General features: G+C 55.7%; 40 protein-coding genes. 9 read left to right on the forward strand and 31 right to left on the reverse strand.

Annotation, left to right across the window (positions count from 1 at the left end):
• Positions 1-107 precede the first annotated feature (107 nt).
• The 4 genes from ACNQ0W_RS20430 to soxR all read right to left on the reverse strand — a co-directional run bounded on the left by ACNQ0W_RS20430 (position 108) and on the right by soxR (position 5,043).
• Positions 108-1,754, reverse strand: a complete 1,647-nt coding sequence (locus ACNQ0W_RS20430; RefSeq protein WP_003860270.1) for a Na+/H+ antiporter — start codon at positions 1,752-1,754, stop codon at positions 108-110.
• A gap of 152 nt (positions 1,755-1,906) precedes the next feature.
• A complete protein-coding gene (gene ghxP, locus ACNQ0W_RS20435; protein WP_006810466.1) occupies positions 1,907-3,256 on the reverse strand; it encodes a guanine/hypoxanthine transporter GhxP in 1,350 nt (449 codons plus the stop codon).
• A 297-nt stretch (positions 3,257-3,553) separates the two neighbouring features.
• Entirely contained in the window at positions 3,554-4,225 is a 672-nt protein-coding gene (locus ACNQ0W_RS20440; protein ID WP_017694715.1) for a glutathione S-transferase family protein, read from the reverse strand.
• A gap of 359 nt (positions 4,226-4,584) precedes the next feature.
• Positions 4,585-5,043, reverse strand: coding sequence for a redox-sensitive transcriptional activator SoxR (gene soxR / locus ACNQ0W_RS20445; protein WP_062933756.1), 459 nt, complete (start codon positions 5,041-5,043; stop codon positions 4,585-4,587).
• A 98-nt stretch (positions 5,044-5,141) separates the two neighbouring features.
• Between soxR and soxS the strand changes: the two genes are divergently transcribed.
• Complete coding sequence (gene soxS / locus ACNQ0W_RS20450; protein ID WP_047052085.1) at positions 5,142-5,468, forward strand: superoxide response transcriptional regulator SoxS; 327 nt, start codon at positions 5,142-5,144, stop codon at positions 5,466-5,468.
• Positions 5,469-5,474: 6 nt separating this feature from the next.
• Here soxS and ACNQ0W_RS20455 read toward each other — a convergent pair whose 3' ends face one another.
• Positions 5,475-7,040 (reverse strand): EAL domain-containing protein, encoded by a 1,566-nt coding sequence (locus tag ACNQ0W_RS20455; protein WP_062933757.1) that lies wholly within the window; start codon positions 7,038-7,040, stop codon positions 5,475-5,477.
• A gap of 265 nt (positions 7,041-7,305) precedes the next feature.
• Positions 7,306-8,706, reverse strand: a complete 1,401-nt coding sequence (locus ACNQ0W_RS20460; RefSeq protein WP_062933758.1) for a sensor domain-containing diguanylate cyclase — start codon at positions 8,704-8,706, stop codon at positions 7,306-7,308.
• A 443-nt stretch (positions 8,707-9,149) separates the two neighbouring features.
• Here ACNQ0W_RS20460 and ACNQ0W_RS20465 point away from each other — a divergent pair, with 443 nt between their 5' ends.
• Positions 9,150-9,431: a YjcB family protein gene (locus ACNQ0W_RS20465; RefSeq protein WP_003860282.1), complete on the forward strand. Its 282-nt coding sequence runs from the start codon at positions 9,150-9,152 to the stop codon at positions 9,429-9,431.
• A gap of 60 nt (positions 9,432-9,491) precedes the next feature.
• Here ACNQ0W_RS20465 and ssb1 read toward each other — a convergent pair whose 3' ends face one another.
• Positions 9,492-10,016, reverse strand: a complete 525-nt coding sequence (gene ssb1 / locus ACNQ0W_RS20470) for a single-stranded DNA-binding protein SSB1 (RefSeq protein WP_003860284.1) — start codon at positions 10,014-10,016, stop codon at positions 9,492-9,494.
• A 251-nt stretch (positions 10,017-10,267) separates the two neighbouring features.
• Between ssb1 and uvrA the strand changes: the two genes are divergently transcribed.
• Positions 10,268-13,090: an excinuclease ABC subunit UvrA gene (gene uvrA, locus ACNQ0W_RS20475; RefSeq protein WP_003860287.1), complete on the forward strand. Its 2,823-nt coding sequence runs from the start codon at positions 10,268-10,270 to the stop codon at positions 13,088-13,090.
• Between the two features lie 3 nt (positions 13,091-13,093).
• On the opposite strand, the gene ACNQ0W_RS20480 is transcribed toward uvrA, so the two are convergent.
• From ACNQ0W_RS20480 to dnaB, 6 genes are all read right to left on the reverse strand, one after another.
• A complete protein-coding gene (locus ACNQ0W_RS20480) occupies positions 13,094-13,447 on the reverse strand; it encodes an MmcQ/YjbR family DNA-binding protein (RefSeq protein WP_045141430.1) in 354 nt (117 codons plus the stop codon).
• 2 nt (positions 13,448-13,449) lie between these two features.
• The gene (locus ACNQ0W_RS20485; protein ID WP_062933759.1) at positions 13,450-13,866 is read right to left on the reverse strand and encodes a secondary thiamine-phosphate synthase enzyme YjbQ; all 417 of its coding nucleotides are present in this window, start codon (positions 13,864-13,866) and stop codon (positions 13,450-13,452) included.
• 112 nt (positions 13,867-13,978) lie between these two features.
• Positions 13,979-14,692 carry an acid phosphatase AphA gene (gene aphA / locus ACNQ0W_RS20490; protein WP_062933760.1) on the reverse strand — a complete coding sequence of 238 codons (714 nt, stop codon included), beginning with the start codon at positions 14,690-14,692 and terminating at the stop codon, positions 13,979-13,981.
• Between the two features lie 263 nt (positions 14,693-14,955).
• Positions 14,956-16,149: an aromatic amino acid transaminase gene (gene tyrB, locus ACNQ0W_RS20495; RefSeq protein ID WP_062933761.1), complete on the reverse strand. Its 1,194-nt coding sequence runs from the start codon at positions 16,147-16,149 to the stop codon at positions 14,956-14,958.
• A gap of 109 nt (positions 16,150-16,258) precedes the next feature.
• Positions 16,259-17,338, reverse strand: a complete 1,080-nt coding sequence (alr, locus tag ACNQ0W_RS20500) for an alanine racemase (protein WP_062933762.1) — start codon at positions 17,336-17,338, stop codon at positions 16,259-16,261.
• Between the two features lie 16 nt (positions 17,339-17,354).
• Complete coding sequence (dnaB, locus tag ACNQ0W_RS20505) at positions 17,355-18,767, reverse strand: replicative DNA helicase (protein WP_003860298.1); 1,413 nt, start codon at positions 18,765-18,767, stop codon at positions 17,355-17,357.
• A 60-nt stretch (positions 18,768-18,827) separates the two neighbouring features.
• Here dnaB and ACNQ0W_RS20510 point away from each other — a divergent pair, with 60 nt between their 5' ends.
• Positions 18,828-19,811, forward strand: coding sequence for a quinone oxidoreductase (locus ACNQ0W_RS20510; protein WP_062933763.1), 984 nt, complete (start codon positions 18,828-18,830; stop codon positions 19,809-19,811).
• A gap of 184 nt (positions 19,812-19,995) precedes the next feature.
• Here the strand turns inward: ACNQ0W_RS20510 and pspG are convergent, their stop codons facing one another.
• The 4 genes from pspG to ACNQ0W_RS20530 all read right to left on the reverse strand — a co-directional run bounded on the left by pspG (position 19,996) and on the right by ACNQ0W_RS20530 (position 23,420).
• Entirely contained in the window at positions 19,996-20,238 is a 243-nt protein-coding gene (gene pspG / locus ACNQ0W_RS20515) for an envelope stress response protein PspG (RefSeq protein WP_017382623.1), read from the reverse strand.
• A 136-nt stretch (positions 20,239-20,374) separates the two neighbouring features.
• On the reverse strand, positions 20,375-21,370 hold the full coding sequence (gene dusA, locus ACNQ0W_RS20520) for a tRNA dihydrouridine(20/20a) synthase DusA (protein ID WP_062933764.1): 996 nt from the start codon (positions 21,368-21,370) through the stop codon (positions 20,375-20,377).
• 82 nt (positions 21,371-21,452) lie between these two features.
• Positions 21,453-22,739, reverse strand: coding sequence for a conjugal transfer protein TraF (traF, locus tag ACNQ0W_RS20525; protein ID WP_228465305.1), 1,287 nt, complete (start codon positions 22,737-22,739; stop codon positions 21,453-21,455).
• A 192-nt stretch (positions 22,740-22,931) separates the two neighbouring features.
• Positions 22,932-23,420 (reverse strand): cupin domain-containing protein, encoded by a 489-nt coding sequence (locus tag ACNQ0W_RS20530; protein ID WP_062933779.1) that lies wholly within the window; start codon positions 23,418-23,420, stop codon positions 22,932-22,934.
• A gap of 115 nt (positions 23,421-23,535) precedes the next feature.
• On the opposite strand from ACNQ0W_RS20530, the gene zur reads away from it, so the two are divergent.
• Complete coding sequence (gene zur, locus ACNQ0W_RS20535) at positions 23,536-24,048, forward strand: zinc uptake transcriptional repressor Zur (protein ID WP_062933766.1); 513 nt, start codon at positions 23,536-23,538, stop codon at positions 24,046-24,048.
• A gap of 47 nt (positions 24,049-24,095) precedes the next feature.
• Here the strand turns inward: zur and ACNQ0W_RS20540 are convergent, their stop codons facing one another.
• From ACNQ0W_RS20540 to ACNQ0W_RS20555, 4 genes are all read right to left on the reverse strand, one after another.
• Complete coding sequence (locus ACNQ0W_RS20540) at positions 24,096-24,305, reverse strand: CsbD family protein (protein WP_003860314.1); 210 nt, start codon at positions 24,303-24,305, stop codon at positions 24,096-24,098.
• Between the two features lie 119 nt (positions 24,306-24,424).
• Positions 24,425-25,762 (reverse strand): MATE family efflux transporter DinF, encoded by a 1,338-nt coding sequence (gene dinF / locus ACNQ0W_RS20545; RefSeq protein ID WP_062933767.1) that lies wholly within the window; start codon positions 25,760-25,762, stop codon positions 24,425-24,427.
• Positions 25,763-25,825: 63 nt separating this feature from the next.
• A complete protein-coding gene (gene lexA, locus ACNQ0W_RS20550) occupies positions 25,826-26,434 on the reverse strand; it encodes a transcriptional repressor LexA (RefSeq protein WP_062933768.1) in 609 nt (202 codons plus the stop codon).
• Positions 26,435-26,542: 108 nt separating this feature from the next.
• Entirely contained in the window at positions 26,543-26,911 is a 369-nt protein-coding gene (locus ACNQ0W_RS20555) for a diacylglycerol kinase (RefSeq protein ID WP_062933769.1), read from the reverse strand.
• A 154-nt stretch (positions 26,912-27,065) separates the two neighbouring features.
• On the opposite strand from ACNQ0W_RS20555, the gene plsB reads away from it, so the two are divergent.
• The gene (gene plsB / locus ACNQ0W_RS20560; protein WP_003860322.1) at positions 27,066-29,486 is read left to right on the forward strand and encodes a glycerol-3-phosphate 1-O-acyltransferase PlsB; all 2,421 of its coding nucleotides are present in this window, start codon (positions 27,066-27,068) and stop codon (positions 29,484-29,486) included.
• 92 nt (positions 29,487-29,578) lie between these two features.
• Here the strand turns inward: plsB and ubiA are convergent, their stop codons facing one another.
• From ubiA to malK, 5 genes are all read right to left on the reverse strand, one after another.
• Positions 29,579-30,445, reverse strand: coding sequence for a 4-hydroxybenzoate octaprenyltransferase (gene ubiA / locus ACNQ0W_RS20565; RefSeq protein WP_015570176.1), 867 nt, complete (start codon positions 30,443-30,445; stop codon positions 29,579-29,581).
• 12 nt (positions 30,446-30,457) lie between these two features.
• Positions 30,458-30,955, reverse strand: a complete 498-nt coding sequence (ubiC, locus tag ACNQ0W_RS20570; RefSeq protein WP_015570175.1) for a chorismate lyase — start codon at positions 30,953-30,955, stop codon at positions 30,458-30,460.
• A 172-nt stretch (positions 30,956-31,127) separates the two neighbouring features.
• Positions 31,128-32,066, reverse strand: coding sequence for a maltose operon protein MalM (gene malM, locus ACNQ0W_RS20575; RefSeq protein WP_032646870.1), 939 nt, complete (start codon positions 32,064-32,066; stop codon positions 31,128-31,130).
• 114 nt (positions 32,067-32,180) lie between these two features.
• Positions 32,181-33,488: a maltoporin gene (locus ACNQ0W_RS20580; protein WP_026094413.1), complete on the reverse strand. Its 1,308-nt coding sequence runs from the start codon at positions 33,486-33,488 to the stop codon at positions 32,181-32,183.
• A 42-nt stretch (positions 33,489-33,530) separates the two neighbouring features.
• Positions 33,531-34,640 carry a maltose/maltodextrin ABC transporter ATP-binding protein MalK gene (malK, locus tag ACNQ0W_RS20585; RefSeq protein WP_003860329.1) on the reverse strand — a complete coding sequence of 370 codons (1,110 nt, stop codon included), beginning with the start codon at positions 34,638-34,640 and terminating at the stop codon, positions 33,531-33,533.
• 371 nt (positions 34,641-35,011) lie between these two features.
• On the opposite strand from malK, the gene malE reads away from it, so the two are divergent.
• The 3 genes from malE to malG all read left to right on the forward strand — a co-directional run bounded on the left by malE (position 35,012) and on the right by malG (position 38,772).
• Entirely contained in the window at positions 35,012-36,202 is a 1,191-nt protein-coding gene (malE, locus tag ACNQ0W_RS20590; protein ID WP_003860330.1) for a maltose/maltodextrin ABC transporter substrate-binding protein MalE, read from the forward strand.
• A 120-nt stretch (positions 36,203-36,322) separates the two neighbouring features.
• A complete protein-coding gene (gene malF / locus ACNQ0W_RS20595; RefSeq protein WP_045349134.1) occupies positions 36,323-37,867 on the forward strand; it encodes a maltose ABC transporter permease MalF in 1,545 nt (514 codons plus the stop codon).
• A gap of 14 nt (positions 37,868-37,881) precedes the next feature.
• A complete protein-coding gene (gene malG / locus ACNQ0W_RS20600; RefSeq protein WP_003860332.1) occupies positions 37,882-38,772 on the forward strand; it encodes a maltose ABC transporter permease MalG in 891 nt (296 codons plus the stop codon).
• A gap of 96 nt (positions 38,773-38,868) precedes the next feature.
• Here the strand turns inward: malG and psiE are convergent, their stop codons facing one another.
• The 5 genes from psiE to yjbE form a co-directional block, all read right to left on the reverse strand.
• Positions 38,869-39,279 carry a phosphate-starvation-inducible protein PsiE gene (gene psiE, locus ACNQ0W_RS20605; RefSeq protein ID WP_000202963.1) on the reverse strand — a complete coding sequence of 137 codons (411 nt, stop codon included), beginning with the start codon at positions 39,277-39,279 and terminating at the stop codon, positions 38,869-38,871.
• A gap of 178 nt (positions 39,280-39,457) precedes the next feature.
• A complete protein-coding gene (locus ACNQ0W_RS20610; RefSeq protein ID WP_062933770.1) occupies positions 39,458-41,554 on the reverse strand; it encodes a YjbH domain-containing protein in 2,097 nt (698 codons plus the stop codon).
• The gene (locus ACNQ0W_RS20615; RefSeq protein ID WP_062933771.1) at positions 41,554-42,291 is read right to left on the reverse strand and encodes a capsule biosynthesis GfcC D2 domain-containing protein; all 738 of its coding nucleotides are present in this window, start codon (positions 42,289-42,291) and stop codon (positions 41,554-41,556) included. The genes ACNQ0W_RS20610 and ACNQ0W_RS20615 overlap by 1 nt, the downstream gene beginning before the upstream one ends.
• The gene (locus ACNQ0W_RS20620; RefSeq protein WP_062933772.1) at positions 42,288-42,926 is read right to left on the reverse strand and encodes a YjbF family lipoprotein; all 639 of its coding nucleotides are present in this window, start codon (positions 42,924-42,926) and stop codon (positions 42,288-42,290) included. Before ACNQ0W_RS20620 ends, ACNQ0W_RS20615 begins: the two co-directional genes overlap by 4 nt.
• A gap of 63 nt (positions 42,927-42,989) precedes the next feature.
• Positions 42,990-43,232, reverse strand: a complete 243-nt coding sequence (yjbE, locus tag ACNQ0W_RS20625) for an exopolysaccharide production protein YjbE (protein WP_003860341.1) — start codon at positions 43,230-43,232, stop codon at positions 42,990-42,992.
• Positions 43,233-43,444: the final 212 nt, after the last annotated feature.

A 43,444-nucleotide genomic window follows, 5' to 3' on the forward strand; every position in this document is an offset into this window, starting at 1 on the left:
AACCCAGAGTGTGCTCCGGATAGACTGAAAAGTGTTACCTATGTTCCCGGTCTGATCTGTCACCTATGTATCCGGTCATACAGCAGCGCCACCGGGCAATTACAGCGCTACTGATTCTCTATCAACAACGCTTCCAGCAGGTCCAGATCGTGCAGCAGCTTTTGCAGCGTCTCGTTGCTGATCTGCCGCGTCGCACGCAGGTGATACAGCTCGGCACGCTCGGAGCGCAGCGCCGCCAGGCGGAAACGGCGTTCGAGGTTCTCTTCCTGCAACGAACTTTCCACGTCGTTACGTCCGTCAGCACGGCGACGCAAATTACCGATCACGCGTGAACTGACTTCCTTCAGCAGCTGGTTATCAATGTTCTCTTCGGCATCGGCGGCCAGACGCTCCTCCATCTTCTCGATGGCGACAATCGCCACTTCCGCCGTCGCCGCACGGGCAATCCGCTCTTCTTTGTGCTGCTGCGAGGAGTCACCCGCGTCAATATGTTGCAGCAGAATCGGCAGCATAATCACGCCGACAAACAGGGAGAAGAGGATCACGCCCGCCGCCAGGAACACCAGTTCGTAGCGCGCCGGGAAGACGTCACCCGTCGGCAGCAGCAGAGGAATGGAGAGCACACCAGCAAGGGTGATCGCCCCGCGCACGCCCGCGAAAGAGGCAATCAGCAGCTCGCGCGTGGTCCAGGAGCCAAACTCCATCGGCTTTTTGGTCAGGAAGCGCACGCTGAATTTCTTCATCGTCCACAGCCAGCCGAAACGCACCAGCATCAGCGCAAGGTAGATGAGCACGATATCGGTAAACAGCATCCAGACTTCAACGTTTGGATCCGCTTCGGCCGCAATCAGCGAGGATTCCATAATGCCCGGCAGTTGCAGACCCAACAGCAGGAACACCATGCCGTTAAACACAAACTCGAGCATCGCCCAGGTACTGTTTGCACGCAGGCGCATTGCCAGCGGCGCGCGGCGCATAACGCCGGAGCGGGTGATGGTCATCCCCGCGGCTACCGCCGCCAGAATACCCGACACGCCGATGTGTTCGGCAATCAGGTAAGAGGCAAACGGCAGCAGGAACAGCAGGACGATCTGCGTCGCCGGTTCATCACCACCCCAGCGGCTAAGGAAGCGCAGCGAGCGTCCGTACAGCCAGCTCACTACGAAGCCCGCGAGGATACCGCCAATCGCCACCTTGAAGAATTCCAGGGTCGCGCCGCCGACGGTAAAGACCATGGTGCCCATGGCAACCGCCACGGCAAACTTCAGGGCGACCAGGCCGGAGGCGTCGTTCATCAGCGCCTCGCCCTGCAAAATGCCCATGATTTTCTTTGGAATGCGCCCTTCGCCCACAATGCCGGACAGCGCCACGGCGTCGGTAGGCGACAGCACGGCAGCCAGCGCAAAGGCGGGTATGAGCGGGATCCCCGGTACGGCCCAGTAGATCAGGAAACCAATCCCGACCACGGTGACCACCACCAGCGCCAGCGCCAGGCCGAAGATCTCTCGCCCGTGCTCCAGAAATTCGCGCGTCGGCGTTTTCCAGCCATCGGCAAACAGCAGCGGCGGGATAAACAGCACGAGGAACAGTTCCGGATCGAACTCCACGTGCAGACCGAACGTCGGCCACGCCAGCAGCGCACCGATAGCTATTTGCATTAAAGGCAGGGGGACCTGGAAGGGCAGTACGCGTGTAACCACCCCGGATAATGAGACCACAAGGGTCATGATGAGTATTGTGAAGAAAATTTCCATGCGTTCCCTGTTTGCTGTGTTTCTTATATGCCAAACCTGAGGCGTCGTGCCTCTTATTCTATCCTCTCCAGAGTAACGTAAAAGGCAACAGGATGAGTCCTGAAAATAAAAACGGGCGGCCTGAGCCACCCGTTTTCGCATAAAAAGTCAATTCAGATGGCCCAGCCGCCCGCGTAGAACGCGACCAGCGCAACGGCGATGACCACGGTCCCGATGTTCAGCTTACGCCACTCACCGGAAACCAGACGCCCAATCACCAGCGAGGCGAAACCGATCATAATGCCGGTCACGATGTTACAGGTCAGCACGATGAATACCGCAGTGATCAGGCCGGACATGGCATCAACAAAATCCGCGAAATCGATTTTCGCCACGTTGCTCAGCATCAGCAGGCCGACGTACATCAGCGCAGGTGCGGTCGCGTAAGCCGGCACCAGATAAGAGAGCGGAGAGAGGAACAGGATCAGCAGGAACAGCACGCCAACGGTGATGGCCGTCAGGCCGGTTTTACCGCCTGCCGCCGTACCCGCTGCGGACTCAATGTACACCGCCGCAGGCGCCGCGCCCACCAGACCAGAGAAGACGCTGCTCAGGGAGTCGGTGGTCAGCGCTTTGCCGCCGTCAATAATCTGTCCGTCTTTATCCAGCAGGTTCGCCTGACCGGCCACCGCGCGGATGGTGCCGGTGGCGTCAAACACCGCGGTCATTACCAGCGCCAGCACGCTTGGCAGGATCACCGGGTTCAGCGCGCCCACAATATCCAGGCTGCCAATCAGGGAGTTGCCTTTGTCATCGCTCAGCGACGGCATGGCGAAAATCCCGGAGAAATGAACGGTCGGGTCGAAGATCAGGCCGACGATGGACACGCCGATAATGGTCAGCAGAATGCCGCCCGGCACTTTCAGTTTTTCCAGGCCAATGATCACCGCCAGACCCACCAGCGACATGATCACCGGGAAGCTCGCGAAGTTACCCAGCGCAACCGGCAGGCCGTCCAGCGGGTTCTTGATGACCAGACCCACGCCGTTGGCAGCGATCAGCAGCAGGAACAGGCCAATACCGATGCCGGTGCCGTGCGCCACGCCCTGCGGCAGGTTGCGCAAAATCCAGCTACGAATGCCGGTTGCTGAAATTACGGTGAACAGCACGCCCATCAGGAACACGGCGCCGAGCGCTACCGGGACGCTGATATGCTGGCCCAGCACCAGGCTGAAGGCGGTAAACGCGGTCAGGGAGATGGCGCACCCGATCGCCAGCGGCAGGTTCGCCCACAGGCCCATCACAATCGAACCCACACCCGCAACCAGGCAGGTGGCAACGAAGACCGCCGCTGGCGGGAAGCCCGCTTTGCCGAGCATGCCCGGCACCACGATGACGGAGTACACCATCGCCAGAAACGTGGTCAGACCGGCAACAACTTCCTGGCGCACGGTGCTGCCGCGAGCAGAAATTTTAAACATGGCGTCAAGTGAACCGCCGGTACGCGCAGATGGCGTAGACATAGAAAACATCCCCTGAAAATTTTTATTGAAAGTCCGTAAGCGTGGTGGAGACTCCACTGCCAGCGAAACGTCAAATCCTTGTGCTGCGTTTGCGACGAAAGGGGCGTCACAAAAAAAGCAAACGTTTAGCTCCGCGCTTACAAAACGGGTGGTCAAATGTAGGCAAACGATTATCTAGCCTAATACCCGCCCTTTTCAACTGAACTTTCTCGTTTTTCGCTAAAATTGCCTCATGACGATGAAGAATTAAGCAGAGGATGCGCAAACGTTATCGTCCATGCGCAATTTCGTTACATTTCAGCCTTCACCGGGGATCGTCAGTGGACCGCCTTTCGCAAGCGTTGTCTGCCAGCCCGGACGTGCCTCCACTCTCTGTTTCCACGCTGCTATGTGGTCGAGATTGTCGATGCCGCCTCTCGCCAGCAGGGCGAAGAGGGGAAAACTCATCTGGATATCAGCCATGGTCAGCGTGTCACCGGCAAACCAGCTGTTTTCGGCAAGATGATCGTTAATAAAGCGCGCATGCGTTTCCAGCTGACGGTTGAGATACGCTTTTTGCACCCCCTGCCCCAGCGCCTTACCCAGCGTGCGCAGGCCAAACGGGACGGGTGGTTTACCGAGGCTGTTGAATACCAGCTTCATTAACAGCAGCGGCATCAAAGACCCTTCGGCGTAATGCAGCCAGAAGCGATACTGCACTTTATGGGCGGGATCTAACGGTTTGAATCGTGACGCCGAATCGTACGTTTCCTGAAGATATTCCAGAATCGCGCCTGATTCGGCCAGCACCAGTCCGTTATCTTCCAGGACCGGGGATTTCCCCAGCGGATGCACTTTTTTGAGCGAATCCGGTGCAAGCATGGATTTTTCGCGCTGGTAGCGCACAATCTCATACGTCAGACCCAGCTCTTCCAACGCCCAGAGGACGCGATGTGAACGAGACTGATTAAGGTGGTGGACCGTTAGCATGATGTTCTCCGGTGACTCATACTTTTTAACTATAGAAAACTGAACAACTTCACGAAAAAAATTCGGCTAAAATCTCACCGTCTCCGGTGGCAAAAACGGCGGCCGGGCATAGAATTAAAGTGTCAGTACAAACCGGAACCTCCTCCACAAGCTCGACACGAGGGGTACTGATGTCGGGGGAAACCCTCCCGTGAGCCAGCGGGATAGAGAGAAAGACAAAGACCGGAAAAAACTAAAGCGCCCTTAGTGGCGCTTTAGTTCTTTATGCTTGTTGCCGGGTGGCGGCTGCGCCTTACCCGGCCTACAAAACCGAGAGCGTAGGCCGCCGGGTAAGCGAAGCGCCACCCGGCAAACACCTCTCATTCCTCCTCCAGCAACCGCGCCCCTGTTCCCTGCTCGCCCAGCCTGTCACCCGGGTTACGCAGCGGACAATCGCTGCGTGATAAACACCCGCAACCAATGCAGCCGTCCAGCTCATCGCGCAGGGCCACCAGCGTGTGAATACGACGATCCAGTTCTTCACGCCACTGGGACGACAGCTGCTTCCACTCCTTCGCGCTCAGCGAGTGCCCTTCCGGCAATACGCCGAACGCGTCGCCGATGGTGGCCAGAGGAATGCCGATACGTTGCGCAATTTTAATGATCGCCACGTAGCGGAGCACATCGCGGGTGTAGCGCCGCTGGTTTCCGGCGTTACGGATACTTTTTATTAACCCTTTGCTTTCATAGAAGTGGAGCGCCGACACCGCCACGCCGCTTCGCTTAGCCACTTCACCGGGGGTTAACAGCGCTTTGATGCGCGGTAATCTCTTTTCCATAAAACCTCTTTACCTCAAGTTAACTTGAGGAATTATACTCCCCCGCAGAGAAAACGACGAATCAACCAGGACAGATGTCTCCACAGAGGGGTAACCTTATGTCGCATCAGCAAATTATTCAGACGCTTATTGAATGGATTGATGAACATATCGACCAGCCGTTGAACATTGATGTGGTCGCCAGGAAGTCGGGCTATTCGAAATGGTATTTACAGAGAATGTTCCGCACCGTAATGCATCAAACGCTGGGTGATTATATTCGCCAGCGCAGGCTCCTGCTGGCGGCGCAGGCGTTACGCTCCACGCAGCGGCCCATTTTTGATATCGCCATGGATCTGGGCTATGTGTCGCAGCAGACCTTTTCCCGCGTCTTCCGCCGCGAGTTTGACCGTACGCCGAGCGACTACCGTCATCAGCTCAATTAATGCGTGTTAACGCAAGGGTTGCTGCTGCCAGGCCATAAATGCCTGGGGCGGCATCGCTTTCGCGAAGTGCCATCCCTGACAATACTGCACGCCACGCTTCAGCAACCAGCTCACCTGCTCCCCCGTCTCGACCCCTTCCGCAATGGTTTTCAGCCGCAGGCTTTGCGCCATCTCAATGATGTGCTCGGCAATCAGGTGGCTGGTGCTGTTGGTAGTTAAGGTATCGATAAAGGATTTGTCGATTTTCAGGATATCGACGTTCAGCGAATAGAGGTTATGCAGGTTAGAGTAGCCGGTTCCGAAATCATCAATCGCCACTTCATACCCCGCCTGGCGAAACGCCTGAATGACCGGCGTGGTTTTTGGCACGTCAATAAACCCCCGCTCCGTCACCTCAATTTTGATTTGCTGCGCGCGAACCGAGTAAAAGCGGGCTTTGTCGGAGATCAGGGCGATAAGACGCGAAGAGTGAAAATCCGACGCCGACAGGTTAATCGAGACATACAGATCGGGATGAGCGGCAAGAAAATGGCCCAGATCGCTGAACACCTCCTCCACGACGTAATCCGTAATGCGCTCAATCATCCCCTCTTTTTCTGCCAGGGGAATAAATTCCGCCGGGCTCATAACCTGACCGTTGAATCCAGGCCAGCGCAACAACGCCTCTGCCCCCACGCACTGGTTATTTTTAATATCAATAATGGGCTGGTAATGGACGCACAGCTGGCGTTTATTCAGAGCCCGGTGCAGAAGTCGGCCAGGCGAATTGAATTCACGGTGTGTACGCGACCACACCAGCAGAATAATAATGCTGCAAATCATCCCCAGCGGTAGCGTCAGGGTAGCCTGATGATAAAGCGTTTTATAAAAACGGGCGCTGGAGGTTGAAACGATGGCCGCAATGGGCCGCTGCCCGGATTTCACGATCGTATAAAAACGGTCATCTTTCTGAAAAGTCGTTTCCTGATGTCGAAGCATCGAATGCAATAAAGAAATACTGGCTTTCTGGCTTACAGAAAAAAATGCATTGCTGACGGTGTCATACACTCCCCACGACAGGGAACGATCGTCTGACATCACCTCACTGTACGAAAGCGGGTTGACCACTGCGACATAATTTCCGCGCTGCATATATATCATTTTATAACCATCAAAAAATGGTGTATCGCGAAAATAATAGATAGCAACGTCAGGTTTACGTGTGTAATTGGCAGCGGGGATGGTGTAAGGATGATCCGGCGTAAAAAGGGTCGAGCAGAGAAACTCCTGGCCTTCAGCATAAATTAAATCGGCAACAAAAAGACGACCGCGGGAAACGTTCAACATATATTGACGATGCTCCGGCGTACACACTTTACCCTGATATTTTTCCGCGTCTTCCCGGGCCAGATCAACCTGTTGAATAACCCGTTCAGTTTTGTTTAAAGCAAGCTCTGCAAACGTGCGCAGCTGGGCGCTGATTTCCGACACGGCTCTAAGCTGGGCAAACCATAGCGCAAGCATCACCGGCAGCATAACTACCATGATAATCCCGACCACTTTGAGCATGTTGCGCCGCGCGCTACGATTCATTTCCCGCTCTGTATCCCTGCATGTTGTACGCCTGTAGCAATGAAGACCGGCTGCTTTGGTAAACAGGTGATTACGTTGCATGAATCATGGGAAGTTAGCAACTGACTTTTAGTATTAAAAATCCTAAAATTCGTGATGCCGATAATATTTTCCCGTAAGCCAAACTAAAAGTATTCATTTCGTTTCTGATAAGGAAAATAATTACCCGCGACAGGTGTGGAAAATTCGCTGGCTGAAATAGCCTGCTCTTTGTTCTTATGCTGATTTATAAATAATCAGACGCCAGGACCGTTTTTCCTCTTCCCGTACGCTTGGCGTCATATAATGCCTTATCGGCACGCATCAGTATGGCAGAAGTATCCCGTTGCCCCTGACAGACTTCAACCACCCCGGCGCTGAAAGAGAGTACCAGCGTTTTATCGCCCACACGCAGCGGTTTTGAGATCAGCGCGGCACGCAGCCGGGAAGAGAGCAACGTTGCGGCCATACCATCCGCGCGCGCCAGCAGAAGAACAAACTCTTCGCCCCCCACCCGTCCCAGCGCTGACCCGGCCGGGCTCACCTCGCGAATACGGTCGCAAAAGTGGATCAATGCCGCATCGCCAACCTGATGTCCCCACCGATCGTTGATCTGCTTGAAGTAATCGAGATCGAACATCAGGAGACAGAAGTGGCTACTGACATCCTGCGGCGAACTGGCTGCCAGCGCCATTTTGAGCCGCTGTAAGATTGTCGAGCGATTCAGACAGCCCGTCAGATCGTCCGTGGTGGCTTTGACGGTCAGCTGCTGTTCTGCTTTTTTACGTTCGGTGATATCCAGGCCAATATTGAGAATGGAGTTATCCGGCAAAAGGATGTTTGACCAGAGAATGGTTAACTGCGTCCCGTCTTTACGCACCGGATGCCATTCGTACATATCCTTAAGCGGTGCGAAACGAACCGACTCCTGCACGCGCTGTCGCTCCTCAGGATCCGGGTAAAACAGGGCCAGCGGATCGGGGTGCTCGCCGATTTCAGTCATACTCCAGCCAAAGACTTTTTCGCATTCGGCATTCCACAATACACACCGGTTATGCCTGTCAAAGGCGTTCATTAATACCGGAGCACGCTCAAATAAGGTTTTATATTGCGTGACGACGCGCTGCATTTCCTGCGCCGTTTTTTCCCGCACGATGATGTCATCAAAATAATCTTTTAGCTTCTCAACCAATACCACCATGATATTTTTCAGTATCGGCAACGAGGTCAGTTTTTCATTAAAAGCCAAAAAGAAATAACCACTGCACTGTCTGCCATGCGCTGAGAGTTTACACAGTACGCCGCTTTGCAGCCGCGCATAGCCCGGGTGCTGAGGGGAAAATACCGCCCGGCCAATATGCGCTTTCCAGTAGATAACCCGCCAGGCGCGGTGATGGCGCTGCAACAGGGTGCTGGCAAGAAAATCCGCCACGTTGAAGGCGTGACACGTCACGTCGCCGGCACAAACCACGCGCGGCCCGTCTGCGGATTCGACACTGACCCACGAGAGATTTGCCCCCAGTGCGCTGTTGATAATTTCCAGCATTTCAACCGGCGAACATTGCGCGTTGAGTTGCGGCATCAGCTTCGCCAGGGCGTGCAGCGCCTGCATGCTGTCGTTAATAATCTCGCGTCTTTTTTCTTTCATTATCTTTTCGCAGGTCATTAATCGAGAGAGCAACCGCAATAATTCATATCTGAATAAAAGAATAAGACCACGAAATCAAAGAGCATGCTGAGTGTAAAACAAAGAATATAAAATCCAAAAAAGCCAAACAATTCAATGCGATGAATTATTTTTGCGGGTACATTTATTGTTCCAGACAAGCATAATCCATAGATATACTGCTGTAAACGCTATACAGCCGATGGCATTTTGCAAAGGTTTTGCTATCTGGATGAATTAAAAATAAAAATTCCGACCAGACGTCGTTCTGAGCGACGACGATATATTTTCCCCGGCAATAATCCCACTTTTACCTCACGCGGATACTGGCGAATAAAACAGCAAATGTGATATAGTTCACACATCTTATGTAACGAGAAACATTGTTTCATTCCAGTTCGTCTGTTTTGTCGAGGATGGGTTTTATGGCAACCATTACCACCAGCATGGTGCTCCTGCGCTGGCCGTTGTTGAGCGCGGTTTTGATGTTCCTGGCCAGCACGTTAAACATTCAGTTCCGAAAGTCCGACTACGCAGGTCTTGCTGTGATTAGCACCCTGTTAGGGTTAGGCGCCGCATGCTGGTTCGCGACAGGTTTGCTTGGCATTACGCTGGTGGATATAGCCGCCGTCTGGGAAAACATTAAAGTGGTGATGGTTGAAGCCATGAGCCACACCCCACCAGACTGGCCGATGGTGATTACCTGATAGCCTGTTATAAAAAACCCAGACATTGTCTGGGTTTTTTGTGTTTCACGCGTCTGGATATCAGAACGGGATATCGTCGTCGAAGTCCATTGGTGGTTCGTTAGACGGTGCCGGAGCAGACTGCTGCTGCGGACGAGACTGCGCGCCGCCGCTGAACTGATTGCCGCCCTGCGGCTGCTGAGGCTGACCCCAACCGCCCTGCTGCTGGCCGCCACCTGCCGGTGCGCCGCCGCCCTGACGGCCACCCAGCATCTGCATGGTGCCGCCAACGTTCACCACCACTTCCGTGGTGTATTTTTCCTGACCGGACTGATCGGTCCATTTGCGGGTGCGCAGCTGGCCTTCGATATAGACCTGAGAACCCTTACGCAGATACTCACCGGCCACTTCAGCCAGTTTGCCAAACAGCACAACGCGGTGCCATTCGGTCTGCTCTTTCATTTCACCGGTCGCTTTATCACGCCAGGATTCGGAAGTAGCCAGCGTAATGTTGGCAACTGCGCCACCACTCGGCATGTAGCGTACTTCCGGGTCCTGGCCCAGATTACCGACGAGAATCACCTTGTTTACGCCTCTGCTGGCCATGTTCGTGTCTCCTGAATACGTTTCTTAATAGTGTAAACGCGCGAGTGTACCATTTCCATGCGACACTTTGATAGTTGCGTAGCATGTTCCAGAGTTCTCTCGCGGACTCGACATTGTTACACAGTGAATCAGAAAATGCATTCCAATACTGTATATTCAAACAGGTCATTTTGTGTCATAATTAGCCGTTTCTGACAGCCGTTTGTCCTTCAAACAAATCAGGCAATCCGTGTTCCAACCGGGAAAGGTGAATGGATAAGATCGAAGTTCGGGGCGCCCGCACCCACAATCTCAAGAATATCAACCTCATAATCCCTCGCGACAAACTCATCGTCGTGACCGGGCTTTCGGGGTCTGGCAAATCCTCACTGGCTTTCGACACTTTGTATGCCGAAGGACAGCGTCGTTACGTTGAATCGCTCTCGGCGTACGCGCGTCAGTTCCTGTCGCTGATGGAAAAACCGGATGTCGACCACATTGAAGGGTTGTCCCCTGCTATCTCCATTGAGCAGAAATCCACGTCGCATAACCCGCGCTCCACGGTCGGTACCATTACCGAAATCCATGACTACCTGCGTCTGCTGTATGCGCGCGTGGGCGAGCCGCGCTGCCCGGATCACGACGTCCCGCTGGCGGCCCAGACCGTCAGCCAGATGGTGGATAACGTGCTGTCGCAGCCGGAAGGCAAACGCCTGATGCTGCTGGCGCCAATCATTAAAGAGCGTAAGGGCGAACACACTAAAACGCTGGAAAACCTGGCAAGCCAGGGCTATATCCGCGCTCGTATCGACGGCGAAGTGTGTGACCTGTCCGATCCGCCAAAGCTGGAGCTGCAAAAGAAACACACCATCGAAGTGGTGATTGACCGCTTTAAGGTGCGTGAAGATCTGGCGACGCGTCTGGCGGAATCCTTTGAAACGGCGCTGGAACTGTCGGGCGGCACGGCGGTGGTGTCAGACATGGACGATGCAAAAGCGGAAGAGCTGCTCTTCTCCGCCAACTTCGCCTGCCCGATTTGCGGCTACAGCATGCGCGAGCTGGAACCGCGCCTGTTCTCGTTCAACAACCCGGCGGGCGCGTGCCCGACCTGTGACGGCCTGGGCGTTCAGCAGTATTTCGACCCGGACCGCGTGATCCAGAACCCGGAGCTGTCGCTGGCGGGTGGCGCTATTCGCGGCTGGGATAAGCGTAATTTTTACTACTTCCAGATGCTGAAATCGCTGGCTGAGCACTATAAGTTCGACGTTGAAGCCCCGTGGGCCAGCCTGAGCGCGAACGTACATAAAGTGATCCTGTTCGGTTCCGGCAAAGAGAATATTGAGTTCAAGTACATGAACGATCGCGGCGATACCTCCGTGCGTCGCCACCCGTTCGAAGGGGTGCTGCACAACATGGAGCGCCGCTACAAAGAGACCGAATCCAGCGCGGTGCGCGAGGAGCTGGCGAAGTTCATCAGCAACCGCTCCTGCGCCACCTGCGAGGGTACACGTCTGCGTCGCGAAGCGCGTCACGTGTTTGTCGAAAACACGGCACTGCCGACCATCTCAGACATGAGCATCGGCCACGCGATGGACTTCTTCAACAACCTGAAGCTCTCCGGACAGCGCGCGAAAATCGCTGAAAAAGTGCTGAAAGAGATCGGCGATCGCCTCAAGTTCCTCGTGAACGTCGGTCTGAACTACCTGACGCTTTCCCGCTCGGCTGAAACGCTGTCCGGCGGTGAAGCCCAGCGTATCCGTCTGGCGAGCCAGATTGGCGCGGGCTTAGTCGGCGTGATGTACGTGCTTGATGAGCCGTCAATCGGCCTGCACCAGCGCGACAACGAACGCCTGCTCGGCACGCTGGTTCACCTGCGTAACCTCGGCAACACGGTCATCGTGGTCGAGCACGACGAAGACGCGATCCGCGCCGCGGACCACGTGATCGACATCGGCCCGGGCGCTGGCGTGCACGGCGGACAGGTGGTGGCGGAAGGGACGCTGAAAGACATTATGGCGGTGCCTGAATCGCTGACCGGTCAGTACATGAGCGGCAAGCGCAAAATTGAAGTGCCAAAACAGCGCGTGGCGGCGAACCCGGAAAAAGTGCTGAAGCTGACCGGCGCGCGCGGCAACAACCTGAAGGACGTGACCCTGACGCTGCCTGTCGGGCTGTTTACCTGCATCACCGGCGTGTCCGGTTCCGGTAAATCGACGCTGATCAACGATACGCTGTTCCCGATTGCGCAGACGGCACTGAACGGCGCGACGCTGGCCGAGCCTGCGCCGTACCGCGACATTCAGGGGCTGGAGCATTTCGACAAGGTTATCGACATCGACCAGAGCCCGATTGGCCGTACGCCGCGCTCTAACCCGGCGACCTATACCGGCGTCTTTACGCCCGTACGTGAACTGTTCGCCGGCGTACCGGAAGCGCGTTCGCGCGGGTATACGCCAGGACGTTTCAGCTTTAACGTGCGCGGCGGCCGCTGTGAAGCGTGCCAGGGCGACGGCGTAATCAAGGTTGAGATGCACTTCCTGCCGGATATCTACGTGCCGTGCGACCAGTGCAAAGGTAAGCGTTATAACCGCGAAACGCTGGAGATTAAGTACAAAGGCAAGACCATCCACGAAGTGCTGGATATGACCATCGAAGAGGCGCGCGAGTTCTTTGACGCCGTCCCTGCGCTGGCGCGTAAGCTGCAAACCCTGATGGATGTGGGTCTGACCTATATTCGTCTGGGGCAGTCAGCGACAACGCTGTCCGGCGGTGAAGCGCAGCGCGTGAAGCTGGCGCGTGAGCTGTCCAAACGTGGTACCGGTCAGACGCTGTATATTCTGGATGAGCCGACCACCGGCCTGCACTTTGCGGATATCCAGCAGCTGCTGGACGTGCTGCACCAGCTGCGCGATCAGGGCAACACCATCGTGGTGATTGAGCACAACCTGGACGTGATTAAAACCGCGGACTGGATTGTCGATCTCGGCCCGGAAGGCGGCAGCGGCGGCGGTGAAATCCTCGTCTCCGGTACGCCAGAGACCGTTGCAGAGTGCGAAGCCTCGCACACCGCGCGCTTCCTCAAACCGTTGCTGTAATCGTCACACGGAGAGCTGCTGTCGGATCGTTTCCGGCAGCAGTTCAACCGCCTGTTGATACGACGCATCCACCAGGTAGTAAATTTGCGAATCTGGCAGCGAGCCGTCGAGAAACACCGTACTCCAGTGCGCTTTATTCAGATGCTTACTTGGCCTGACATCATCGTGCTGCTGGCGCAGTAAGTCGGCCAGTTCCGGACTGGTTTTCAGTGATGCCGCAGGCCGCGCATCCACCTCTTTCACCATCGCGAACAGCACATCACCCACTTTGATCTGCGTGGCTTTCCAGTCGCTGTGAACGCTTTGTTCCGCACCCGGCTTGTTCATGCAGTACTGAAGTATCTCCGAAATTGTCATCTTTATTCCCCTTGTAGCGTTGCGATAATTTTACGCGAACCACCGTGAATGCGATGTTCTCCCAGCCAGATCCCCTGCCACGTTCCCAGCAGTAGCCGTCCGTTGTGGACCGGCAGCATCAGCGAGACGCCCAGCAAAGAGGATTTGATGTGCGAAGGCATATCGTCCGTCCCCTCGTAATCATGCTCATACGGGGCGTTATCCGGGACGGTTTTCAGAAAATGCCGCTCCATGTCAGACCGGACGGTGGGATCGCAATTTTCATTGAGCGTGAGAGAAGCAGATGTGTGCTGAAGCAGCAGATGCAGCAAACCCGTTTTGACGCGCGACAGGTCGCGAATTTGCCCGATGACTTCGTCCGTCACAAGGTGAAATCCGCGTGGTTTTGCGCTTAAGGTCAGGGTCTGTTGATACCACATGTGCTGCTCCATTATGAAAGGTGAATCTTTCTAAGTGTGCAGCAAGAAAGCGAAAGGTAAAACCCGCGCGGCGAGATTTGCTTAAAAAAGCATTCACCCCGCCGTTAATGCGTCAGTATTCAGAGTTAACGATCACCTCTTCACCAAATTTTCCGGCCATCGGCAGCGGTCGGTAGGTGGAGTTCGAGGCGCGTAACACCCTGATGCCTCTGGCTCCCACGTCGTGCGCCGCGGTGATGTCGTTATCTGAATCACCGTAGAACACTTTGATATTTTTCTTTTCCAGCCACTGGGTTTTGGTGTTTTGCCCTTCCTGATCCCCGGCAAAAATGACCGGATTCATGCTGGCCGCCGGGATCAGGAAATCATCCTGTAGCGTTTTCGAGACGGTTTCGGTTTTGGTCTGGCTACGTCCGGTCACGAAGTAAATGCTGTCGCCGCGCTTTACGTGCATGGCGATCAGCGCGCGGGCAACCTCTTTCGGGATACTGAACTCATCCCAGCCGTTGTTCATCTTTTCCCAGAATTCCGGCTTTTTCAGATAGGCTTCGCTGTCCGGGGAGTACGTTTTTTTGCCGCGCCAGAAACCGGGGCTGGAGAAGAGAACGGTATCGTCAATATCGAAGCCCACGGCCATCGGCGGGCGACCCGTCAGGCTGTTTTCGATTTGTGCCACTGAAACCCAGTGAATGGGAGCCTGTTCAGCAAGAATGGCGGCGGTGGTGCCGGTGTAAAGCGGCGTGGGTGCAGAAGCCCGCGCAACAACGGCGCTATTAAGCGAGAACAATAAGCAGGCGGCGCTGAGCGCCAGTGTGATCTTGCGCATATTTTCCCCTGAATATTCAGTTTGTTATCGTTTTATTTTGAGCGGATGGTCAAAAAACTATCCGACCATAACCCCAGCGGGAGGGGAAGGAAAGGAGTTTTTACTTATGAAGCTGAATAAAAAGAAGACGATCACAAAGCGCAGAAGAAACGTGTAGGCCGGTAAGCGAAGCACCACCGGGCAATGACTGGCACCGGCGCGAACAAAAAAGCCGGGTGGCGGCTACGCCTTACCCGGCCTACATGCAGTATGCAAGTAAGTACTTACATTACAGATGCAAACGCCTGCGCCACGCGCTGGACGTTGCCGGCATTCAGCCCCGCCACGCACATACGACCGCTGGCGATCAGGTAGACACCGAACTCCTCACGCAGGCGATCGACCTGCGCTGCGCTCAGTCCGGTGTAGCTGAACATCCCGCGCTGCTTGAGAAGATAATCAAAGTTATGCCCGGGCACGGCCTCTTTCAGGACGTTAACCAGCTCCTGACGCATCGACAGGATGCGCTTACGCATCGCTTCCACTTCCGCAAGCCAGGCGGCTTTCAGCTGTTCATCGCCCAGTACGGTCGCCACCACCTGCGCACCAAAGTTCGGCGGGCTGGAGTAGATACGGCGGACCGTCGCTTTCAGCTGACCGAGTACGCGTCCCGCGGCTTCGGCGTCTTCACACACCACTGACAGACCGCCAACGCGCTCGCCGTACAGGGAGAAGATTTTTGAGAACGAGTTGCTGACCAGAGCGGGAAGCCCCGCGCTGGCAATCGCGCGAATGGCGTAGGCGTCTTCCTCCATGCCCGCGCCAAAGCCCTGATAGGCGATGTCGAGGAACGGGATCAGGTTACGCGCCTTCAGCACCTCGATCACCGCATTCCACTGGGCATTGGTGAGGTCTGCACCGGTCGGGTTATGGCAGCACGGATGCAGCAATACGATACTGCGCTCCGGCAGGGTGTTCAGTTTTTCCAGCAGCGCATCAACGCGCACGCCGTTGGTTTCGCTGTCGAACCACGGATAGGTCGCCACCTTAAAGCCCGCGCCCTCGAAGATCGCAACGTGGTTTTCCCACGTCGGGTCGCTGACCCACACGCCGGAATCCGGGAAGTACTTTTTCAGGAAATCTGCGCCTACCTTCAGCGCACCCGAGCCACCCAGCGTCTGGATGGTCGCCACGCGCTTTTGCGCGAGCACCGCGTGGTCCGCACCAAACAGCAGCGGCGCGATAGTGTTGCGGTAGGTGTTTAATCCTTCCATCGGCAGATAAAGCGAAGCACCGTGCGGGGTTGCGTTCAGACGCGCTTCAGCTTCGGCAACGGCTTTCAACTGAGGAATGATGCCGTCTTCGTTGTAGTAAAGACCGATGCTGAGGTTCACCTTGTCGCTGCGAGGATCTTCTTTGAAACGCTCCATCAAGGAGAGGATAGGGTCGCCGGCGTAGGCGTCTACTTTCTGAAACACGCGATGTTCTCCGGATTATTATGAGGCAGGGAATTCAACAATAAACCGGAAGCGGAAGAAGATCGAGGAGATGTTAACAGAAGCGGGATGCATCGCATCCCGCTCATGCTTAGTCGACGTATTTCATCGCGACCCTTGAGGTAAGGCGCGTGATAAGTTCGTAAGCACTCACTTTTGTTATTTCAGCAATACGTTCTACCGGCAGGCCTTCGCCCCACATCACCGCATCGTCCCCCGCTTTATCCTGCGCGTCGGGCCCCAGATCAACACAAATCATGTCCATCGCCACGCGGCCGACAATCTTTACTTCGCGACCGTTGACCAGCACCGGCGTGCCCGTTGGTGCGGCGCGGGGATAGCCGTCACCGTAGCCCATCGCCACCACGCCAAGACGCGTATCGCGCTCGCTGATCCAGGTGCCGCCGTAACCCACCGGCTCTCCCGCTTTGTGCTCACGCACGGCAATCAGCTTTGAAACCAGCGACATCACCGGCTTAAAGCCAAAGTCCGGCCCCCAGGGTTTGTTCTCCAGCGGCGAAACGCCATAAAGAATGATGCCCGGACGCGCCCAGTCGAAATGCGACTGCGGCCACAGCAGAATACCGCCGGATGCCGCGATCGAGCGCATCCCCGGTTTGCCTTCGCAGAAGGTGTTGAAGATATCAAGCTGCTGTTCCGTTGCGCCGCATTCAGGCTCATCGGCGCGGGCAAAGTGGCTGACGATGTTCACCGGCTGACGCACATTTTTGCACTGACTCAGACGCTGATAAAACGCCTCCGCGCTTTCCGGCCGCACGCCCAGACGGTGCATGCCCGTGTCGAGCTTCATCCAGACGGTGACCGGCTCGCTCAGCTCAGCCCTTTCCAGCGCGGCCAGCTGTTCTTCGTTATGCACCGCCGTGTGCAGGTGCTGATCGGCAATGGTCGGCAGGTCCGAGGCTTCAAAAAAGCCTTCAAGGAGCAGAATCGGTTGCGTAATTCCACCTGCGCGCAGGCGGAGAGCTTCTTCGAGACGGGCGACGCCAAAAGCGTCGGCATCGGGGAGCGTTCGCGCGGTCTCAAGAAGACCGTGTCCGTAAGCGTTCGCTTTCACGACTGCAACGAGCTTACTGGCGGGCGCCAGTTCTCGCAGACGTTGCAGGTTGTGTCGCAGAGCGCGGCGGTTAATCACAACAGTTGCCGCTTGCATTTGAATTCCTTAGAAATTACTCATCATCATATTGAGGACCGGCATAGTTGTCGAAACGCGACCACTGGCCGTTAAAGGTCAGACGTACCGTACCGATGGGGCCGTTACGTTGCTTACCAATAATAATTTCGGCGATCCCTTTCAGATCGCTGTTCTCGTGATAAACCTCATCACGGTAAATGAACATGATTAAGTCGGCATCCTGCTCGATGGAGCCGGATTCACGCAGGTCGGAGTTGACCGGGCGCTTGTCTGCACGTTGTTCCAGAGAGCGGTTAAGCTGCGACAGCGCCACCACCGGCACGTGCAGCTCTTTGGCTAACGCCTTGAGCGAGCGGGAAATCTCGGCAATCTCCAGCGTACGGTTGTCGGAAAGCGACGGAACGCGCATCAGCTGAAGGTAGTCGATCATGATGAGGCCGATGCCACCGTGTTCCCGGGCGATACGGCGCGCGCGGGAGCGCACTTCCGTCGGCGTCAGGCCGGAGGAGTCATCGATATAGATGTTCCGTTTTTCCAGCAAAATCCCCATGGTGCCGGAGATCCGCGCCCAGTCCTCATCGTCCAGCTGACCGGTACGGATGCGGGTCTGATCCACGCGCGACAGGGACGCCAGAGAACGCATCATGATCTGTTCAGAGGGCATCTCAAGACTGAAGATAAGCACCGGCTTATCCTGCAACATCGCCGCGTTTTCGACGAGGTTCATCGCAAATGTCGTTTTACCCATCGACGGACGCGCCGCGACGATAATCAAATCCGATGGCTGAAGACCTGCCGTTTTCTTGTTGAGATCGTCATAACCGGTGTTCACCCCCGTCACGCCATCGTGCGGCTGCTGGAAAAGCTGCTCAATACGCGCAACGGTGGCGTCGAGCACATCAGCGATATTTTTTGGGCCTTCGTCTTTGTTCGCACGGCTTTCGGCGATCTTAAAGACGCGGGATTCCGCCAGGTCGAGCAGATCTTCGCTGGTGCGCCCCTGGGGATCGAAACCGGCCTCGGCGATCTCATTCGCCACCGAGATCATCTCGCGGACAACGGCACGTTCACGGACGATATCAGCGTAAGCGCTGATGTTCGCGGCACTTGGCGTGTTTTTTGACAGTTCCGCCAGATAGGCAAATCCGCCGACGCTGTCGAGCTGACCCAGACGCTCCAGCGATTCTGCGAGCGTAATCAGGTCGATAGGGCTACCCGACTCCTGCAACCGCGCCATTTCCGTAAAGATATGGCGGTGGGGGCGGGTATAGAAGTCTTCCGCGACAACGCGCTCGGCGACGTCGTCCCAGCGTTCGTTATCCAGCATTAAACCGCCCAACACCGACTGTTCCGCTTCAATCGAGTGCGGCGGGACTTTTAACCCGGCGACCTGATAATCACGCTCACGAGGTTCAGTCTGTTTGTTGAAGGGTTTGTTTCCTGCCATAGTGAATGGAGTTACCGAGATAAAGAGTGGGTCGAAAGATTACCACATTCTGGAGGAAGCATGGCAACACGTATTGAATTTCACAAGCATGGTGGCCCTGACGTACTCAAAGCGGTGGAATTTACCCCCGCTGCGCCTGGCGAGAATGAAATCCAGGTGGAAAACAAAGCGATCGGCATTAACTACATCGATACCTATATTCGCGGCGGCCTCTATCCGCCTCCGTCGATGCCGAGCGGACTGGGCACCGAGGCGGCCGGTATCGTCAGCAAAGTGGGCAGCGCGGTTAAGCACATTAAGGAAGGCGAGCGCGTGGTGTACGCGCAGTCGGCGCTGGGCGCTTACAGCTCCATCCATAACGTTCCGGCCGAGAAAGCGGCGCTTCTGCCAAATGCGATCAGCTACGAGCAGGCTGCCGCCTCATTCCTGAAAGGGCTGACGGTCTATTATCTGCTGCGCAAAACCTACGAAATTAAGCCTGACGAGCAATTTCTGTTTCACGCAGCCGCAGGTGGCGTGGGGCTGATTGCCTGCCAGTGGGCGAAAGCCCTGGGCGCGAAGCTGATCGGCACCACAGGCAGCGCGCAAAAAGCGCAGCGCGCGCTGGACGCGGGCGCATGGCAGGTAATCAACTATCGGGAAGAGAGCATCGTTGAGCGGCTGAAAGAGATCACTGGCGGCAAAAAGGTCCGCGTGGTGTATGACTCGGTGGGGAAAGACACCTGGGAATCTTCACTGGACTGCCTGCAACGTCGCGGGCTGATGGTGAGCTTCGGTAATGCCTCCGGGGCTGTCACCGGCGTCAACCTGGGCATTCTGAATCAGAAAGGGTCGCTGTACGTCACTCGCCCTTCCCTGCAAGGATACATCACCAACCGGGAAGAACTTGAGGAAGCCAGCAACGAGCTGTTCTCGCTGATCGCCAGCGGGGTAATTAAAGTGGATGTGGCTGAGGCGCAGAAATATCCGCTGACCGATGCGCAGCGCGCGCATGAGGTGCTGGAGAGCCGGGCAACGCAGGGATCAAGTCTGTTAATTCCCTGAGCCATAAAAAGAAATTGGGCTTCCCGTGGGAAGCCCTTTCTTTTTTTAGTTCGGCTGTATGTAGGGTACAGCTCGATGAATTCTTTAGCGGCAGCCATAGTGACAGATTCGATAAGTAAATCCTATTCTGTTCTAAGGATTGCTGCCGGAAAAGTTGCAGGTATGTGACGTACCCCTCAATACCTTAGTAACGGAAGCGGTTATTACGCTGATAAGTGGGCAGTTTTGGCGATTTAATCGCCCGTATCGCCCATACCACTGCAATCGCCAGAAGTAACCACGGCAAGAGTTTAATCGTCAGGGCAAATAAACCGCCGACAAACATCACCACCGTGGCCACAACGAGCGCGGCCAGAATACCGAGCAGCGACACGCCCGTGACCATCAGCATGATAAAGAAGCCAATCACAAAAAGTAGTTCCAGCATGGTGCTCTCCCACGAGTTCCCGAATGATGCTGCGATCATTACAAGAAGCATGCCAAAAATAAGTCGTTGTTCTGAAAGCAAAACTCCCCGCAATGTTTTGCAGGGCGTGGCGTATTTGACCATCTTTTAGCGAAATTTAACGTTTATCCGCAACCAGACGCAACGCGTGTTCCAGGACCTCAATATCCGCACCGGCTTTATGCGCGTTCTCGCTGAGATAACGACGCCACTGGCGCGCGCCCGGAATGCCCTGGAACAGGCCAAGCATATGGCGGGTAATGTGGCCCAGATAGGTACCATTACTCAGCTCGCGCTCAATGTACGGATACATGGCGCGCACTACCGCCACGGGATCGGTGTCAGCACCATCAACGCCAAAGATTTCCCGGTCAACCGTCGCCAGAATGCCCGGATTCTGATACGCCTCGCGTCCGACCATCACGCCATCCATATGTTCGAGATGCGCTTTGGCCTCGTCCAGCGACGTAATACCGCCGTTGATCGACATGGTCAGGTGTGGGAAGTCGCGTTTCAGCTGGTACACGCGCGGGTAGTCCAGCGGCGGGATCTCGCGGTTTTCTTTCGGACTGAGGCCAGAGAGCCAGGCTTTACGGGCGTGGATGATAAACATCTCGCATTCACCCTTCCCTGATACGGTGTTGATGAAATCACACAGAAACTCGTAGCTGTCCTGGTCGTCTATGCCGATACGGGTTTTGACCGTGACCGGGATAGAGACGACGTCGCGCATCGCTTTGATACAATCCGCCACCAGATGTGCATTCCCCATCAGACACGCGCCGAACATACCGTTTTGCACTCGGTCGGACGGGCAACCGACGTTGAGGTTAATCTCGTCATAGCCGCGTTCTTCAGCCAGCTTCGCGCACTGCGCCAGCGCAGCCGGATCGCTGCCGCCCAGTTGCAGCGCAACCGGATGCTCCTCTTCGCTGTACGCCAGATAATCGCCCTTGCCGTGAATAATTGCGCCGGTAGTGACCATTTCGGTGTACAGCAGCGTATGGCGGGAGAGCTGACGCAGGAAATAGCGGCAGTGTCTGTCCGTCCAGTCGAGCATCGGCGCAATGGAGAAACGGTGTGCAGGGAAAACGGTCTGGAATTCTGACGACATGGCGAAGTTTTAAGCATCTGGTGGAAAAGGGGCGCTACTATAGCACAAAGAAAAGCCGGAGGCGCAGCGCCTCCGGTGTACTTTAAAACGTCATGCTCAACTGTGCCCCTGCGCCCCAGGTCTCGTCTTCGCCATAAAGCCCCATCAGGTCAACGTGGACGGAGTTGAACGGCGCGAAACCGACACCGCCGGTAAAGACGTTGCTGTCGTTCCCTTTCATATCCGCACGATAACCGGCGCGTACTGCCAGCCAGCTCAGTGGCGTGACTTCGGCACCAACGCCAACGTACTGGGAGGTGTCTTCACTTTTAAAGCCCTTGGTTTCGGTCAGATCGCCGTCTGCGGTCAGTGTGACCAGATCGTTGTGCCAGGCGGCCCCGGCAGTGACCAGCGGACGGATCTGATAGGTGTCTTTATAACTCACCACCTCTCCCGTGCGCCCGTTGCGGATGCGGATATCTTTGGTATCGATATCGCGCGACATCAGGTTTTGCCCGCTCACGCCGACCGTCCAGTTTTCGCCGAAATCAGCAGCAATACCGGCATCGACGTTGAAGCCAGTGTCGTCGGTACGGTAGCGGCTGTCGTTCCACTTATTACTGTCGTAATCGTAGATTGAGGTGGTGTAGTTATAGAGCCAGGTTTTTTGCAGCTTCGGAGTGACGCCAACGGAAACCGGAACGCCGCCAAGATCGAACTGACGGGCCACCGCAATACCGTAGTCGGACACAATCGCCGCCCGACCAGACGCCGTAGAGTTAAGGTTTTTGGTGATCTGATCGGTACCGTTTAGCGCGGCATCCAGCGCCACACCGGCAGCAATCGCATCGCTTCGTTGTATACCACGCAGATAGTCAATGTCCTGCTGATCGATTGAAGAGCTGACCCGGCCATGGGCATAGCCTTTTGCCATAAAGGCCACGGAAAGAACATCGTTAGGGATACTGACGGCAATCCCCGCCCCTGCGGTGGCGTGTGCGGTTTTGCCTTTCAGGTAGTCCAGTTCATCAGCGAGATCTTTCGCTGCGCCCTGGAACTGATTGATCGAACCTAATGGATTGGTGATAACTTCAATAGGGGTCAGACTATCAACCACATCCTTGTAATGATTGATTTTGTCGTTAATGGTATCAATCTCGTCCTGAAGATTGTCTTCATCGGTCACCTGCACGCCAACGGACGGTAAAATAACCGTCACATCATCCTCGGGCTTAGATTTTGCCAGTAATGCGGGGTTGATTAACGCCCCACTGCCATAGCTCCCTGCCGCGACACCCGTTCCGCCCATTGCGTCGCTACGCGCTTCCGTCCAGGTATTGGCTGCTCCCGCCTGATTTGCCATAAAAAAGGAGACAGCGATGCTAACCATCGAAAATTTAAAATGTTTTTTCACAGTGTGCTCGTAAATAGTTTGTTATTAGTTAACCCTGTCTGTTATCACCCAAACAGGAACGAACTATTGCTGTGAATAAGTGCAAAAAGACCCGCTATTTCCTTAAGTTAAATTCCATCCCGGCCTGTTGTAATATGTGACGACCATCAATATTTATAGAAGAGGAAATTATTTTCGCCCAGGTTTTCCATCGTGCGGCCCAAAAAACTGAGGCGGATGGTCGACCCAGCGGTCTTCGCGCGTCGCGGCATACACCGGATTGAGCGGATAGTAGATGCGGTTATGTTTTTTATTGGCCTCACCCACCACCAGTAAGCGCACCTCTTCATCGGTATTGTTGATAAAGGTGTGACACACGCCCGTCCCGGCTGGAAATCCCACGCTGTCTCCGGGTTCGAGCTTCCATAAATAGCCATTGATCCAGGCCTCAGGGTAACCCTCCAGAACGTAAACAAACTCCTCTTCGTCGCTTTCCGCATGCGGATAAGACGTACGGCGTCCGGGTGGCAGCCGTTCATGGTGAATACCAATGCGGCCGAGACCCAGCCTGCGGGCCAGCGGCGCGCCAATAGAAAAACGTTCGTTGCTGTCAGGATACGTTGCGTCATCAGCGCCTTCCACGTCCCGCCAGTGCCGAATACAGTCAGGTCTTTTCATCATGCGATCTCCCGATTTGCGATGCGTCAGGTATAGCACAGCCTGGGGATCTCGGTGTTTTTAGCAGAACATGATAAAGTGAAGGTTTTCACCCTTACCACATCCGAGGTGCCCGATGGACAAGTCCACAAAAGAGCTGTTAGCGCAAGCTGAAAAGCTGTGCGCGCAACGCAATGTGCGCCTGACCCCGCAGCGCCTTGAGGTACTGCGTCTGATGAGCCTGCAACAGGGCGCCATCAGCGCCTACGATCTGCTCGATCTGCTGCGTGAAAGCGAGCCGCAGGCAAAACCGCCGACCGTTTATCGGGCGCTGGATTTTCTGCTGGAGCAAGGGTTTGTGCATAAAGTGGAATCAACAAACAGCTATGTGCTGTGCCATCTTTTTGACCAGCCAACTCACACATCCGCCATGTTTATCTGCGATCGCTGCGGTGTGGTGAAGGAAGAGGGTGCGGAAGGTGTGGAAGATATTATGCATACGCTGGCAGCCAGAATGGGCTTTGCGCTGCGCCATAACGTGATTGAAGCCCACGGCTTATGTTCGGCCTGCGTGGAGGTGGAGTCATGCCGTCATCAGGATGTCTGTCAGCACGATCACTCTATCCTGGTGAAGAAAAAGCCGCGTTAAAGCCAAAGAAAAAGGCGGCTCAGGGCCGCCCTTGGGGATAGTGCCGGTTACCAGCGGTAGTCGTTACGGGTTTCCCAGTCTTTGACTTCGTTTTCCGCCTGATCTTTTTCGTAACCGTAGCGCTCCTGGATTTTACCTACCAGCTGATCGCGCTTACCTTCAATGACGGTCATATCGTCATCTGTCAGCTTACCCCACTGTTCTTTCGCTTTACCTTTGAATTGCTTCCAGTTGCCGCCGATTTCGTCTTTATTCATAATCGTGTCCTCGTGTTAAGCGTCTATGAGTATCGCCCGCTACGTTCTTTTCTGCTGGACGTGATTATTATTGTAGTTAAGGATTCGGCGGTTGTTTTTATATTCGGAATCTTTAACCGTTACGATATATCGTGCGGGGCTGGAAACCAGGTATTGTTTCGCCAGTGACGATGCCAGATAACAGCCAGCGAAAGGCCACGCAGTGAGAGAAACACCGCCAGCGCCAGCCACAGACCATGATTGCCGAGATACGGCAGGGTCAGCAGCGTCAGGCCGAACCCCGCCGCCGCCACGGCCATGCTGTTGCGCATCTCCGCCCCTCGCGTCGCACCAATAAACATGCCGTCCAGCAAATAGCACCACACGCCCACCACCGGTAATACTACCTGCCAGAGGATGTAGCGATCGGCCAGCTCACGTAGCGCGGGCAACGAGGTGAGTAGCGCGACAATATGCCCACCAAAACAGGCGTACACCAGAGCAAAGACCAGCGCTACCAGGCCCGCCTGACGACAGGCAGCACGCCAGACCTCACGTAACTGGCCGCTTTCACGCGCGCCATAGGCCTGCCCTGAATGCGCCTCGACGGCGTAAGCAAAACCATCCAGCGCATAAGCGGTAAAGGTCAGTAACGTCATGAGCACTGCGTTGACTGCGACGATTTCAGGCCCAAGACGCGCACCAAAAACGGTTAAGGCGCCAAAGCAGAGTTGCAGCAGGAGCGAACGGAGCATGATGTCGCGATTAAGCGCCAGCAGCTTACGAATGTTGCCGCGCCAGGCCGATTTCAGCAGATCCAGGTTGATACCGCGCATCACCAGCACGCGCCAGACCATCCCCAAACCGATCAGCAGCGTACCGTACTCGGCAATCGCCGTGGCCAGCGCCGCGCCCCGGACGTTCATGTGCAGCCCCATCACCAGCCAGAGATCGAGCACAATGTTAAGCAGGTTGCCCACCACCAGCAGGATCACCGGCGCACGGGCGTACTGCACGCCCAGCAGCCAGCCCAGCAGGACCAGATTTGCCAGTGAAGCGGGCGCGCTGAGCCAGCGAATTTCGAGGAACCGCCGGGCCTGTTCCAGTACGGCATCGCTGCCGCCTACAATATGGAGCGCAAGATCAATCAGCGGCGTACGCAACAGAACGATTAACGCACCGGCACCGAATGCCAGAATGAGCGGCTGAACCAGCGCACGCGCCAGACGCAGAGGATCTTTTGCACCATACGCCTGGGCCGTCAGGCCTGTCGTACTCATGCGCAGAAAAAGCAGCAGCATAAAGAGGAAGCTGGTCGCCGTTGCGCCGATCGCGACGCCGCCGAGATAAATCGGCGAATCGAGATGCCCGATAACCGCCGTATCCACCAGCCCCAGCAGAGGAACGGTAATATTGGAAAAAATCATCGGTAGCGCAAGACGCCACAACGCCTTATCGGCAGAAGTCAGCAATGCCATGGAAATTACCGGAATCAGAAAACAGGCCAGGCTGTAGAGGAACTACAGCCTGTCAGGAAGAGATTACAGCCATTCACCGTTGCGGATAACGCCGACCGCCAGCCCTTCAATAGAGAAGCTCTGCTCGCGGAGATCCACCACAATCGGGGAGAATTCATTGTTTTCAGGCAGAAGCTGCACAGTATTGCCTTGTTTTTTCAGGCGCTTAACCGTCACTTCATCATCAATGCGCGCCACCACGACTTGCCCGTTACGCACGTCCTGCGTTTTGTGTACCGCCAGCAGATCGCCATCCAGAATACCGATATCTTTCATGGACATTCCGCTAACGCGCAGCAGGAAATCGGCGCTCGGCTTGAACATGCCTGGGTCAACCTGATAGTGCCCTTCGATGTGCTGCTGCGCCAGCAGAGGTTCACCTGCCGCTACGCGACCCACCAGCGGAATACCGTTCTCTTCTTCCACCAGCAGACGAATGCCGCGTGAGGCGCCGGAAACAATCTCAATCACGCCCTTACGCGCCAGCGCTTTAAGGTGCTCTTCGGCAGCATTAGGAGAACGGAAGCCCAGACGCTGCGCAATTTCTGCACGCGTGGGTGGCATACCCGTCTGGCCGATATGATCCCGAATGAGATCAAACACCTCTTGCTGCCTGGTCGTTAACGCTTTCATACCGCCCCCTGGGTGTATATACAGTTATGCTGTGAGTATATACAGTCAAAGGCGATTTTGGAACCAAAAACTGCACAAAAAACCAGGGACTTAATTATTCCTCGAGGCTCATCGGAAATGCGACCAAAGCAGCGTGACCCAGGTGATCGTCGCAGTGATAATCGCCAGCAGTACGGCAGCGGAACCCATGTCTTTCGCCCGGCCAGACAGTTCATGGAATTCCGACCCGATTCGGTCAACAACGGCCTCAATAGCGCTATTAAGAATTTCCACTATCATCACCAGAAGGACAGATCCGATGAGCAGTACGCGGGTGATAGCATCAACATCAAGGAAGCAGGCGATGACAACGGCAACGATTGCAGCAACCGCCTCCTGGCGGAAAGCGGCTTCATTAACCCATGCCGCGCGGAAACCTTTCCATGAATAACCGGCAGCTTTAATGATTCGAGTTAACCCAGTGGTATTATTGGCCATTAAAAGAACCTTTTATGATAAATAGCGTCTGTAACTAAAGCCGCAGCGCGTTTTGCTGCAACCTGAAGTATGACGGGTAACAACAGAAATTTTGCGCGCTTTCTGTTATCCTTGCGCCGCAATTGCATTATTAACCAGAGGCTTTACATCGTTTATGTCCGGCTGGCCACGAATTTACTACAAATTACTTAATTTACCATTAAGCGTACTGGTAAAAAGTAAGTCTATCCCAGCAGAACCTGCGCTGGAATTAGGGCTCGATACGTCGCGCCCTATTATGTACGTTTTGCCTTATAACTCGAAGGCAGACCTGCTGACGCTTCGCGCTCAATGTCTGGCGCACGATTTACCTGACCCGCTCGAACCGCTGGAAGTCGACGGTACGCTGCTGCCGCGCTACGTGTTCATCCATGGCGGACCGCGCGTGTTCACCTATTACACGCCGAAAGAAGAGTCCATTAAGCTGTTCCATGATTACCTTGATCTGCACCGCAGCAACCCCGATCTGGACGTGCAGATGGTGCCGGTGTCGGTGATGTTTGGCCGCCGTCCGGGGCGTGAAAAAGGGGAAGAGAACCCGCCGCTGCGTATGCTCAACGGCATTCAGAAGTTCTTCGCCGTCTCCTGGCTGGGACGCGACAGCTTTGTCCGCTTCTCACCTTCTGTTTCACTGCGCCGCATGGCGGATGAACACGGCACTGACAAAATCATTGCGCAAAAGCTGGCGCGCGTTGCGCGTATGCACTTTGCACGTCAGCGTCTGGCGGCCGTTGGGCCACGTCTCCCGGCGCGTCAGGATCTGTTCAACAAGCTGCTGGCTTCCAAAGCGATTGCCCGTGCCGTAGAAGATGAAGCGCGCAGCAAGAAAATTTCGCACGAGAAAGCGCAGCAGAACGCAATCGCGCTGATGGAAGAGATCGCCGCGAACTTCTCCTACGAGATGATTCGCCTCTCTGACCGTATCCTCGGCTTTACGTGGAACCGCCTCTATCAGGGGATTAACGTCCACAACGCCGAGCGCGTGCGTCAGTTAGCGCACGACGGCCACGAAATTGTCTATGTGCCCTGCCACCGCAGCCACATGGACTACCTGTTGCTCTCTTACGTGCTCTATCACCAGGGGCTGGTGCCTCCGCATATTGCTGCCGGTATCAACCTGAACTTCTGGCCAGCAGGCCCGATTTTCCGCCGTCTGGGTGCGTTCTTCATTCGTCGTACCTTCAAAGGTAACAAGCTCTACTCCACCGTCTTCAGGGAGTATCTGGGCGAGCTGTTCAGCCGCGGTTATTCCGTGGAGTACTTTGTTGAAGGTGGTCGCTCGCGTACCGGTCGTCTGCTCGATCCGAAGACCGGCACGCTGTCGATGACCATTCAGGCCATGCTGCGTGGCGGTACGCGTCCTATCACGCTGGTGCCTATTTACATCGGTTATGAACACGTGATGGAAGTGGGCACCTACGCGAAAGAGCTGCGCGGTGCGACCAAAGAGAAAGAGAGTCTGCCGCAGATGCTGCGTGGGCTGAGTAAACTGCGTAACCTCGGCCAGGGCTACGTGAACTTTGGCGAGCCCCTGCCGCTGATGACATATCTGAACCATCATGTTCCGGAGTGGCGCGAGTCTATCGATCCTATCGAAGCGGTACGTCCGGCCTGGCTGACGCCAACGGTCAACGGCATTGCATCCGAGCTGATGGTACGCATCAACAATGCTGGTGCGGCAAACGCCATGAACCTGTGTTGTACTGCGCTTCTGGCCTCTCGCCAGCGTTCACTGACCCGTGAGCAGTTGACCGAGCAGATTGATTGCTACCTGGATATCATGCGCAACGTGCCGTATTCCGTGGATTCGACCGTGCCGTCTGCCACCGCCAGCGAGCTGATTGATCACGCGTTGCAGATGAACAAGTTCGAAGTCGAGAAAGATACGATTGGTGACATCATCATTCTGCCGCGCGAGCAGGCTGTGCTGATGACCTACTACCGCAATAACATCACGCATATGCTGATGCTGCCGTCGCTGATGGCGGCCATTATTACCCAGCACCGCCGTATTTCGCGTCAGGAGCTGCTGCGCCATATTCAGGCCATCTACCCGATGCTGAAAGCGGAGCTGTTCCTGCGCTGGAGTAAGGATGAACTGGCGGCAGAGCTCGATAAAATGACGGCAGAGATGCATCGTCAGGGGCTGATTACCATCAGTGATGATGAACTGCATATCAATCCGTCACGTTCCCGTACCTTGCAGCTCCTGGCTTCCGGTGCGCGTGAGACGTTGCAGCGCTACGCCATTACCTTCTGGTTGTTGAGTGCAAACCCGTCAATCAACCGCGGTACGCTGGAAAAAGAGAGCCGGACGCTGGCCCAGCGCCTTTCCGTTCTGCATGGCATTAACGCCCCGGAATTCTTCGACAAAGCGGTATTCAGCTCCCTGGTGCTGACGCTGCGCGACGAAGGGTACATTAGCGATACGGGCGATGCCGAGCCGGAAGAGACGATGAAGGTTTATCAGATGCTGGCAGAGCTGATTACCGCGGATGTGCGTTTGACGATTGAGAGTTCGACGCAGGGCGAGTGACGCTAAAGCCGGGTGGCGCTAACGCTTACCTGGCCTACATGTTCCGCTAAATCGTAGGCCGGGTAAGGCGAAGCCGCCACCCGGCTTTTTTATCACCAGTAACTCATCGCCAGGCCCAGAAACAGCACCAGCCCAACGTAGTTATTATTCAGAAACGCTTTAAAGCAGGCTTCACGCTCGCGCTTCGCAATCAGCTTCTGCTGATACGCAAACAGCAGCCCCGCCACCAGTACGGACCAGTAAAACTCCCAGTTCAGCCCGTTCAGGCGACCAATCGCCACCATCAGCGCCAGCACCGCCACCTGCAATATGCCGATGATCAGTTTGTCGTGACGACCAAACAGGATCGCCGTCGATTTGATGCCAATCTTGAGATCGTCATCGCGATCGACCATCGCGTATTGGGTATCGTACGCAACGGCCCAGAGAATATTCGCCAGGAACATCAGCCAGCAGCTGAGCGGAACGGACTCGCTGACCGCGGCAAACGCCATGGGAATCGACCAGCCAAATGCCGCACCCAATACCACCTGCGGCAGATGGGTGTATCGCTTCATGAACGGGTAAACCCAGGCCAGCGCCAGAGCAGCAACGGACAACAGAATGGTCATGGTGTTAAGGGTTAACACCAGCATGAATGAGAGCAGCACCAGCACCACAAACAGAATGCGCGCCTCTTTCCCGGTCACCTGACCGCTCGGCAGAGGACGATTCGCGGTGCGCTTAACATGTCCATCAAATTTCCGGTCAGCATAGTCGTTAACCACACAGCCCGCAGCGCGCATCAGCCAGACGCCCGCCACAAACACCGCCAGGATCCACAGCGGCGGCACCCCCGGCGTGGCAACCCACAGCGCCCATAAGGTCGGCCACAGCAGCAGCAGCGCGCCAATGGGTTTATCAGTACGCATCAGGCGGTGATAGGCCAGCAGCTTATTCTGCGTCAGACTCCACTCCATTTTTTCTCCCTCTTAGTACAACGGCGATGCAGGCAAAAAGAGTTCCGTCAGTATTAACGGCTTGCCACTCAAACGAAGGCGGGAACGGCGCCCCCACAAATCGGCATCGCAACCAATTTCAATAAAATCACGGGTCAGTTCAGACGAGGTGAACAGATAGCGCCCCAGGGGCGTTTTGCCGAGGCGTTGCAATGCCAGCTCCGGCCCGGAAAGTGTAGACTCAGGAACCACCGTCCGCCCGGCAAGCCACGGCTCGCCATCGGCACACAGTAAAATTTCACGCAGCCAGTAGCGTTCTTCCTGCGGCAGCAGCGGCAGCTCGCTGGCAATCTCCGCAGGCGAGACAAACCCTTCCTGAATCATCGTCACCGTGACCGTTTTACCCTGTTGCTCAAAACGTTTTGTCATGGAATCTTCCAGCAGCAGCCAGTCCAGTTGCTCCGGGTCAAGCGCGGGTATTTGGTCGAAATAGCGTAGCGCACGCAGCTGCGTGAGCGCGGGGTGTGACATGCCAGACTCTCCGATACATAACGTAAAGGCATTGTATCGCAGATTGGCAAAATGAGGACGGACAAACCAAATTTAGCGATCACTATCGCAACAATGGTGCAACTTAGCCAAAAAAAGTGCGCCCGTGAAGGCGCACTAAACGACTAACAAAATCAGCACTGTGGGGAGACGGTTACCCCTTGCCTTTTACACTGCTGATAAAGGTGGAACGGGCAGTGGTTGAACCTAAACGCTCGGCTTCATCAAGCAGTTTCAGCGCTTTATCGACATCGCCGTTTTTAACCGCCTGCTTGATGGCGTTGTTAAAGTAAGTTTCAGTATCGTTAAGCACCGGCTCGGCTTTTTTCGCCGGGGCCGGAGCTGCGGCCGGTGCTGCGGCAGGCGCGGCATATACAGGCGCGGCAGTATTACCCACCGTTACCGGACCCGGGCCAGATGAGCCAAACAGCGGGCCTACGAGTACGCTGGAGGCGCTGTTGGTGGAGACTTTCAGCTTGATCAGACCATCGGTAGTATGACGGGCAAGCGGGTCCGGAATATCCGGGACAGAGTTCCCCGTGCCTTTCGCATAGGCTTTTGCCGGATCGACCAGCTTCGTGGTTTGCTGCAAATCTTTTTCAGTTGTGAACACCAGGACATAAATCTTCTGCTGACCCAGGGCTGGCGTCAGGCGCATAACGCCTTCCAGCCGATCGGCGCTCATGACGCCAGGCTCCTGATAGCTGAAATAGTCGCTTGGGAAGAATGCGGATGGCGTCATGTTCTGATCGAGGATCAGCACGTTAGGCGCGAAGACGCTGGTCTGCTTATTGACTTCACTGGTCAACGTCAGGGTCAGCTCGCCGATATTCGCCGGCACGCTGAACGCCGCAACCGGACCGCTGATACCCGGCACGTTCAGTGACTGGCCCCCCGCTGAAAGCTGGGTAGTTTGTGTTTTCGATTGATCAACTGGCGTCCACACCAGTTGCTGAAGTGCCGCAGCCGGAATAGCTGGCGCAGCACTGGTATTTTGAGGAACAAAATTCACATCTGCATAGGTGACCGCAGGCGCACAGGCCAACAGCCCCGCAGAGAGGCACAGCGCGACGAGACTTTTCTTCATTTTCATTGTTATTACCTCTGATAGCGTGAGCACTGCGGTGGCCAGGCAATAGCGCGCAGCACCCTAAGGAGAGAGGGGCTTGCGCCCCTCTTTTCAGGTTATTACGTCAGGCTTGACGAATTACCACCAGATTTCCATCTGGGCGCCGAAGGTCCACTCATCGTTATCGCCACGGCTGAAGGTTTTCGCGGAGGTGTCGCTATACGCTACGCCAGAGGTGTAGCCCGTATCGCCGTTGTTCGCGTAGCCCCATTTCTCATCCCACTTCGCGTAGGTTGCGAAGACGCGGATAGCCGGACGGGACCAGATGCTGTCGCCTGCCTGCCATTGCTGTGCCAGGGTGATTTTGTACTGGCTGTTTTTGTCGTCAGTTTTCTGAGATTTAACGTTGTCGTAGCCCACTTCCAGCAAGGTGCTCATGATCGGCGTCCATTTGAACATTGGACGAACACCCACGGTCCACCACTCGGTACCGTTGTTGTTGTCACGATCGATGTTCTGGTACATACCGACGTACATCAGGTCCCAACGGTCTGCCAGGGTGATTGCACCGTGGTCCAGCACGCGCCACATAGAGCCGTCGTTATCGATGCTGCCGCCCTGTGGAATACCTTTACCGTTAGAGGTCATGGAGTCCGTACCGTATTGCAGCACGAACTTGTTGAAGCCTTTCATCATGCTCTGGGTGTGTTCAGCGGTGAACAGCCAGCCATCTTTAGAGGCGCCAGGTTGCAGATAGTAGTCGTCAGGAATGTTGGTATGACCGTAGTCAACGCCCAGCTCCAGCGTACCGCCCGGGTTGGTTTCCAGACCGGCTAAACGCACGTCGAAGACATCGTTTGGTACCACGTTGTCATAAATACGGTCACCGTTCGCATCACGATCGGCGAAGGTCGCAGAACCGCCGGACTCAGAAGAACGGGTCGCTGCCAGAGAGAGTTTACCAAAGCCCAGATCGATGTTTTCAATACCGGCACCAGGACCAGAGATATCCCAGTAGTAGAAGTCGATCATGTGTACGTCATGACGCTGATAGAAGCGCTTACCGGCCCAGATGGTAGAGCCTGGCAGCCATTCAATCAGGTTTTTACCCTGCACGTTAGCTTCACGGAAGGCCGGGCTGGTGGATTCCCAGTCATTCTGCTGAGAAACGGAGTACGCTACGTTGGTGTCGAAATAGAAGCTCTTGTCGCCTTCTTTCCACACTTCCTGGCCCAGTTTCAGTTCGGCGTAGGTTTCACATTCGTTACCGAGACGGTATTTACTTTGTGCGCCTGTTGCCTGGAAACATTGTTGTTCACCGCCACTTCCGGTCCAGCCAATGCCGGAACGAGCATAACCTTTAAAGTCTACGGCGCCCGCCTGGGCAGACAGGATGCCTGCCGCAATGGCGACAGCCAGAGGGACTTTGCGCAGAGTAATCATTATTCTATCTCCTGAGATCATTGCTTTTCTTTGTAATTGGAATGCTTAAACGCCTGGCTCTTTGTGCAACCGACGACATGCAGTGCCATCCTCACGGAACAGATGGCAACGCTCTGGCGGCAAACCGATAGCGAATGTGGCACCCTCTTCTACCAACACCACGTCATTCTGGCGGTAGACCAGGTTCTGACGGATGGCGGGGATCTGGATATGAATCTGTGTTTCGTGACCAAGCTGTTCGACGACCTGAACTTCACCTTCCAGCGTCACATCAGCGATGTGGCTCGGCAGTAAATGCTCAGGGCGGATACCGAGGGACATATTGGCCCCCACCTGTACGTTGGCGCTGTCGACCGGCAGCCAGACTTGCTGACGGTTTGGCAGCTCCACCTGTACCTGTTCAATGGCCGTCGCGGTCACTTTTACGGGCAGGAAGTTCATCTTTGGCGAGCCAATGAAGCCCGCAACAAAGCGGTCTGCCGGGTAGTGATACAGCTCCAGCGGTTTGCCCACCTGCGCCACGCGACCGGCGTCCAGCACCACGATTTTGTCGGCCAGCGTCATCGCTTCGACCTGATCGTGGGTGACGTAAATCATCGTGCGTCCAAGGCGTTTGTGCAGACGGGAGATTTCGATACGCATCTGGACGCGCAGGGCGGCATCCAGGTTAGAGAGAGGTTCATCGAGCAGGAACACGCGCGGCTCGGCCACCAGCGTACGTCCGATCGCCACACGCTGACGCTGACCGCCGGAGAGCGCCTTCGGTTTACGCTCCAGCAGATGTGCCAGCTGGAGCACTTCCGCCACCTGGGTGACGCGCTGGTTAATGGTCTCTTTTTTCGCGCCGGCCAGCTTCAGGCCAAAGGACATATTCTCGGCAACGGAAAGATGCGGATAAAGCGCATAAGACTGGAACACCATGCCCACGCCGCGTTCAGCTGGCGGGATGTCGTTCATTCGGGTATCACCAATAAACAGATCGCCACTGGTGATGGTTTCAAGACCGGCAATCATACGCAGCAGAGTCGATTTACCACAGCCTGATGGACCCACGAACACCACAAACTCACCTTCGTGGATGTCCAGATTGATGTCTTTTGACACCACAACGTCGCCCCAGGCTTTCGTTACATTACGCAGCTGTACGCTCGCCATGCCCTTCTCCCTTCGTTACAACCTGTCACCGACAGAAACATTCAAGATAAGTTCACTATGCGTGTTCCATTACTTTCGTGAATCCTCCACCCCCCGGCTTTTTTATGGGGGAGGAGGCGGGAGGATGAGAGAGCAGGCTCTGCGACCGCAGCGGAGGGGCCGAGGCGAAAATCGTGAAGCGGCCTGCAAAATTCAGTGGGTTTTTATGTGCGCCAGCACTCATAACTTAAATTTATGTTACAGGGATCACACAAACAGGGGGTGGGGCGTAGGGACTGGGAGGATGGAAAGAGGATGTCAAATAAGGAGACTGAGTCACGTTGAACCACCTTATGTATCCACGAGCACATCACCAATAAAGGATGGCAGATATGAAGATCAAGACTGGCGCACGCGTTTTCGCATTGTCCGCCCTCGCAGCAATGATGATTTCTGCACCGGCTCTCGCCAAAATTGAAGAAGGTAAGCTGGTTATCTGGATTAACGGCGACAAGGGCTATAACGGTCTGGCCGAAGTGGGCAAAAAATTCGAGAAAGACACCGGTATCAAAGTCACCGTAGAGCACCCGGACAAACTGGAAGAGAAGTTCCCGCAGGTTGCGGCCACGGGCGACGGTCCGGACATTATCTTCTGGGCGCATGACCGTTTCGGGGGCTACGCGCAGTCTGGCCTGCTGGCAGAAGTTACGCCAGACAAAGCCTTCCAGGACAAACTGTTCCCGTTCACCTGGGACGCCGTTCGCTATAACGGCAAGCTGATCGCTTACCCAATCGCGGTTGAAGCCCTGTCACTGATTTACAACAAAGACCTGGTGCCAAACCCACCGAAAACCTGGGAAGAGATCCCTGCTCTGGATAAAGAGCTGAAGGCGAAAGGTAAATCCGCTCTGATGTTCAACCTGCAAGAGCCGTACTTCACATGGCCGCTGATTGCTGCCGACGGCGGCTACGCGTTCAAGTTTGAAAACGGCAAATATGACGTGAAAGACGTGGGCGTGGACAGTGCGGGCGCGAAAAAAGGCCTGACCTTCCTGGTTGACCTGATTAAGAACAAACACATGAACGCGGATACCGACTACTCCATCGCGGAAGCGGCGTTCAACAAAGGCGAAACCGCGATGACCATCAACGGTCCGTGGGCCTGGACCAACATCGACAAGAGCAAAATCAACTACGGCGTGACCCTGCTGCCAACCTTCAACGGCAAACCGTCTAAACCGTTCGTTGGCGTGCTGAGCGCGGGTATCAACGCCGCCAGCCCGAACAAAGAGCTGGCGAAAGAGTTCCTCGAAAACTACCTGCTGACCGATCAGGGTCTGGATGAAGTGAACAAGGACAAACCGCTGGGCGCCGTTGCGCTGAAATCCTTCCAGGATCAGCTGGCGAAAGATCCACGTATTGCGGCCACCATGGATAACGCCCAGAAAGGCGAAATCATGCCGAACATCCCACAGATGGCTGCGTTCTGGTACGCCACCCGTACCGCCGTCATCAACGCTGCAAGCGGTCGCCAGACCGTCGATGCCGCGCTGAAAGATGCTCAGGGTCGTATTACTAAGTAAGCAGAAAAACGGCGGGTGGCGCATGCGCTTACCCGCCCTACGACTACGGCACGATCCGTAGGTCAGGTAAGCGCAGCGCCACCTGACGATAAGTTTCCACCGTTGTAGAGGAAGAACCCCATGGATGTCATTAAAAAGAAGCACTGGTGGCAAAGCGACGCACTGAAGTGGTCAGTGATAGGTCTGCTGTGTCTGCTGGTGGGTTACCTTGTTGTTTTAATGTACGTGCAAGGGGAATACCTGTTTGCCATCATGACGCTGATTTTAAGCTCGGTTGGCCTGTATATTTTCGCCAACCGTAAAGCGTACGCCTGGCGCTATGTCTACCCGGGTGTTGCCGGGATGGGGCTGTTTGTCCTCTTTCCGCTGATCTGCACCATCGCGATTGCCTTTACCAACTACAGCAGCACCAACCAGCTCGCGCAGGAGCGCGCCACCCAGGTGCTTCTGGACCGTTCTTATCAGGCGGGTAAAACCTTTAACTTCGGCCTGTATCCTGCGGGAGATGAGTGGAAGTTAGCGCTCACTGACGGTGAGAGCGGCAAAACCTATCTTTCCGACGCGTTCAAATTTGGCGGCGAGCAGAAGCTGGCCTTAAAAGAGGCTGCGGCCCTGCCGGAAGGTGAACGTGCCAACCTGCGTATCATTACCCAGAATCGCCAGGCGCTGACCCAGCTCACCGCCGTGCTGCCCGATGACAGCAAAGTGACCATGAGCTCGCTGCGCCAGTTCTCCGGCACGCAGCCGCTTTATACCCTGGCGGATGACGGCACGCTGACCAACAACCAGAGCGGCGTGAAGTACCGTCCGAACAACGATATCGGTTTCTATCAGTCGGTGAATGCCGACGGCAGCTGGGGCGACGACAAACTCAGCCCGGGCTATACCGTCACCATCGGCTGGGACAACTTTACCCGCGTATTTACCGATGAAGGCATTCAGAAACCGTTCTTCGCCATCTTCGTCTGGACGGTGGTGTTCTCGGTACTGACGGTGATCCTGACCGTGGCCGTCGGCATGGTGTTGGCCTGCCTCGTCCAGTGGGAGTCCCTGAAAGGCAAAGCGATTTACCGCGTGCTGCTGATTCTGCCCTACGCCGTGCCGTCGTTCATCTCGATTCTGATTTTCAAAGGGCTGTTTAACCAGAGCTTCGGTGAAATCAACATGATGCTGAGCGCGCTGTTCGGTATCAAACCGGCCTGGTTCAGCGACCCGACCACCGCCCGTTCGATGATTATCATCGTGAACACCTGGCTCGGGTATCCGTACATGATGATCCTGTGCATGGGGCTGCTGAAGGCTATCCCGGACGATCTGTACGAAGCCTCGGCGATGGACGGCGCGGGTCCGTTCCAGAACTTCTTCAAAATTACCCTGCCGCTGCTCATTAAGCCGCTGACGCCGCTGATGATCGCCAGCTTCGCCTTTAACTTTAACAACTTCGTGCTGATTCAGCTGTTGACCAACGGTGGCCCGGACCGTCTCGGCACCACCACGCCAGCAGGCTATACCGACCTGCTCGTGAGCTACACCTACCGCATCGCCTTCGAGGGCGGCGGCGGTCAGGACTTCGGCCTGGCGGCGGCGATTGCCACCCTGATCTTCCTGCTGGTGGGCGCCCTGGCGATTGTAAACCTGAAAGCCACACGTATGAAATTTGACTAAGGAGGGCACTGAACATGGCAATGGTACAACCCAAATCTCAGAAACTGCGCCTCCTCGCGACGCACTTAGGCCTGCTGATTTTCATCGCAGCGATCATGTTCCCGCTGCTGATGGTTATCGCCATCTCCCTGCGTTCGGGGAACTTCGCCACCGGGAGCCTGATCCCGGACGAAATCTCCTGGGAGCACTGGAAGCTCGCGCTGGGCTTCAGCGTGGAGCACGCGGATGGCCGCGTCACGCCGCCGCCGTTCCCGGTGCTGCTCTGGCTGTGGAACTCGGTGAAGGTGGCGACCATCACCGCGATCGGCATCGTGACGCTCTCCACCACCTGTGCTTACGCCTTCGCCCGCATGCGCTTCCCAGGCAAAGCGACGCTGCTGAAAGGGATGCTGATTTTCCAGATGTTCCCGGCCGTGCTGTCACTGGTGGCGTTGTATGCCCTGTTTGACCGTCTGGGCCAGTACGTGCCGTTCATCGGCCTGAACACTCACGGCGGCGTGATCTTCGCCTATCTTGGCGGCATCGCCCTGCATGTGTGGACCATCAAGGGCTATTTCGAAACCATCGACGGTTCGCTGGAAGAAGCGGCGGCGCTGGATGGGGCGACACCGTGGCAGGCGTTCCGCCTGGTGCTGCTGCCGCTGTCGGTGCCGATTCTGGCGGTGGTGTTTATTCTGTCGTTTATCGCGGCGATCACCGAAGTCCCGGTCGCCTCACTGTTACTGCGTGATGTAAACAGCTACACCCTGGCCGTCGGTATGCAGCAGTATCTCAACCCGCAAAACTACCTGTGGGGCGACTTTGCCGCGGCGGCCGTCCTCTCTGCCATCCCGATTACCGTGGTGTTCCTGCTGGCCCAGCGCTGGCTGGTCAACGGCCTGACGGCGGGCGGTGTGAAAGGTTAAGTTTCATTTGTTATGCCACTGCAACCCTCAACTTTAGACGTATTGTATTGAACCAACTTGTGACTGTTGTTAGGCGCTCTTCGGAGCGCCCTTTTTTTATTCGCGTTTCAGCCGTTTCGAGTTGCACAGCCAGAGGGTGATCACCAGCAGCAGGATCGCCGCCGAATAGATCAGCACGTCGAGCGGGGATTTATGATCGACGATGATCAGCCGCACAATCGCGGTGATGCCAATGTAGACAAAATAGCGCAGCGGGAAGTGAAAGCCGGACTGAAAGTACTTCACAATCAGGGCGATAAATTCGAAGTAGAGAAAGTAGACCACCAGGCCTTCCACCAGCGCATATTTGCTGGTTTGCTCAGGGGCGAACAGCACATCCGCCAGATGCACCGTCTCTTTACCCAGAAAAACGACCAGGATCAGGCCAAGGCTCAGCAGACCGAGGTTCAGCACGGTCTGGAGTATCGTTGAGATAAACTCAACGCGCGGACGCGTCAGGGATGTCATACAGCACCTCATTCTCCAGGGCGAGGTTCCTGTATAACGCAAAAATGTGACGGGGATCTATATTTTTTGTTTATGTTTTGTCCAGATGAACATTCTTGCCGGGCGGCACTGCGTTTGCCCGGCCTACAAAAACACTCTCGTAGGCCCGGTAAGCGCAGCGCCACCGGGCAAATAAGCATCAGCGGAAGTTAATGTTCTTATCGCTGGTCATATCATACAGCTGGAATTTACGTCCAAGCTGCTGGCCGCCGTCGCGCGTCAGCGGCGTCCAGCCCACTGCCGCACGGCTGCGGGTTGGGCCTGATGAGAACAGATCCAGCGGAATCGACACGTACACCCCTTTGGTGAAGTCCCCTTCCCCGTACTCGTCTGGCGAAACGTTGGTGAGGGTGGCATAGCCGCCCACCACGACGCCGCTGTCGAAGTGTTTGGAGATATCCAGCGTGCCGCCCTTATCGCCCGCCAGATACTGGCCGACGCTGGCTTTCACCAGCACGTCCTGCGCGAACGACGGCGTCCAGTAGGCGGTCAGGTGGCCGGTTTTGACGCTGTAGTCGGTGAACTTCATCATGTCCTGCGCGCTGCGCCAGTCACGCTGTTTCACGTAGTTAGCATCAATCCCAAATGCCCAGTTGCTGTCGACAGGACGATAAAGCACTTCTGCCCCGGCGCCGCCGAACATGGTTTCCAGATAGCCACCGTAAACCTGGCCGTAGAAGCCGTTGCCGAAGTACTGGAAGTAGTTGGCCTGGAGGTTATTCACGTAGATATCGTTCTGCACATATTCGCGAACGCGGGTACGCACGCGCGGCAGTTTTGAATCGTTCGGCGGGTTGGTGTAGTTAAATTTGTCGTAGTTGTTGGCAATGTTGCCGAACAGACTACCGGTGGTCAACAGGTGGTCGGTCACCCACAGATCCGCCGTCGCCATCGCGCCCAGCTGATACATGTAGAAGTTTTCCGGCCCACCCACGGACTGGTTCAGCACCGGATCGATATGGAAATCGAAGCGGGATTTATCGATATACCAGCCCTGCTCGGTGCTCTCTGGCACCACCGGCTCAACGCGTTTTTGCACCAGCTCGGTTTCATGTCCCAGCGGTTCGCCTTCAAGGTGACGCTTAAGGCTGGCAACATCGGTTTCGGTTGTAACCTGCGGCAGGTTGAGACGGTTCTCCGTCACGCGGATCGTGCGGATCCCCTCCGGCAGATCGTTCATGACGATCCGGTTGGCGCGCTCGATCCCTTCGCGGGAGTCGCGATATTTCACCTGCTCGCCGGTGACGTACAGCGTATCGCCTTTGGTCTGGATCTTCGGATCCGCCAGGCCCGCGTTATATTTCAGCAGCGTCAGCTGGTTCGCTACCACGGAGTGCTGAAGGATCGCATCCTGCGGCTCCGGCTGATATTTTGGCCGCGGGTTGTCATTGTAGTGCGGCCGCATGTCGTTAAAGTTAGTGCGCAGGGTAAAGCCAAACATCAGGGTATTACCGCGCTCATAGCTGAGGTTAACGTCGGCCCAGTCGGTGACGCGGTAAATGGCGCCGACGTTAAACTTGCTCTTTTGCTCAATTTTTCCGGCGAAGTCCTGCGAGTAGTCGTTTCCTTCGTACTCCAGCTTCAGGCGTAATGGCTGCCACGGTGTTTGATACTCAACGCCGCCAAACAGCGAGGCCGGGCCGTGGAACATCTGGTCCCCGTTGATGGAGCCCGCTTTCTGGTAGCTGTTATCACGGTAGCAGTATTTATCACTGTAGGAGCAGAACGGATTTTTGACGTTGCCGCTGGTGCCGAGATAGCCCCATCCCAGACCGAGTGAGAAATCAAACGGTCCCCAGGCTTTGCTGGCCACGATGTATTCCGCGTCAAACAGGCCGGTCCCGCCGATATCCTTCGCGCCAACGGAGACCTGCGGCATCCAGTAGCTCTCTTCCCACAGGCGCAGCTTCACGTCGAAGGCTTTGTCTTTGTAGGTCTGATCGCCGGAGAAGGACTCAACGCTGCTGTACTGTTTTGTACGCACGTCGGTATAGCGCAGCGTGGTCTCCAGCCAGGGGAACAGCTGCACGGACGCAGAGTAGTAACGGTACTGATCGTTATCGCGATAGTTAAGGCTGATTTCCCCCTCACGGGCCATACGCGCGGTCGGGGTTTGCAGTAAGCCCACGCCGCCAAAATCGGACTGCGACGGGCCGATGGGTGCCGGATACGTTTCTGCATGACAGGCGGCACTCACGCACAGTGCAAGCATGCTGTAGAGATAGGTTTTTTTCATTATTCCGGTATCCGCTGTATCAGGGAGCGAAGGATATCGGCATTAAGCCCGTCATACGCTTTCGTCCAGAAATGGTCGGCAAAACCGACAAAAATGATGCTGCCTGGCATAGGTTCGATATGGCGTTTATTCCAGTAAGCCACCGGCGCTTTCTGCGTATGCCCGTCCGGATAGACCACCCAGGCATAGCTGTTATCCGCTCCGCTGAGCAGGCTTTGCTCGTCGAGATAGCTCGCCACGTCCCGGCCCGGCGTAAACGGCTTTTTGCCAGGGCTGCTGAGAAGCCCCATCACGGTGACGGTGGAAGGTTGAGCCGGAAGCCACAGGGTATAGTCCCCTTCCAGCGACGGATTGCCGTTTTCCGCAACGCGCACCTCATCCGGATCGAGATTCACCTTCTGGCGCCCCGTCACCTTAACCGCCTGAAGCTGCTGACGCAGGCTAGTAATGGCCGCGGCATCGTCGGCATCTTCCTGTTGTGCCAGCCCGCTCAGTCGGGCGAGCAGCGCCTGATGTTTTTGTTCCGCGACGATCGTTGCCTGACGCTCGCTGATCACCGCCCCGGTCCACCAGCTTTTCGCCAGCCTCGGCTGCCCCACCAGATCGAGCAGATGCCCGGCATTGGTTAAGGTTTTAGGTTTTTCGCTGTCCGGAGTGTAGACCTGTACCGTTCCCGCAGACCACGCCAGCGACGAGGTCAGGCTGGCGAGAAGCGCAATGTGGATGAACATTTTCATGATTTCGCCGCCTTGATCAGGGTGGTCTTCACCGGGAAGAAACCGGCACCGAGATACTGTAAGGACTGGCGGATTTGCCCCTCTTCGTCCACCCAGAAGCGGTTATGCCAGGTGGCCTGATCGGTTGTCACCTCTTCATCCAGCACGCGCACCTGCGTTTCGTCGCTGCCCACTTTGACACTGTCCGTACCGTCCCAGCGGAAGGTGGAGCGGGCCGTGGCGTAGCGCACCTGTTTGTGCTCGGTCCAGCCCATCGTGCGCGTCCAGCTTGCGCCATCGACAATCTGATTCGGCTTGATGAGCGGATCTTCAGCCAGGTTGTTCACCTCAAGCAGGTTGTCGCCGCCGAGCAACGTTTTCACGATGCGGGAATGCTGCGTCACGATGGTGGCCTGATCCTGCGTCACCCATTTCTGCTGCCCGTTTTCATCGAAAGCGAGCACCACAAACAGTTGCGGACCATCGTTTAGCTGTATGTACTGGCTGGCATACGGCATGTTCTGAAGTTCGTCATCGGTCAGATGCACGCCCGGCGTGCCGAACATGCTGTCCCACAGTGAGTGGCCCAGCCCTTTGGTGGTAGCTGAGCACGCCTGCAACAGCAGGCAAATCAGGATGATTGCAGGTCGCTTCACGACTCTTCTCCGAAGGGGCGAAATAACCACACCGAAGTGTGGTTATGATTAAAACACCCGGTATTACTGGGTGCTGGTCGTCGTAGTGGTCGTGGTTCCGGTATTGGAGCCATCACCGCCACCGGTTGCCGCCAGCGCGACACCCACGGCTGAACTTACGGCGCTGGTGCTGGCTGCGGTAGAACTCCCCGCAGACGCAGACGTCGCTGCCGACCCTGCTGCTTCCCCGACCTGGACCGGAGCTGCATAGACAGACGTCGCCGCAAGCGCAGATATGGCAAAAATGCCATACAGTACTTTCTTCATAACAATTTCCCTTCAATGAATGAATGGAGATTTGCCCGAAAAGAAATTCAGGCGGATTCGAGTATACACAACTAAAGCAGTGGGTTTACCGTGGGGGTAAATAGGGGTGAGGTTTTCAGACTAATGGTTAAAAATGAAAAGAAAAAAGAAGAAATGAAATATATAAGCCTGTCTCTTATACACATCTCCGAGCCCACGAGACATACGCCATT

The sequence above is a fragment of the Enterobacter cloacae complex sp. 6730903 genome (assembly GCF_048283985.1).
In the GTDB taxonomy this organism is placed as follows: Bacteria; Pseudomonadota; Gammaproteobacteria; order Enterobacterales; family Enterobacteriaceae; genus Enterobacter; species Enterobacter hormaechei_C.

Bases quoted from the DNA above. Each gene is read 5' to 3' on its own strand.
- ACNQ0W_RS20430 (WP_003860270.1), bottom strand. From the start codon at position 1,754: ATGGAAATTTTCTTCACAATACTCATCATGACCCTTGTGGTCTCATTA.
- ghxP (WP_006810466.1), bottom strand. From the start codon at position 3,256: ATGTCTACGCCATCTGCGCGTACCGGCGGTTCACTTGACGCCATGTTT.
- ACNQ0W_RS20440 (WP_017694715.1), bottom strand. From the start codon at position 4,225: ATGCTAACGGTCCACCACCTTAATCAGTCTCGTTCACATCGCGTCCTC.
- soxR (WP_062933756.1), bottom strand. From the start codon at position 5,043: ATGGAAAAGAGATTACCGCGCATCAAAGCGCTGTTAACCCCCGGTGAA.
- soxS (WP_047052085.1), top strand. From the start codon at position 5,142: ATGTCGCATCAGCAAATTATTCAGACGCTTATTGAATGGATTGATGAA.
- ACNQ0W_RS20455 (WP_062933757.1), bottom strand. From the start codon at position 7,040: ATGAATCGTAGCGCGCGGCGCAACATGCTCAAAGTGGTCGGGATTATC.
- ACNQ0W_RS20460 (WP_062933758.1), bottom strand. From the start codon at position 8,706: ATGAAAGAAAAAAGACGCGAGATTATTAACGACAGCATGCAGGCGCTG.
- ACNQ0W_RS20465 (WP_003860282.1), top strand. From the start codon at position 9,150: ATGGCAACCATTACCACCAGCATGGTGCTCCTGCGCTGGCCGTTGTTG.
- ssb1 (WP_003860284.1), bottom strand. From the start codon at position 10,016: ATGGCCAGCAGAGGCGTAAACAAGGTGATTCTCGTCGGTAATCTGGGC.
- uvrA (WP_003860287.1), top strand. From the start codon at position 10,268: ATGGATAAGATCGAAGTTCGGGGCGCCCGCACCCACAATCTCAAGAAT.
- ACNQ0W_RS20480 (WP_045141430.1), bottom strand. From the start codon at position 13,447: ATGACAATTTCGGAGATACTTCAGTACTGCATGAACAAGCCGGGTGCG.
- ACNQ0W_RS20485 (WP_062933759.1), bottom strand. From the start codon at position 13,866: ATGTGGTATCAACAGACCCTGACCTTAAGCGCAAAACCACGCGGATTT.
- aphA (WP_062933760.1), bottom strand. From the start codon at position 14,692: ATGCGCAAGATCACACTGGCGCTCAGCGCCGCCTGCTTATTGTTCTCG.
- alr (WP_062933762.1), bottom strand. From the start codon at position 17,338: ATGCAAGCGGCAACTGTTGTGATTAACCGCCGCGCTCTGCGACACAAC.
- dnaB (WP_003860298.1), bottom strand. From the start codon at position 18,767: ATGGCAGGAAACAAACCCTTCAACAAACAGACTGAACCTCGTGAGCGT.
- ACNQ0W_RS20510 (WP_062933763.1), top strand. From the start codon at position 18,828: ATGGCAACACGTATTGAATTTCACAAGCATGGTGGCCCTGACGTACTC.
- pspG (WP_017382623.1), bottom strand. From the start codon at position 20,238: ATGCTGGAACTACTTTTTGTGATTGGCTTCTTTATCATGCTGATGGTC.
- dusA (WP_062933764.1), bottom strand. From the start codon at position 21,370: ATGTCGTCAGAATTCCAGACCGTTTTCCCTGCACACCGTTTCTCCATT.
- traF (WP_228465305.1), bottom strand. From the start codon at position 22,739: ATGGTTAGCATCGCTGTCTCCTTTTTTATGGCAAATCAGGCGGGAGCA.
- ACNQ0W_RS20530 (WP_062933779.1), bottom strand. From the start codon at position 23,420: ATGAAAAGACCTGACTGTATTCGGCACTGGCGGGACGTGGAAGGCGCT.
- zur (WP_062933766.1), top strand. From the start codon at position 23,536: ATGGACAAGTCCACAAAAGAGCTGTTAGCGCAAGCTGAAAAGCTGTGC.
- ACNQ0W_RS20540 (WP_003860314.1), bottom strand. From the start codon at position 24,305: ATGAATAAAGACGAAATCGGCGGCAACTGGAAGCAATTCAAAGGTAAA.
- dinF (WP_062933767.1), bottom strand. From the start codon at position 25,762: ATGGCATTGCTGACTTCTGCCGATAAGGCGTTGTGGCGTCTTGCGCTA.
- lexA (WP_062933768.1), bottom strand. From the start codon at position 26,434: ATGAAAGCGTTAACGACCAGGCAGCAAGAGGTGTTTGATCTCATTCGG.
- ACNQ0W_RS20555 (WP_062933769.1), bottom strand. From the start codon at position 26,911: ATGGCCAATAATACCACTGGGTTAACTCGAATCATTAAAGCTGCCGGT.
- plsB (WP_003860322.1), top strand. From the start codon at position 27,066: ATGTCCGGCTGGCCACGAATTTACTACAAATTACTTAATTTACCATTA.
- ubiA (WP_015570176.1), bottom strand. From the start codon at position 30,445: ATGGAGTGGAGTCTGACGCAGAATAAGCTGCTGGCCTATCACCGCCTG.
- ubiC (WP_015570175.1), bottom strand. From the start codon at position 30,955: ATGTCACACCCCGCGCTCACGCAGCTGCGTGCGCTACGCTATTTCGAC.
- malM (WP_032646870.1), bottom strand. From the start codon at position 32,066: ATGAAAATGAAGAAAAGTCTCGTCGCGCTGTGCCTCTCTGCGGGGCTG.
- malK (WP_003860329.1), bottom strand. From the start codon at position 34,640: ATGGCGAGCGTACAGCTGCGTAATGTAACGAAAGCCTGGGGCGACGTT.
- malE (WP_003860330.1), top strand. From the start codon at position 35,012: ATGAAGATCAAGACTGGCGCACGCGTTTTCGCATTGTCCGCCCTCGCA.
- malF (WP_045349134.1), top strand. From the start codon at position 36,323: ATGGATGTCATTAAAAAGAAGCACTGGTGGCAAAGCGACGCACTGAAG.
- malG (WP_003860332.1), top strand. From the start codon at position 37,882: ATGGCAATGGTACAACCCAAATCTCAGAAACTGCGCCTCCTCGCGACG.
- psiE (WP_000202963.1), bottom strand. From the start codon at position 39,279: ATGACATCCCTGACGCGTCCGCGCGTTGAGTTTATCTCAACGATACTC.
- ACNQ0W_RS20610 (WP_062933770.1), bottom strand. From the start codon at position 41,554: ATGAAAAAAACCTATCTCTACAGCATGCTTGCACTGTGCGTGAGTGCC.
- ACNQ0W_RS20615 (WP_062933771.1), bottom strand. From the start codon at position 42,291: ATGAAAATGTTCATCCACATTGCGCTTCTCGCCAGCCTGACCTCGTCG.
- yjbE (WP_003860341.1), bottom strand. From the start codon at position 43,232: ATGAAGAAAGTACTGTATGGCATTTTTGCCATATCTGCGCTTGCGGCG.